Below are 56,455 nucleotides of genomic sequence, written 5' to 3'. Positions count from 1 at the left end.
CTTACCGTAACCAGGACTTCTTCGGTCTGGTTGACGGCCTGAACTTTGCCCTGCAGTACCAGGGTAAAAACGGCAGCGTAAGCGGTGAAAACACCAGCGGCCGCAGCCTGCTGAACCAGAACGGCGACGGCTACGGCGCGTCCCTGACTTACGATCTGGGTGAAGGCTTCAGCGTCGGTGGTGCAATGTCTTCCTCTCGCCGTACCGCTGACCAGAATGCGGCTGGCGTATACGGTGAAGGCGACCGCGCTGAAGTGTACAGCGGCGGCGTGAAGTACGACGCGAACAACGTTTACCTCGCGGCGCAGTACTCTCAGACCTATAACGCAACCCGTTTCGGCACCTCTAACGGTAACCGCAGCGACATCTACGGCTTTGCAAACAAGGCGCAAAACTTCGAAGTTGTGGCTCAGTATCAGTTCGACTTTGGCCTGCGTCCATCCATCGCTTACCTGCAGTCTAAAGGTAAAGACATCGAGAACTTCGGCGACCAGGATCTGGTTAAATACATCGATGTTGGCACGACCTACTACTTTAACAAAAACATGTCCACCTACGTGGATTACAAAATCAACCTGCTGGACGACAACCAGTTCACTCGCCAGGCAGGTATCGGTACCGACAACATCGTGGCGCTGGGTCTGACCTACCAGTTCTAAAATCTTGTTTGTCAAAAAGCCAGCGTAACACGCTGGCTTTTTTTATCTTCCGCTTTTACCCGACAGACAACTCCCCGCCTGCCGCCCGACGCAGCCAGGTTTGCAGCAGCTTGCCGTCTTCGGTCATCTCTGAATCTGAGCGCACGCAGAGGTAATAATCGCGCCCGTCATCAATCGGTAAGTCAAATATCTTGACCAGCTCGCCGCTCTCAAGATATGGCGCAATCAGCGGCTCCCGCATGAGCGCACATCCCAGCCCTGCCTGAACGCCCGCCAGCGTCAACAGCCCGTCTTCAAACAGCGGGCCGCTGCGCCGGAGTGGACGTTTTACCCCCTGCAACAAAAACCACTGCGTCCAGCTCGTACGCTCTTCATCGTGCAGCAGCGGCATTTGCAGCAGCTGTTCAGGCGTGTCGATATGGCCATGAACGCGCAAAAACGCGCGGCTGCATACCGGCACCATCTGGCCGGAAATCAGCTTTTCACTCTGATACCCCGCCCACTGCCCGTTACCAAAACGAATCGACATATCCGACGCGTCGCTCAGATAGTTACGGTGGTTGGCATACACCACGTTGATCTCGGTTTGGAGATTGGCGCGCATGAACGCAGGCAAGCGCGGGATAAACCACCCCATACCAAAAAGCGGAATCAAGCTGATGGTGACCTGACGCGTTTGCGCCTGCTCCGCCAGGTGCTCCGTCGCCTGGCGCAACACGTTAAAGGCCGCACGGATCGAGCGGTAATATTCCCGCCCGTGCTGGCTCAGCACGAGCCTGCGTCCCTGACGTTCCGTGAGCGGCATTTGCAGGTATCCTTCGAGCACCTTGAGCTGATGGCTGACGGCCGACGGAGAGATATCCAGCTCCTGCGCGGCCAGCGTGACGCTCCCCAGCCTGGCGATGGCCTCGAATGCACGTACGGCCCGAAGCGGCGGATCGTTTGCCAGGCGGCTCTCTGCAAACGCCGTCAGGCTCGCTAATTGTTCTGTTTTATTCATATGTTGATTTCTTTAGGCTTTTCACCCAAAAACAGGCATTAACTATTTTCATTTAAATCATACACATAAAACAATATTTATTTATCATAAGAAATAATAGATGCGTATTTTACAATTTAATTCATTTATTGGATGGTAGCCGCAGAACGAGCACTTTGCGGGTACAGACGTTGGATACACTCATACAACAACTGATCAACGGTGTGATGCTGGGAAGCATCTACGCGCTGATCGCGCTGGGCTATACCATGGTGTATGGCATTTTGCGCATTATTAACTTTGCCCACGGCGATATTCTGATGGTCGGCGCGCTCACCACGCTCTCCGCCATTAACGCCCTGAATAGCACCTTCCCGCATATGCCGCTGCTGTTGCAGCTCGGCGCTGCCCTGATGATTGCCATGGCCGTTTGCGCCCTGCTGGCCATGGCCGTGGAGCGCTTTGCCTACCGTCGACTGCGCAACGCCCCGCGCCTGGCGCCGCTGATTTCGGGTATCGGCGTCTCCGTCCTGCTGCAAACCGTGGCGATGATTATCTGGACGCGCAACCCGCTGATGTTTCCGCAGATCCTGCCCATGGATCCGATTACCGTGACGTCAGGAAGTGAAATGCACCCGCCCGCCATCGTGACCGTTACCGGTATTGTCACCGTGGCGCTGGCGCTGGCGGTGATGACCGGGCTGTGGCTGCTGGTGGAATACACCCGCCTGGGGCGCGGCATGCGCGCCGTGGCGGAAAACCCGCGCGTGGCTACGCTGATGGGGGTTAACCCAAACGCCATTATCACCCTGACGTTTGCGATTGGCGGGGCGTTTGCCGCGCTGGCAGGCGTAATGATGGCCAGCAACTACGGTAACGCCAGCTTCTCGATGGGCTTTTTACCCGGGATCAAGGCCTTTACCGCCGCCGTACTGGGGGGCATTGGTAACATTCGGGGTGCCATGATTGGCGGCATCCTGCTCGGCATTATCGAAGCCCTGGGCGCAGGCTACCTGGGTGAACTGACCCACGGTGTATTTGGCAGCAACTATCAGGATGTCTTTGCCTTTATGGTGCTGATCCTGGTGCTGATCTTCCGTCCGGCTGGCCTGCTGGGCGAGCGCGTGGCGCACAGGGCGTAAGGATTACCATGACAACACTTCAAATTCAGGCCCCGGCGGCGACGCGCAAATTCTGGTCAGGCATGAGCCTGTTCTGCCTCGCGCTGCTGATTGCGCCCGTGATGGCCACGCAGCTCGGCGGCAACTACTGGGTGCGCGTTATCGACTTCGCCCTGCTCTACATCATGCTGGCGCTCGGGCTTAACATTGTGGTCGGCTATACCGGCCTGCTGGACATGGGCTTTATCGCCTTTTACGCCGTCGGCGCCTACCTCGCGGCACTGATGGCTTCTCCACACCTGCTGGAGGTGTTTCCGATCCTCGGCGTCTGGTTCCCGGATGGGCTGCACACCTCGTATCTGCTCATTATTCCGCTGGCGGCTCTCGTGGCGGCAGTCTGCGGGATTTTACTCGGTGCGCCCACGCTGAAGCTGCGCGGGGACTACCTGGCGATAGTGACCCTCGGCTTTGGCGAAATTATCCGCATCCTGATGCGCAACCTCGACCGTCCGGTAAACATCACCAACGGCGCAAAGGGCATTACCGGGGTGGATACGCTGAACCTGTTCGGCCTGAAGTTTAGCGGCGTCTACCACTGGTTTGGTTTCAAAGTGCCCGCCCTGTGGCTGTGGTACTACCTGCTGATGCTGGTGATTGTAGCGATTATTTTTGTCTGCCTGCGCCTGCAGCATTCCCGTATTGGCCGCGCCTGGCACGCCATCCGCGAGGATGAAGACGTGGCCCGCGCGATGGGCATCAACGTGCGTAACTATAAGCTGCTCGCCTTTGCGATGGGCGCCTCCTTTGGCGGCATAGCAGGTGCGCTGTTCGGCGCGTTTCAGGGCTTTGTCTCCCCGGAATCCTTCACCTTACAGGAATCGATTGCCGTACTGGCGATGGTGGTGCTGGGCGGTATGGGGCACATACCGGGCGTGATCCTGGGCGCGGTACTGCTTACCGCCCTGCCGGAACTGCTGCGCAGCCAGGCAGCGCCGGTTCAGCAGGCGCTGTTCGGTACGGTACTGATTGACCCGGAAGTGCTGCGCCAGCTGTTTTACGGTCTGGCACTGGTGCTGGTCATGCTGGTGCGCCCGTCAGGCCTCTGGCCGGTACGCCACAAGGAGGTGAAGGCATGAGCCTGTTAACCGTACGCAACATGTCAAAACGCTTCGGCGGGCTGACTGCCGTAGATGACGTTTCGATTACCGTGAACAGGGGGGAAATCTACGGGCTGATTGGCCCCAACGGCGCGGGAAAAACCACCTGCTTTAACCTGATCACCGGGCTTTATCCGGCGGACAGCGGTGAGTTTTCGATTGCCGATAAGCCCTACTTCCCAAAGCACATAGAGAAAGTCACCGCCGCCGGGATTGCCCGCACCTTCCAGAACGTGCGCCTCTTCAACGAGATGTCGGTGCTGGAAAACGTGATGGTGGGCCGCCACGTGCGCACCCGTAACGGCCTGTGGGCCGCGCTGAGCCGCCATAAACGCGCCCGCGAGGAAGAGAAGCAGACCCGCGAGCTGGCCTGGCACTGGCTGGACTATACCGGCATTGCGCAGTTCGCCCACTATCGCGCCTGCGATCTGGCCTATGGTCATCAGCGTCGCCTTGAAATCGCCCGCGCGCTGGCGACGGATCCGCTGCTGCTGGCGCTGGACGAGCCCGCCGCCGGAATGAACGCGGCGGAAAAAGTGGCGCTCGGCGAGCTGCTCATCCGCATCCGCGATGACGGCAAAACTCTGCTGATGATTGAACATGACGTCAAGCTGGTGATGGGCATCTGCGATCGCCTGACGGTGCTTGATTACGGTAAAACGCTCGCCAGCGGTACGCCGGAAAGCGTGCGACGCGACCCGGCAGTGATCGCCGCCTGGCTTGGAGGTAACGCCCATGACTGAAATACTGAAGGTAGAACGTCTGGACGTGCATTACGGCGGCATTCAGGCCGTACGCGATGTCTCCTTTACCCTGCACGAGGGCGAACAGGCTACGCTGATCGGCGCTAACGGCGCGGGGAAAAGCTCCACCGTGCGCGCCATTACCGGGCTGGAAAGCTTTAGCGGCAGTATTGAATTCAGCGGTAAGCCGGTCCGTAAACAGAGCCCGGAGACCCTGCTTCGCGACGGGCTGGTGATGGTCCCGGAGGGCCGCGGGATCTTCTCCCGCATGACGGTACTGGAAAACCTGCAGATGGGCGCCTGGCTAAGACGTGACACTGTCACAATTAAGCGCGAGATGAACGAGATTTTCGAACGTTTCCCGCGTCTGGGCGAGCGCCAGCATCAGCTTGCCGGGCTGCTGTCCGGCGGCGAGCAACAGCTGCTGGCCCTTAACCGCGCCCTCCTCAGCCGCCCGCGCCTGCTGATCCTCGACGAGCCGTCGATGGGCCTTGCCCCGAAGATGGTCGAGAACATATTTGCCGTTATTGCCGGGCTGCGCGAGCGCGGCGTCGCCCTGCTGCTTATCGAACAAAACGCCCGGCTCGCGCTGGAAGTGACAGACAGCGCATGGGTGATGGACAGCGGCAGCATTGTTCATCATGGCGAATCGACAGCACTGCTTAACGACGACCAGATTGCACACATTTATTTGGGCGAAATGCCCGTTTAACCACATCAGCCAACATCAGGGAAATACAATGAAAACAGTAAAAATCAGTGCGCTCAGCGCCGCTATTCTGCTCGGCGGTCTTGCCTCAACGTCCTCGTGGGCCGCCGACGGCGAAACCGTGGTGATCGGCCTGGCGGGGCCGCTGACCGGCCCGTCAGCACGTATCGGGAAAGATCTGGAGAACGGCGCGCAACTGGCCATTGACGACATTAACAAGCAGCATCCGACCATCGGCGGCAAAGCGGTCACCTTCAAACTGCAGTCCGAAGACGATCAGTCTGACCCGCGCACTGCCGTAGCCGTCGCGCAGCGTCTGGTGGACAGCGATGTGGCGGGCGTGGTCGGCCACTGGAACACCGGCACCAGCATTCCAGCGGCCCGCGTTTATCACGATGCGGGCATCGCCCAGGTGGCACCGGTCGCGACCGGTCACGCCTATACGCAACAAGGTTTTGATACCAGCTTCCGCGTGATGGGACACGACGATGACGGCGGCCAGCTCGCCGGTCAGTACGCGGTTAACACCCTGAAAGCCAAACGCATTGCGGTAATCGACGACCGTACCGCCTTCGGTCAGGGGCTTGCGGACCAGTTTATTAAATCGCTGGAAGCCCAGGGCGTGAAAATTGTCGACCGTCAGTACGTGGATGACAAAACGGTCGATTTCAGCGCCGTGCTGACCGCCATCCGCAGTAAAAACGCCGATCTGATCTTCTTCGGCGGCGTCGACAGCCAGGCCGCACCGCTGGCTCGCCGCATTAAACAGCTGGGCATGAATGCCACGCTGATGGGCGCAGGCGGATTCGTCAGCCAGACGTTCCTGAAGCTGGCGCAGAAAGAAGGCGAAGGCGTTGTGGCGCTGGAGCCGGGCCTGCCCGTTGACCAGATGCCGGGTGGAAAGGCATTCGAACAGGCCTACCAGGCCCGCTACCACACCCATATCGAACTGCACGCCCCGTTCGCCTATGACGCCACCCGCGTGCTGGTTGCGGCGATGGAAAAAGCAGACTCCGTTGAGCCATCAGACTATCTGCCCGCCCTGCGCGCCATCAGCTATTCCGGCGTTACCGGACAGATCGCGTTTGATAAAGAGGGCAACCTGAAATCGCCGTCGTTCACGGTCTATAAGGTTGTCGACGGCAAATGGCAGCCGCAGACCGTGCTGGGCGGCGCAAAAGCGAAGTAACGCAGCGAGGCAATGTGATGAGTGATAATAATGAGCTGGGCATTCTCGCCCGCCGCAAAATTGAAGCTGAAATTATTAAGCCAATTTATGAAATCCTGGTGCGCGAGATAGGGAAAGCCCGCGCCCAGGCGGTGATTGGCGAGGCCATTGAGCAGGCCGCGATTGACGCTGGTAAAGGGTTTGCCAGCAAAGAACCCAACGGCGCGAACATCAAGAGCTTTATCGCCCTGCAGTATCTGTGGGAGAAAGATAACGCCCTGGACGTCAAGGTGATCGACGCTGACGACCAGCAGTACAACTACAACGTGACCCGCTGTCGCTACGCGGAGATGTACCACGAGATGGGGCTGGGCGAGATCGGTCATCTGCTCTCCTGCGCGCGCGATGAAAAATTCATCGTTGGCTATGCGCCGGACGTAGAGCTAACCCGCACCACGACCATTATGCAGGGCGGTGCGTGCTGTGATTTCCGCTACCGCAGCGGTAAGGACAAGCCATGATCCGCGTCAACGCCGAACGGCTGTGGTCAACGCTTGAGATGATGGCGCAGATCGGCGGCACGCCCGCCGGTGGCGTCACCCGTCTGGCACTGAGCGAGGAGGATCGTATTGCGCGTAACCTGCTGCGCGACTGGGCGCTGGACGCCGGTTTTACCTGTGACGTCGACAGCATGGGCAATATGTTTATCCGCCGCGCGGGGAAAAACCCGCAACTCGCGCCGGTCATGACCGGTTCGCACGTGGATACCCAGCCGCTGGGAGGGAACTACGACGGCGTTTACGGCGTGCTGGCCGGGCTGGAGCTGCTGCGCACCCTCAATGACCATCACCTTGAGACAGAGCGTGACATCGTGCTGGTCAACTGGACCAACGAAGAAGGCGCGCGCTTTGCGCCAGCCATGCTCGCTTCAGGGGTCTGGACGGGGCAATTTAGCGAAGCGTACGCCCATGCCCGCGCGGATTGCGACGGTATCAGCGTGGGTGAAGCGCTGGAAAGCATCGGCTACCGGGGTGAAGCCCCTGCCCGCGCGTTTCCGGTTCACGCCTGCTACGAGCTGCACATCGAACAGGGCCCGATTCTGGAAGATGAAGCCCTGGATATCGGGTTAGTCCGCGCGGCAATGGGCCAGCGCTGGTTTACCCTGACGCTGGACGGGTTTGCCGCCCACGCGGGCACTACGCCGATGCACAGCCGACGCGATGCGCTGACCGCGTTCTCGGAGCTGGCGCTGAAGGTGGAGGAGATTGGCTATCGGCACGCGCCGGACGGACGTGCGACCATCGGTATGGCGCAGGTTACGCCAAACTCGCGCAACGTCGTGCCGTCTCGGGTGGTCTGCAGCGTGGAGTTTCGTCATCCGGCGCTGACGGCACTGGAAGCCATGGAGGCGGCGCTGCATAAGGTGGCTGAAAGCCTGAGCCTGCGCGGGGTGGCGGCTGTCGTTGAACGCATTTTTGACTACGCCCCCATCGCTTTTGATGCCGAATGTCTGGCCCGCACGGAGAAGGCCGTGGCGGAACTGGGCTACTCGGCGAAACCGATGGTCTCCGGCGCGGGACATGACGCCTGCTATGTCAGTAAAATTGCCCCTGCCAGCATGATTTTTATCCCCTGCGTGAAGGGCATCAGCCATAACGAAGCGGAAAGGATCCTGCCAGAGTGGTCGGAGAAAGGGGCGAACGTGCTGTTGCACAGCGTCCTGTCCGCGGCCCAGGAAAAATAAACCGGGTGGCGCGGCTCGGACAACCGCGCCCGTAGGCCCGGTAAGCGCAGCGCCACCGGGCGTGTTTTAAGGCTTCGGCACCTTCGCCAGGCTAAACCAGATCCCCACTGCCAGCAACAGCAGCATTCCGCCCGCACTCCCCAGCGCCACGCTGTGGGAGGTAATAAACGCACTTTTCGCCGCCTCAATCACCGGCTCCGCGAGGGACGGCGTCAGCTCCTGCGCCACCTTCATCGCTTCACCAATGGATGACGAGGCTTTATCGACGAGCGAGGCATTCAGCCCCTGCGGCAGGTCAATGGACGCCGAGAAGCTGCGGGTCAACAGCAGACCGAAAATGGCGATCCCCAGCCCGGCGCCCAGTTCATAGGACATGGTTTCAATCGCTCCTGCGGCAGCGGCTTTCTCCTTCGGCGCGGCAGCCATAATGGCGGAGGTCGAGGCCAGCAGCGCGCTTGCGGCGCTAAAGCCAAGCAGCACCATCAGCCCCCACGCCTGCCACTGCTGCGTACTGAAGTCGAGCATCGACAGGCCGATGAAGCTGACGGCGCTGAGCCCCATCCCCCCGGCAGCGACAATGCGCAGCCCCAGGCGGCCCACCAGCACACCGGCAATCGGCCCGCTGAATCCGCTTGCCACCATCACCGGGAGCATAAACATGCCCGCCTCGAACGGCGTAAAGCCGTGGACAAACTGTAGCTCCTGCGCCATCAGCAGCTCAAACCCGACCAGGGCAATCATGGCGGTCATCGCCATTACCACGCCGCTCAGAATGATGCGATGGCAGAACAGGCGCATATCGATCATCGGCACGCGGGCGCGCAGCTGGATGCGCACAAAAATAAACAGCATTACGGCACCCGTGAGCAAGGTACACGCCACCAGCCACGGCGACATAACGCCTTTTAGCGCGGTTTTGGCACTGTAGACCAGCAGCAAAATCGCCACAATCAGCATGATGGCATGACTGATATTCAGCGGCTGCTCCGGTCGGCCCTGCTGACGGGGCACAAAACGCGCGGCCAGCGACACCACTACCAGCACAATCGGCACGTTGATTAAAAACACCGATCCCCAGTAAAAATGCTCGAGCAGCATACCGCCAATCAGCGGACCAAACGCCGCCCCGCCGGAACCCACTGCCGCCCAGACGCCGAGCGCGATGTTGCGATCTTTCGCGTCGGTAAACAGCGTGCGGATCCCCGCAAGCGTAGCCGGAATGATCATTGCCGCACCGATCGCCAGCGAGGCGCGCGCCGCTATCAGCCACCCTGCCGACGGTGCAAACGCGGCCCCCAGGGACGACAGGCCAAACAGCGTGCTGCCGATCATCAGCAAGCGTTTAAAGCCAATGCGGTCACCCAGGGCACCCATCGGCAGCACCATCCCCGCCATCACCAGCGAGTAAATATCAATGATCCACAACAATTCGTTACCGCTGGCACCCAGCGTCATGCTCAATGTCGGCGCCGCCACGTGCAGCACCGTCGCGTCAATCGCCACCGGGATGTATACCAGCACGATAATCACTAACGCTAACCACTGACGAAACATAAATTTCCTTTTCATTTTAAACATGGACACATGTCCAGAATGCGATCCTACGTAAAGTTGAACGACTGTCCAGCTTTTTGTTACACTCGTTTCGGTCTTATTGAGAGTAGAGAAAAAATGCGCTATTTGAGCAAGGAAGAGCGGCGGGAAGCGATCTTACAGGCCGCGATGCGCGTGGCGCTGGCCGAGGGGCTGGCAGCCATGACGGTACGGCGCATTGCCGCAGAAGCGGGCGTCGCGACCGGGCAGGTCCACCACCACTTTGCCTCCGGCGGCGAGTTAAAATCGCTGGCGTTTGTGCGCGTGATCCGCGAGCTGCTGGATGCCGACGTGGTGGGTGAAAACGCGGGCTGGCGGGAACGGTTGCACAGCATGCTCGGCAGTGACGACGGTGGGCTTGAACCTTACATTCGCCTTTGGCGGGAAGCCCAAATTCTCGCCAGCCGTGATCCCGAGATCAAAGCGGCTTATGTCCTCACCATGGAGATGTGGCATCAGGAAACCGTGGCGATTATCCGCGCCGGGGCTGATGCCAACGCGTTCACGCTTACCGATCGGGCGGAAAATATCGCCTGGCGTTTAATAGGGCTGGTTTGTGGCCTGGATGGGATCACCGTATTAAATATGCCTGAAATGGACGATGCGGCATTTAATAAACATCTCGACAAACTTATCACACTGGAATTGTTTTAATACTCATTCCGGAGTATAAATTACGCAAAACGTTACAATTAGTAACACATTAAGCGAGCCCTTATTTTCATTCTAATCTCGGGGGTTCGCTTTTTTATCTATCCTTTCAGATGTATCTCAAAGCATCCCAAAAAACCAATTACACTTCTTTAATCATCTTTTTGTTTTTACTTCATTTTTCTCTCAAACATGGTAAGCAAGAGGGCGATATGTCGCAACAAAGTGATAAAAGTAATCCCCATCTGTTGAGTAACTGGAAACCTGAAAACGCGCAATTTTGGGAGAATAAAGGAAAACATATCGCACGAAGAAACCTATGGATTTCTGTAGCTTGCCTGCTATTAGCGTTTTGCGTGTGGATGTTATTTAGCGCCGTTGCGGTCAATCTGAATAAAGTCGGATTTAATTTCACCACCGATCAGCTTTTTATGCTAACGGCATTACCTTCACTCTCTGGCGCGATATTGCGCGTCCCCTACTCGTTTATGGTGCCAATATTTGGCGGACGCTACTGGACGGTATTGAGCACCGTTATCCTGATTATCCCCTGCGTCTGGCTGGGGATAGCCATTCAGGACACCGCGACACCTTACTGGGTCTTTATCGTGATTGCCTTGCTCTGCGGTTTTGCCGGGGCCAACTTTGCCTCCAGCATGGGTAACATCAGCTTCTTCTTCCCGAAGGCCAGACAGGGCAGCGCGCTGGGCATCAATGGCGGGTTGGGAAATCTGGGCGTCAGCGTGATGCAGCTGTTTGCTCCGCTGGTGATTTTCCTGCCAATGTTTACCTTCCTCGGCGTGCACGGCGTACCGCAGGAGGATGGCTCAACGATGTGGCTGGCCAATGCGGCCTGGGTCTGGGCGCCGCTGCTGCTGCTGGCAACCCTTGCGGCGTTTTTTGGCATGAACGATATCGCCAGCTCTAAAGCCTCTATCGCCAGCCAGCTGCCGGTACTGAAGCGCTTTCACCTCTGGCTGCTGAGCCTGCTTTATCTTGCTACCTTCGGCTCGTTTATCGGCTTCTCGGCGGGCTTTGCCATGCTGTCGAAAACCCAGTTCCCGGACGTGAACATCCTGCACCTCGCTTTCTTTGGCCCCCTGATCGGCGCGCTGGCGCGTTCGGCGGGCGGGATGGTCTCTGACAGGCTGGGCGGCGTGCGCGTCACGCTGATTAACTTCGTCTTTATGGCTATCTTCAGCGCCCTGATCTTCCTGACGCTCCCCGGCTCTGGCTCCGGCAGCTTTATCGCCTTCTACCTGGTCTTTATGGGCCTGTTCCTCACCGCCGGGCTGGGCAGCGGTTCGACCTTCCAGATGATCGCGATTATCTTTCGCCAAATCACCCTCGACCGCGTCAAAAAGCAGGGCGGCACGGACGAGCAGGCGCAGCATGAAGCGGTGACGGAGACCGCCGCCGCGCTGGGCTTTATCTCCGCCATCGGTGCCGTTGGCGGGTTCTTTATCCCTAAGGCGTTCGGCACATCGCTGGCAATGACCGGTTCGCCGGTTGGGGCCATGAAGGTCTTCCTCGTGTTTTACATCGTCTGCGTGTTGGTCACCTGGCTGGTGTATGGCCGTAAATCCTCAAAAAAATAAAAACTACATCTTCGCCGGAGCGTGATGCATCGCACTCCGGCCATGCTATCGAAGCAGGAGAAATGTCATGAGCAAACTGCTGGACCGCTTCCGTTACTTCAAAACAAAAGGCGACAGTTTCGCCGATGGGCACGGGCAGGTGTATCACACCAACCGCGACTGGGAGGACAGCTACCGCCAGCGCTGGCAGTTCGACAAGATTGTGCGATCTACCCACGGGGTAAACTGTACCGGCTCCTGTAGCTGGAAGATTTATGTCAAAAACGGCCTGGTGACCTGGGAAACCCAGCAGACCGACTACCCCCGCACCCGCCCTGACCTGCCCAATCACGAGCCGCGCGGCTGCCCGCGAGGCGCAAGCTATTCCTGGTACCTCTACAGCGCCAACCGTCTTAAGTACCCGCTGGTGCGCCGCAGGCTGATCGAACTCTGGCGCGAGGCGCTGGCGCAGCATACCGATCCGGTGCTGGCCTGGGATGCCATCCAGAACGATCCGCAAAAGGCGCAAAGCTACAGGAAGGCGCGAGGTAAAGGCGGGTTTATCCGCTCAAACTGGAAAGAGCTGAACCAGCTGATCGCCGCCGCTAACGTCTGGACCATCAAAAACTACGGCCCGGACCGCGTGGCCGGTTTTTCGCCTATTCCGGCGATGTCGATGGTCTCCTACGCCGCCGGAACGCGCTATCTCTCCCTGCTGGGCGGCACCTGCCTGAGCTTCTACGACTGGTACTGCGACCTGCCGCCGGCGTCGCCGATGACCTGGGGCGAGCAGACCGACGTGCCGGAGTCCGCCGACTGGTACAACTCCAGCTATATCATTGCCTGGGGCTCGAACGTGCCGCAGACGCGTACTCCGGACGCCCACTTCTTTACCGAGGTGCGCTACAAAGGCACCAAGACCGTTGCGATTACGCCGGACTTCTCGGAGGTCGCCAAGCTCAGCGACCAGTGGCTGGCCCCCAAACAGGGCACCGACAGCGCCCTCGCCATGGCGATGGGCCACGTCATCCTCAAAGAGTTCCACCTCGATAACCCGAGCGATTACTTCCTTAACTACTGCCGCCGCTACACCGACATGCCGATGCTCGTGCTGCTGGACGAACAGGCTGACGGTCGCGTGGTGCCGGGCCGGATGCTGCGCGCCTCCGATCTCGTCGACGGGCTGGGGGAAGCCAATAACCCAGAGTGGAAGACCGTCGCCTTCGATATTGCCGGTAACCTGGTGGTGCCAAACGGCTCGATCGGCTTCCGCTGGGGGGAAAAAGGCAAATGGAACCTGGAGCCTCAGGCTGCGGGCCATGAAACAGAACTCACCCTCTCCCTGCTGATTACCCACGACAGCGTGGCGGACGTCGCGTTCCCCTACTTTGGCGGCAACGAAAACCCGCATTTTCGCAGCGTGAAGCAGGAGCCGGTGCTGACGCGCCGCGTGCCGAGCAAAACCCTGACGCTCGCCGACGGCAGCCAGAAACGAGTGGTCAGCGTTTACGATCTGGTGCTGGCGAACTACGGTCTCGATCGCGGCCTGGAAGACAGTAACGCCGCAGACAGCTATGACCAGATCAAAGCCTACACGCCCGCCTGGGGCGAGCAGATCACTGGCGTGCCCGCGTACCTGATCGAAAAAATTGCCCGCGAGTTCGCCGACACGGCGCACAAAACGCACGGTCGCTCGATGATCATTCTGGGTGCCGGGGTGAACCACTGGTACCACATGGACATGAACTACCGCGGGATGATCAATATGCTGGTCTTCTGCGGCTGCGTCGGGCAGAGCGGCGGCGGCTGGTCCCACTATGTCGGCCAGGAGAAGCTGCGCCCGCAAACCGGCTGGCTGCCGCTGGCCTTCGCGCTGGACTGGAACCGCCCGCCGCGCCAGATGAACAGCACCTCGTTCTTCTACAACCACGCCAGCCAGTGGCGCTACGAGAAGCTCACCGCGCAGGAGCTGCTCTCCCCGCTGGCGGACGCGTCGAAGTTCACCGGACATCTGATCGACTTTAACGTTCGCGCAGAGCGCATGGGCTGGCTGCCGTCGGCCCCGCAGCTCAACCTCAACCCGCTGCACGTCAAGGCGCGTGCGGACGCGGCGGGCATGACGCCGCAGGAGTACACCGTTCAGGCGTTGAAATCGGGCGATATCCGCTTCGCCTGCGAACAGCCGGACAACGGCAAGAACCACCCGCGTAACCTGTTCGTCTGGCGCTCTAACCTGCTCGGCTCGTCCGGGAAAGGCCACGAGTACATGCTGAAATACCTGCTCGGCACCGAGAGCGGCATTCAGGGTGAAGATTTAGGCTCAACGGACGACGTGAAGCCTGAAGAGGTGGAGTGGCAAACCGCCGCCATCGAGGGCAAACTCGACCTGCTGGTGACGCTCGATTTCCGCATGTCCAGCACCTGCCTGTTCTCCGATATCGTCCTGCCGACCGCCACCTGGTATGAAAAGGACGACATGAATACCTCGGATATGCACCCGTTTATTCATCCGCTTTCCGCCGCCGTTGACCCGGCGTGGGAATCGCGCAGCGACTGGGAGATCTACAAAGGCATCGCCAAAGTCTTCTCCGAGGTGTGCGTTGGCCATCTGGGCACAGAAACCGACGTGGTGCTCCAGCCGCTGCAGCATGACTCCCCGGCGGAGCTGTCGCAGCCGTTTGATATTCAGGACTGGCGCAAAGGGGAATGTGACCTGATCCCCGGCAAAACGGCGCCGAACATTGCCGTGGTCGAGCGTAACTACCCGGAAACTTACGAACGCTTCACCGCCCTCGGCCCGCTGATGGACAAGCTCGGCAACGGCGGGAAAGGCATTTCGTGGAACACGCAGAACGAGGTCGATTTCCTTGGCAAGCTGAACTACGTCAAGCTCGACGGCCCGGCGAAAGGCCGCCCGCGCATTGAAACCGCCATTGACGCCTCGGAGGTGATCCTCGCCCTCGCCCCGGAAACCAACGGACAGGTGGCGGTGAAGGCCTGGGAAGCGCTCGGGGAACTAACCGGGCGCGACCACACCCATTTGGCGCTGAACAAAGAAGACGAGAAAATCCGCTTCCGCGACATTCAGGCGCAGCCGCGCAAAATTATCTCCAGCCCGACGTGGTCCGGCCTTGAGAGCGAGCACGTCTCCTATAACGCGGGCTATACCAACGTCCACGAGCTGATCCCGTGGCGCACCCTTTCGGGCCGCCAGCAGCTGTATCAGGATCATCCGTGGATGCGCGCCTTCGGGGAGAGCCTGGTGGCCTATCGCCCACCGATTGATACCCGCAGCGTGACCCACATGCGCGAGATCCCGCCGAACGGCTTCCCGGAAAAAGCGCTGAACTTCCTGACGCCGCACCAGAAATGGGGCATCCACTCCACCTACAGCGAAAACCTGCTGATGCAGACCCTGTCGCGCGGGGGACCCATCGTCTGGATCAGCGAAACCGACGCCCGCGAGCTGGGCATAGAGGACAACGACTGGATCGAAGCCTTCAACGCCAACGGCGCCCTCACCGCCCGCGCGGTGGTCAGCCAGCGCGTGCCGCCAGGCATGACCATGATGTACCACGCCCAGGAGCGCATCCTGAACATTCCGGGGTCAGAAGTGACCGGACGGCGCGGCGGGATCCACAACTCGGTCACCCGCGTCTGCCCAAAACCGACGCACATGATCGGCGGCTATGCGCAACTGTCCTACAGCTTCAACTATTACGGCACCGTCGGCTCCAACCGCGACGAGTTCATCATGATCCGCAAAATGAAAAATATTAACTGGCTGGACGGCGAAGGTCGGGATCAGATACAGGAGGCGAAAAAATGAAAATACGCTCACAGGTTGGCATGGTTCTGAATCTCGATAAATGCATCGGCTGCCACACCTGCTCGGTCACCTGCAAGAACGTCTGGACCGGGCGCGAAGGGATGGAGTATGCGTGGTTTAACAATGTGGAGACCAAGCCGGGGATTGGCTACCCGAAAAACTGGGAGGATCAGGAGGAGTGGCAAGGCGGATGGATCCGCGGCATACACGGCAAGCTGACGCCGCGCCTCGGCGGCAAAATGGGCGTGCTGTCGAAGATTTTCGCCAACCCCGTCCTGCCGCAGATTGACGATTATTACGAACCCTTCACCTTTGACTATCAGGATCTGCACCGCGCGCCGGAGGGGGATCACCTCCCTACCGCGCGCCCCCGCTCGCTGATCGACGGTAAGCGGATGGACAAAATCGTCTGGGGGCCAAACTGGGAGGAACTGCTGGGCGGCGAGTTCGAAAAGCGCGCCCGCGACCGCAACTTCCAGAAGATCCAGAAGGAGATGTACGGCCAGTTTGAAAACACCTTCATGATGTATCTGCCGCGCCTGTGCGAGCACTGCCTGAACCCGAGCTGCGTGGCCACCTGCCCGAGCGGCGCGATCTACAAGCGCGAAGAGGACGGCATTGTGCTGATCGACCAGGATAAATGTCGCGGCTGGCGCCTGTGCATCAGCGGATGCCCGTACAAGAAAATTTACTTCAACTGGAAAAGCGGCAAGTCAGAAAAATGCATCTTCTGCTACCCGCGCATTGAGTCCGGCCAGCCGACCGTTTGTTCGGAGACCTGCGTCGGGCGCATCCGTTATCTCGGCGTGCTGCTGTACGACGCGGACCGTATTGAAGAGGCCGCCAGCACCGAGCATGAAACCGATCTGTACGAGCGCCAGTGCGACGTGTTCCTTAACCCGAACGATCCGGCGGTGATTGAGGAAGCGCTGAAACAGGGCATTCCACAGAACGTGATTGATGCCGCCCAGCGTTCGCCGGTCTACAAGATGGCGATGGACTGGAAGCTGGCGCTGCCGCTGCATCCTGAATACCGCACCCTGCCGATGGTCTGGTACGTGCCGCCGCTGTCGCCGATTCAGTCCTACGCGGATGCGGGCGGCCTGCCGCAGAGTGACGGCGTCCTGCCTGCCGTGGAAAGCCTGCGCATTCCAGTGCAGTACCTGGCAAACATGCTCAGCGCGGGCGATACCGGCCCGGTGCTGCGCGCCCTGAAGCGCATGATGGCGATGCGTCACTATAAACGCTCCCAGACTGTGGAAGGCGTGACCGATACCCGCGCCATTGAGGAAGTGGGCCTGACCGAAGCGCAGGTTGAGGAGATGTACCGCTATCTCGCCATCGCTAACTACGAAGACCGCTTCGTGATCCCGACCAGCCACCGCGAAATGGCGCGCGACGCCTTCCCGGAGAAAAACGGCTGCGGCTTCACCTTTGGCGACGGCTGCCACGGCTCCGACACCAAATTCAACCTCTTCAACAGCAGCCGCATCGACGCGATTAACATCACCGAGGTGCGCGAACACGGGGAGGGAGAATAATGCAGATCCTTAAAATCATCGCGCTGCTGATTGAGTATCCCGATGAGCTGCTGTGGGAAAACCGCGATGAGGCGCTTTCCCTGGTTGAGCAGGACGCGCCCATGCTGCTGCCGTTTGCCCGGCAGCACCTGAGCGCCCCGCTGTTGGATAAGCAGGCCGAATGGTGCGAAGTGTTTGAACGCGGGCGCGCAACGTCCCTGCTGCTGTTCGAGCACGTTCACGCCGAGTCCCGCGATCGTGGTCAGGCGATGGTTGACCTGATGAGCCAGTATGAGAAAGCCGGGCTGGAGCTGGACTGCCGCGAGCTGCCCGACTATCTGCCGCTCTACCTGGAATACCTCAGCCTCGTCACTGACGACGAGGCGCGTGAAGGATTGCAAAATGTCGCGCCGATCCTGGCGCTGATTGGTGGTCGCCTCAAGCAGCGCGGCGTGGCGCATTACCAGCTGTTTGACGCCCTGCTGACGATGGCCGGTACGCGGCTTTCCAGCGACAGCGTGGCGAAGCAGGTGTCCGGTGAAAAACGGGATGATACCCGTCAGGCACTGGACGCCGTGTGGGAAGAGGAACAGGTGAAGTTTATCGAAGACAACGCCACATCGTGCGACAGTTCGCCGATGCAGCAATATCAACGACGCTTTAGCCAGGACGTCGCGCCGCAGTACGTGGACGTCAGCGCCGGAGGCCCAAAATGACGCATTACCTGAACGTGTTTTTCTATGATATTTACCCGTATATCTGTGCTACCGTTTTTTTCCTCGGCAGCTGGCTGCGCTACGACTACGGGCAATACACCTGGCGGGTCTCATCGAGCCAGATGCTTAGCAAGCGCGGGATGAACTGGGCCTCTAACCTGTTTCATATCGGGATTCTGGGGATCTTCTTCGGGCACCTGTTCGGCATGTTAACCCCGCACTGGATGTACGCCTGGTTTTTACCCGTCGCGGTTAAACAGCAGCTGGCCATGATTGCGGGAGGCATTTGCGGCGTACTGACGCTGATTGGTGGGTCAATGTTGCTGATCCGCCGCCTCTTCAACCAGCGGGTACGCGCCACGTCCACCACGCCGGATATTATCATCATGAGTATCCTGCTGCTTCAGTGCATCCTGGGGCTGTCGACCATTCCTTTCTCCGCGCAATATCCTGACGGAAGCGAGATGATGAAACTGGTCGGCTGGGCGCAGGGGATCGTAACGTTTAAGGGGGGCTCGTCGGAGATGTTGAGCGGCGTCGCGCCGATCTTCCGCGTCCATCTGGTGCTGGGGATGACGATCTTCCTCATCTTCCCGTTCACCCGTCTGGTGCACGTGTGGAGCGCACCGTTTGAGTATTTTACCCGTCGGTATCAGGTGGTGAGATCGCGCCGTTGATTCTGTCGGGTGCGGCTACGCCTTACCCGACCTACGTTCACACTCCCGCAGGCCCGGTAAGGCGTAGCCGCCACCGGGCTATTTCCCTGCCTGCGGATGCGTATCAAACCCCGCCATCACTGCCGTCAGCTCGGCCAGTGTAAAGCCGTGCTTCGGATCATCAACGCCAAGGCCAAACCGCTCCTGCATCAGCTTATACAGCGCCTGTGCATCCGGCAAATGGATCTGCTCCTCCACGTGACCGTTCTGCCAGTGGGTAAAGTTGAAGTTAGTCAGCGTCAGCTTGCCGCCGTCCGGCAGGTGGCGACACATCAGCAGATGATGACGAAAATGGGACTGCGGCCAGTGCGCCGACCAGAAGTTCCCCATCACGTAATCGCTGAAATACTGCGTCGTCAGGTCAAAGTGGTACATCGACTGCCAGTGCTCGTGGTGACGGAACTGTAATACCCAGTCGTTACCCTCGCTCAGAAGACGGTAAATGCCGTGCGGGGTTTCCTGTTCCTCGTTGGCGAGCAGGCGAATCGGCGCCGTCAGCGTCTGTCCACCAAACCCCACGTCGGCAATCCAGCGCTCGCCGTTCAGCTCAACCAGCAGCAGGCGGTGCGTGCGCGGCGGCATCTGCGATGGATTTGCCAGTACGACCCGCCCCAGCACGCTGCGCACGTTAAACCCGACTTCACGCAACACGCGCTCGAAAAGGCCGTTTTGCTCAAAGCAATATCCTCCGCGTCGCGCCGTCACCAGCTTGTCGACCAGACATTGATCGTCAAGATGGATTTCGCGCGGCAGGACGACATCAATATTTTCGAACGGGATCGCACAGTTGTGGTGTAAATGCAGCGCGCGCAGGGTGTCTATATCAACCCGTGTCGGTTGCGCCCACCCAATGCGGGCAAAATAGTCAGTCAGAAAGGGGGACATACATCATTTTCCTTTGATTGTGATGTTCTGTTTATAAACTAATTTTACGCACTCACTTTGATTTACGTGCTTTTTCGTCATACTCATCGTTACAGATGAGGAGATCCTATGAGCCACTTTCGCCCTGTTGAATTACGTCTTGCCAGCCGCCTGTTGAACCACGGCCCTACCGTGCTTATTACCAGTCGGGATGAAAACCTCGACAGACGCAACGTGATGGCCGCCGCGTGGTCCATGCCCGTTGAGTTTGAACCGCCGCGCATCGCGATTGTGGTGGATAAAAGTACCTGGTCACGCGAGCTTATCGAGCGCAGCGGAAAGTTTGGCATCGTCATCCCCGGCGTGGCGGCAGCTAACTGGACATACGCTGTCGGCAGCGTCAGCGGGCGCGACGAGGACAAATTCAACTGCTACGGGATCCCGGTCGTGAACGGCCCTGAGCTCGGGCTGCCGGTGATTGAAGAAAAATGTCTGGCGTGGATGGAGTGCCGATTACTTCCCGTCACCTCTGCGGCAGAGAAATACGACACGCTGTTTGGAGAAGTGGTTTCAGCGGCAGCCGATGAGCGCGCGTTTATTGCCGGACGCTGGCAGTTTGACGGGGATAAACTGAATACACTGCATCATCTCGGCGCGGGGACATTTGTGGCGAGCGGGAAGATGGTGAAGGCTCTGGATTGATTTCCTAAATTATATCCTACTGAATTATAGTGAATTTCTATGGCATTTTATGTTTACTATTGCGTTCTAAAACGGAGGATATTTCCTGAGTTGCAGCATTAGCACTCTCGCGTTAAGGAAATATCAATGACATGGAATAAAGATGGCGCAGTCTCATATGCTAAATCACACGCCCAACCGAAGAGCACGGGGTATTGTGCTCACTATGTCACCGAAGCGATCAGAACGGGTGGAAGATTAAAAATCCCCAATACGCGTCTGGCAAAAGACATGGGGCGGACATTGGTTAACGCTGGATTCCGCCTTGTATACGATCAACCCCATGCAGGCGACGTCGCAGTTATTCAAAATATTGTTGGTTATGATAGCGGGCACGTTTGCATATACGATGGTCAGCAGTGGATCAGCGATTTTGTTCAACGCACCATGTACCCAGGGCAGGCTTACCGCAACATACAACCACATTACGAACTGTTCAGGCATGACTAATGAAAACACTTTGGTTTTTTCTTTTCGCCCTTTCTCCGCTCGCGGCCGCAGAAAACGTTTATGCACCGGGTCATGCGGCGCTTAAATTCAATCAATGGTATATCGCGCAGTTAGATCAGCACAAACCGCCCGTACTTAACCCAGATATTATGAATGATTACGTTGCCTCGGGGACAATTGCAGCAATAAAAGAGTTGTATTCAGGTGACAGTAACGAAAAAGATATGCCCGATGCGGATATGTTCATCAAATCACAGGATTGGGATGAGGACTGGAATCAGATAACCATCCTGCACTCTGATTTTGACGCCGTTTGCACAAACGTTTATATCGCATTTGGTAAGAAGCAAGATCACGTTGTTGCAGATTGTCTTATTGAAGAACAAGGGAAATGGAAAGTCCGCTCGGCAACGCTAATTAAGTAACATGGATAATCTCCGTGTCGTAAAAAAAGCACATGGTAGCCCACCGACTACCATGTGCAATTAATTAACTACTTCGCACGCCGCGCAATAATCTCATCCGCCACATTTCGCGGTGCCTCTGCAAAATGATGGAACTCCATCGTGTACGTCGCGCGTCCCTGGGACATCGAGCGCAGCGTGGTGGCGTAGCCAAACATCTCGGCCAGCGGCACATCGGCGCGGATAATCTGGCTTCCGTACTGCTCCGCCATTCCCTGCACCATGCCGCGGCGGGAAGAGAGATCGCCCATGATGTTCCCGGCGTACTCTTCCGGCGTTTCCACTTCCACGTGCATGATCGGCTCAAGGATCACCGGATCCGCCCTGCGAGCGCCCTCCTTGAAGCCGAGGATCGCCGCCATGCGGAACGCCATCTCCGAGGAGTCGACGTCGTGATACGAGCCAAACGTCAGCGTCGCCTTAACATCGACGACCGGATAGCCCGCCAGCACGCCGCTGTTCATCGCTTCCCGCAGCCCTTTCTCCACGGACGGGATATACTCGCGCGGCACCACACCGCCCTTGGTGGCATCTTCAAATACAAAGCCACTTCCGGGCTCCAGCGGCTCCAGGCTCAGGACCACATGACCGTACTGCCCTTTCCCGCCGGACTGTCGGACAAATTTCCCTTCAATATCCTTCACCGCCTTGCGCAGGGTTTCCCGGTAGGTTACCTGCGGACGACCAATGTTCGCCTCGACGCCAAACTCACGCTTCATGCGGTCGACGATAATCTCGAGGTGTAGCTCACCCATCCCGGAGATAATGGTCTGACCGGACTCCTCGTCAGTGTGCAGGCGGAAAGACGGGTCTTCCGCCGCCAGACGCTGCAGCGCAATGCCCATTTTCTCCTGATCGCCTTTGGTTTTCGGCTCAATCGCCAGCGAGATCACCGGATCCGGGAACTCCATGCGCTCAAGCGTAATGACGGCGTTCGGATCGGTGAGCGTGTCACCGGTGGTCACGTCCTTCAGCCCCACGCAGGCCGCGATATCGCCCGCGCGCAGTTCGTCCACCTCATGGCGATCGTTGGCATGCATCAGCACGATGCGCCCGATGCGCTCTTTCTTCTCTTTCACCGGGTTATAGACCGCGTCGCCTTTGCGCAGCACGCCAGAGTAGACCCGGATAAAGGTCAGCTGCCCGACGTACGGGTCGCTCATCAGCTTGAACGCCAGCGCCGAGAACGGCTCATCATCACTCGGATGACGCTCCGCGTGCTGCCCTTTTTCATCCACGCCGTCAATGGCTGGCACGTCAAGCGGCGACGGCATCAGCTCAATCACCGCATCCAGCATGCGCTGCACGCCTTTGTTTTTAAAGGCGCTGCCGCACAGCATCGGCTGGATTTCGCCCGAGATAGTGCGAATGCGCAGCCCCTGGATAATTTCCGCCTCCGTCAGGTCGCCCGTTTCCAGGTATTTGTCCATCAGTTCATCGCTGGCTTCCGCCGCCGCGGAGACCATTTTTTCCCGCCACTCCTGGGCGGTACTGACTAAATCGTCCGGCACGGGGGCATAGGTAAACACCATACCCTGCGTCGCATCGTCCCACAGAATGGTGCGCATCTTGATGAGATCGACCACGCCGGTGAAATGATCTTCGGCCCCCACCGGGATGACAATCGGCACCGGATTGGCCTTCAGGCGCTCCTGCATCATCCGCACGACGCGGAAGAAATCGGCACCCGGACGGTCCATTTTGTTGACGAAGGCCAGACGCGGTACGTGATATTTATTGGCCTGACGCCAGACCGTTTCCGACTGCGGCTGCACGCCACCCACGGAGTCATACACCATCACCGCGCCGTCGAGCACGCGCATGGAACGCTCCACCTCAATGGTGAAGTCCACGTGCCCCGGGGTATCGATGATGTTGATCCGGTGCGGCTCAAAGCCTCTGTCCATGCCTGGCCAGAAGCAGCTGACCGCCGCGGACGTAATGGTTATCCCGCGCTCTTGCTCCTGCGCCATCCAGTCGGTGGTTGCCGCGCCATCGTGTACTTCACCCAACTTGTGGCTCATCCCGGTATAAAACAGGATGCGCTCAGTGGTGGTGGTTTTACCGGCATCGATATGCGCGGAGATACCGATGTTGCGATAACGTTCGAGAGGAATGGGTCGGGGCATGATATTTCCTTAGTCACTATGACGTGTTTGTGACGACCGGGATGGTCGTGCATTGGTTCGTTTGCTATAATAGTCCTATTGTACGAGTATTATCGAACTATTTTTTAAGGGTTGACCTATTGTTGATATAGCTCAATCTGACATCACGCGCAGGAAAACGATGATCCCTAACCACCCTGAAACTGAACAAATACTGCTGGAAAATGTGCTGTTTGCCCTCGGCAACCCGCTCCGGCTATCGATTATTCGCCGGCTCGCCGACGGCAGCGAACTCAGCTGTAACGCGCTGCGCCCGGAAGATGTGGTGAAGTCCACGATGACCCACCACTGGCGCGTGTTGCGCGACAGTGGGGTCATCTGGCAGCGTCCGCAGGGACGAGAAAATATGATTTCACTGCGTCGGGAGGATCTGGATGCCCGTTTTCCCGGGCTGATGGAGATACTGCTAAAGGCCAAAAGCGCTGCCGGAAACTAGCTCCAGCAGCCTTTTGCGTGGCGTTTTAGTGCTGCATGCCCGACTGCTGCGAGAATTCATCGTCGGTTAAGCCAGCCCGAGGGGGCGCGGAAATTTTTTTACGGGCATATCTGTCCGGCACGCCCTCAGGACGCGTCTTGAAGCGACGGTGCAGCCACATATACTGCTCCGGCGCCATCAGCACCGCGCGCTCGATCGCCCGGTTCATCTGGGTTGCGACAGACTCTTTATCCGCACCCTGCAATGACGCGCTGATATCTTCAAGAATAATCAGCTCGTACCCTGTACCGTCCTCTCTGCGGCGCGGCACAAACGGAATAACGGCAGGTTTCGCGCTTTTGACCAGCATATAGCTACCCGCCGTCGTGGCGGCATCCGGGACGGCGAAGAATGGCGCAAACACGCTTTTGGCTTTGCCATAGTCATGATCCGGCGCGTACCAGAGAATTTCATTCTGCTTCAGGGCACGGATCATGCCTTTTAAATCATGACGATCCAGCATGGTTTTATTCGAACGCAGACGACCGCGCGTTTGTAGCCAATCCAGGAGCGCATTATTGTTGGGACGATAAACCCCAATACCGGGGTTAAGCATGCCAAATATCCGCGCGCCCAGCTCAAGCGTCAGAAAATGCATGCCAACCAGCACCACGCCCTTTCCCTGCGCCCTGGCCTGCTCCATATGTTCGTAACCGCGCACGGTAAAGCATTTACGCACCCGCCATTCAGGCCAGAACCACGCCATGCCGGTTTCGATTACCCCCATTCCCACGGATTCAAAATTTCGCTGCAGCAAAGATTCACGCGCTTCTGCTTCCATCTGCGGAAAGCAAAGCTCCAGGTTGCGGCGGGCAATCTCGACACGGCGCGGTAGAAGGCGCATGGCTAACCGGCCCAGAACGTGGCCGAGTCTGAACAACAGCGAGTAAGGCAGCAGCATGATAAGCCACAGGGCGGCGATGCCTGTCCAGCTTAGCCAGTATCGCGGGTGGAAAAAAGCAGGTGAAAACCGGGGTAATTTTGTCATGAGAAAATTATCCTTTAATGTGACTGTCCTTAATTGATTCTGTTGTCGATCTTTCCTAAGGATTGATGAAATGTCGGTCGTGAACGTTAAGTGTAACGGATCAGATAAAACTTATTTTTATCGTTTTTTGCGAAAAGAAGGCGTAAGCGGCAGGAGAAACCGGGTAAGACGATTACCTCACCCGGCGAAAGATTACATTGAATACCCGGGCTTTTTAATCAACTCGTCCAGCTTCGGTCCGATTTCGGTATCCCAGACCTGTGCCTTCCAGTCTTCCGGGTTTACCTGGTTCAACGCCACCGATACTGAACCGTCTTTGCTGTTGAAATGGCGAATTATCACCTCGGCGATATCTGCCGCCAGCGCGTTTTTTTGCTCGTCGTTAAGATCGCGGGGAAAACATTTGATATCTACGTGTGGCATATGCAGGCTTCCTGTTATGTGTGAGCATTCCACGTTATCAGATAATGTTGTTTGCCTTTAACACCTTGTGCAGTTCCGGCAGCTGACACACGGTATCCGCAATCGCCGTAAGCTTCGGCGTATTTGTCGCAAACCACTCATGGCGAGGCCCCCAGGTGCGCGCCACCGCAATATACACATCCAGCAGCGTCAGCCGTTCACCCAGCGCAAACGGCGCGGCCTTAAGCTGATTTTCAAACCACAGATAGAGAGATTTCCGGTACTCAATGCAGTTTTTCTGCAGCTGTTCCGGCGCATCGGGCACCCAGCGTTCGGGATAGTCGGCGTAAGTAAAGGTGGGATAGACGTTCGCCACGAACCAGATAAGCAGACGCTGAAACTGCTGACGCTCGGCCTGCCCCACGGGTGGAGCGAGATCGGGACATCTGTCAAGAACCATGAGGGCAATCGCCGCCGTTTCGGTCATGATGGCGCCATTTTCCAGCTCCAGCGTGGGCACCTGGCACAGCGGGTTGAGTTTTTGCAGCAGTTCACGCTGCGGGCCGGGCTGGTCAAACCCGTCAACGTTCACAAATTGATAAGGGATATCGGCCAGGGTCAGCATCACTTCACTGATTGCCGAGCCCCAGCCGGGTACGCCATAGAGTTTCATCATGTTGCCCCCTCAGGAGTGAAAATCCTAAGTGTAGAGCACCATTAGTAGGTTATCCCAGGCGGGTTGACCTCCGATTGCGCCACCGCTTCGCCCTGTTCGCCCCAGCGCGCCAGCACCTTCTGATAATCACCGCGCTTAATCGCCCCGTCCAGCGCCGCCTGCAACGCGTACACCAGCTCATTGCCTTTTTTGGTCGTGGTCGCGACATAAGCTTTTTTCGGACCTAAACCGACCACGCGGGTTTTGCCGGTGAGCGCCGCTTTGTAAGCTGAAACCGACTGAGGGCCAAAGAACACGTCCGCCCTGCCGGACTGGATATAGAGATTGCCCGAGGCATCGTCGTGGAGATAGACCGGCAGCGCAGGCGCTCGCCCCGCCTTTTTATTCTCTTCGTTCCAGCCCAGCAGGATGCGCTCCTGATTGGTGCCCGAGCCGACAATCACCTTTTTCCCGGCCAGATCTTCCGCGCTTTTGATTGATTGAATCTTGCTGGTGGACTTCACCGAAAACGCCAGCGAATCGACGCGGTAGGTCGCAAAATCAAACTTCTCTTTACGCTGTTCGGTCACCGCAATGTTCACCAGCGCCACGTCGTAGCGCCCGGAAGCGATGCCCAGCGGCCAGTCTTCCCACGCCGTTGGCACCAGCTTTAGCTTCAGCCCCAGGCTGCCCGCCAGCAGGCGGGCGATATCCGGGTCGCTGCCAATCCGCGTGCGGTTATCGCTGGCCAGCAGCGCCAGCGGCGGGGAGTTCAGCATCGAGACGGCGACCGTCAGCGTACCCGGCTCAACGAATTTATAACCGGCGGGGATCTTCGCCACGGCCTGCCGATCCACCGTCACCGGCAGCGGCTGCTCGTTGGCTTTCAGATCGATGCTGGCGTGGCTTGCCGTTGTGAAGACCAGCACCGCCAGAAGTCCGTATTTCATCTGCGCTCCTTACAGCACTTTTGACAGGAACTGGCGTGTTCGCGCGTGCGACGGACGGTTCAATACCGCGTCGCTGCTGCCCTGCTCCACGATTTTCCCGTCGACCATAAACACCACCTGATCCGCCACCTCGCGGGCAAAACCGATCTCGTGGGTGACCACCACCAGCGTAGTGCCGGACCGGGCCAGTTTTTTGATCACGTCCAGCACCTCTCCCACCAGCTCCGGATCCAGCGCCGAGGTAGGTTCATCAAACAGCATCACGCGGGGACGTAAGGCCAGCGCGCGGGCAATCGCAATGCGCTGCTGCTGCCCGCCGGAGAGATGGCGAGACCAGGCATCGGCCTTATCCCGCAGCCCGACCACATCCAGCAGGCTGTATGCCCTTTCCACCGCCTCTTTTTTGCTGAGCTTCTTATGCGCGATGGGCGCCTCAATCAGGTTTTCCAGCACCGTGAGGTGAGGAAAGAGATTGAAGTTCTGAAACACATAGCCCACGTTGACGCGCTGCCTGAGGATCTCTTTCTCCTTCAGCTCATAGAGCTTGTCGCCCTGACGACGGTAGCCAATGTAGTCCCCGTCGATCTGAATAAAGCCTTCGTCGACGCGCTCCAGGTGGTTAATGGTGCGCAGCAGCGTCGATTTGCCCGAGCCTGAGGGCCCGAGAATGACCGTCACGGAACCGGGCGGGATCTCAAGCGAAACGTTGTCGAGCGCCTTATGGCGACCAAAATACTTGCTGACGCCGGTAATCGAGATATGTCCTTCAGGAGAGGCTTGCATGGATAGGCTCCTGTGCTGGCGTGGTGGTGACGGAACGGGTGCGACGGGCGGCGCGGTTCTGATTAACCGCAGAGCGGCGTTCGCTGCGGGCGAGTGCGCGTTCAACACCGTACTGGATAGCGGACAAGACGGTGGTAATCACCAGGTACCAGGCGGCACCGACCATCAGCAGCGGGATCACCTCCTGCGTGCGGTTGTAGATCATCTGGATGGTATAGAACAGCTCCGGCATTGCCAGGACATAGACCATCGCCGTCCCCTTGGCGAGGCTGATAATTTCATTGAACCCGGACGGCAGAATGGTACGCAGCGCCTGAGGCAAAATGATGCGCACCGTACGTCGCCAGGCCGGCAGGCCAAGCGCGGCGGCCGCTTCATACTGGCCGTGATCCACCCCGAGGAAACCCCCGCGAATAATCTCTGCGGTGTAGGCGCTCTGCACCAGCGTTAGCCCCACCACGGCGGTAGAGAACTGCCCGAGCACGTTAATGGTCTCAAAGCTGCCCCAGCTAATGCTGGTGAACGGCACGCCGAGGGAGAGCGTGTCGTAGAGATAGGAAAAGTTGTAGAGAATGATCAGCACCACGATCAGCGGCAGCGAGCGAAACAGCCAGATATAGCCCCACGCCAGGCTGCTCAGCAGCCATGACGAGGAGAGTCTCGCCAGCGCCAGCATGCCGCCCAACACCACGCTCAGCGCGGTACCGATCAGGGTAAGCAGCAGAGTCTGCCCTACGCCTTCGAGAATAACCGGGTCGAAGAACCAGCGGGCAAACACCGCCCACTCCCAGCGCGGGTTGAAAGCGACGGACTGGATCACGATCGCCAGGACAAACAGCGCCACCGCGGCGCCGACGGTCCGCAGCGGATAACGCGCCGGGACCACCTTAATGGTTTCAACGTTGCTCATCGTCGTTCCTCATGCGGTTTTACTGAACGCTTCGCGTACCAGCGTTTTAGTGAAGCGCAGCCGACCATCAAACGGCGGCTGGCTGTACTCTTCCGGATCCCGGTTCAGATCAAACTGTGGCTGGTAGCCCTGGCTGAGATAGAGCCTGACCGCTTCCGGCTGGCGAAAACCGGTTGTCAGGTAGATCTGGCTGTAACCTGCCAGCACCGCCCTGCGCTCCAGCTCCTGCACTACGCGTCCGGCAAGCCCCTGCTGACGCAGGGTTTTGTCCGTCCAGATGCGCTTGATTTCCGCGGTGCGTTCGTCGAAGGGTTTGTACGCACCGGTGGCGATGATTTTTCCGTCACGCTCCAGGACGATAAACAGCCCCTGCGGCGCTAAATACCACTCGGTGAGTTCCACTTCCGCGTCTTTAGAGAAGTAGTCACCGTAGCGGGCTGCATATTCACCGAACAGCCCCTCGATAATGGGCTGAAGTTCGGCATCTTCCGGTGAAACGTCACGAAATTGTTCACGCATAGCGCCTCCTTAATCACCCAGGCCATCAGGATTCACTTCTGACTGCGGAATACGCTCAACGCCTTCCCCCCAGCGGTTCAGCACTTTGTCGTAATCGCCGTTTTTGATGACGCCGTTCAGCGCGGTTTGCACCGGCTCAACCAGCCCGCTGCCTTTCTTCAGCGTCACCGCAATGTGCGCCGCCTTCGGCCAGCCGCCGTCGACGCTACCCACCAGTTTGGTTTTCCCGTTCAGCGCCGCCTTCCATGCGCCAATCACGTTCGGGCCAAAGTAGGCATCCGCGCGCCCGGACTGGAGCGCCAGCGTTTGCGCCGCATCGTCTTTGGTATAGATCGGGGTAAACGGTTTCAGCCCCTTCTTCAGGTTTTCAGCATTCCATGCCAGCAGGATGGCCTCCTGATTGGTCCCGGAACCAACGATAATCCGCAGCCCGGCGATGTCCTCAGCCTTCTGAAGCGATTCGATCGGGCTGGTCGATTTCACGTAGAAACCGAGGGAGTCCTTACGGTAGGTAGCGAAATCGAACTTCTCTTTTCGCGCTTTGGTAACGGTAATGTTGCTGATGGCGGCATCGTATTTCCCGGACGCCACGCCCAGCGGCCAGTCTTCCCACGACGTTGGCACCACGTTCAACTCAAGTCCGAGGCTGTCGGCCACCAGACGGGCGACGTCAACTTCACTCCCGAGCAGCGTTTTGTTGTCGTCGGAAAATACCGTCAGCGGCGGTTGATTGAGGCCCGCCACCGCCACGGTAAATTTCCCCGGCACGGCGAAGCGATAATCTTTCGGCAGCTGCGCCACTGCATCGCTGTTTTTGGCGGTATTGATCGGCGTTTTATTGGCCTCGATGCTCACGCCGGTGCCGTTAATGTTCACATTCTCTGCCCAGACGGCAGGGGTAAAGGCCAGCGCGAGCGCCAGAATAAGCGATGTTTTTTGCATAGCGGAGTTCTCTTTTATTGTTGTGTGAACTGGTTTTTCGGTTGGTCTAAGCCAAGGCTTTCGCGCAGCGTGGTTCCCGGGTAGTCGGTGCGGAACAGGCCGCGGGCCTGTAAAACGGGCACCACCTGGTCAACAAAGCGCGGAAAGGTATCCGGCGTACCGCCCTGGATGATGAAGCCGTCTGCGGCATAGCCTTCAAACCAGGCCTGCAGACCGTCGGCGACCTCCTCCGGCGTGCCGGAAAAGCGCGGGCGCGGCGATGCGGCCTCAAGCGCTACCTGGCGCAGGGTTAAGTTGCGCTCGCGGGCATTTCGCTTAATTTCATCGGTGGTGCTGCGGAAGCTGTTTTTGCCTAAGTCACCGATATCCGGGAACGGCTCGTCGAGCGGATACTGGCTGAAATCGTGATGTTCAAAATAACGCCCGAGGTAATTGAGGGCATCGGTAACCGACACCAGCGCCGCCGTGGTTTGATACTGGTTTTCCACGTCATCGGCGTCTTTACCCACAATCACGCTGACGCCCTGGAAGATATGTAAATCTGACGCGCGGCGGCCGTTTGTTTCCAGCTGCTGCTTCACGTCGCGGTAAAACGCTTTTGCCTCGTCGAGCGTTTCGTGATGAGTGAAAATGGCGTCGGCATGTTTTGCCGCCAGCTTTTTCCCGTCGTCCGACGCGCCCGCCTGAAAAACAATCGGACGCCCTTGCGGGGTGCGACCAATATTCAGCGGACCGGCGACCTGGAAGAAGTCACCGTGGTGATCGAGGGTATGCAGCCTGGCCGGGTCAAAAAACTGACCGCTCTCTTTGTTGCGAATAAACGCGTCGCCTTCCCAGGAGTCCCACAGCCCTTTCACCACGTCGAGATACTCATCCGCAATGCGATAGCGCAGCGCATGCTCGGGGTGTTTTTCGCGAGAGAAGTTCTTTGCCGACCCTTCCAGCGGCGAAGTCACCACGTTCCAGCCCGCACGTCCGTTGCTCAGATGATCGAGGCTGGCGAACTGGCGCGCCGTGGTAAAAGGTTCGCTGTATGAGGTGGATAACGTTCCCACCAGCCCCAGACGCGTGGTGATGCTTGCCAGCGCGGATAATACCGTTAACGGCTCAAAGCGGTTTAAAAAATGCGGAATGGATTTCTCATTTATATAAAGACCGTCGGCAACGAATAAAAAATCGAGTTTGCCCTCCTCCGCTTTTAACGCCGTCTCTTTTACAAATTCAAAATTAATGCTGGCATCCGCGACCGCCGCCGGATGACGCCAGGCGGACATATTGCCCGATGCACCATGCAAAATGGTCCCAAGCCGCAGTTGACGATGTGCAGACATATTTACCTCTCCAGAATTAAACGTGTTGCAGGGCTTTTTCCGCCAGCTGTGCAAAATAGCGGGCTGCGGGCTCGATCAGGGCTTCGTCAGGATTAAACGCCGGGTGGTGTAAACCATACGGGCTGTTGCTGCCGATGCTGACAAACGCGCCGGGAACAGACTGCAGGTAGACAGCAAAATCTTCCCCGCCCATATGCAGTTCAGCGTGCCGGGTTTCATAACCGGCCTCACGCGCGACCGAGGTGGCGAAGTCGGCCCAGCGTTCGTCATTCACCAGCGCGGTAGGCCCGGCATACCAGGTGATGTCAATCTGCGCGCTGAAGGCGCTGGCAAACCCGGCGGCAATTTCACCCACGCGGGCTTTCACATTCTGCTGCACTTCCGTGCGATGGGTACGCAGCGTGCCTTCCAGCTCGACGCTTTCCGGCAGCACGTTCCAGGTGTTGCCGCCTGCGATGCGGGTGACGCTCAGCACCACCGAATCCAGCGTGTTGACGTTGCGGCTGGCGACGCTTTGCAGCGCCGTCACCAGCTGGCTCGCCAGCACAATGGCGTCGTTGCCTTCGTGCGGGCGGGCCGCATGTGCGCCCTTGCCGGTGATGCGGATCACGAAGCGATCGACGTTGGCATAAAACGGTCCGCCGCGGGTGGCGAACTCACCGACCGGCAGGCCCGGCTCGTTGTGCATGCCGAAGATGGCGCTGACGTCACGCAGGGCACCGGCACGCACCATGCTCTTCGCACCGCCAAAGTTCTCTTCGGCAGGTTGAAACAGGATACGCACCCGGCCGTTAAGTGAGGCTTCCCGCTCTTTGAGCTTTAACGCGGCGCCGAGGATCACGCTGGTGTGGATATCGTGTCCGCAGGCGTGCATCACGCCTGCATGCTGCGAGCTAAACGGCACGCCGCTGCGCTCTTCAATTGGCAGGGCATCAATGTCTGCCCGCAGCGCAATCAGCTTGCTACCGGTTCCGATTTCCGCCACCAGCCCGGTCGGCAGATCGTAAGGCTGTGGGGGAATACCGGCATTCGTCAGCCACTGGCGCAGGCGCGCGGTGGTCTCCACTTCCTGGCCGGACAGCTCCGGGTTCCGGTGCAGCTCACGACGCCAGGCAATCAGTTGTTCGCCGAAGCTCATACGGTGACCTCCCTGTTAAGACGCGCCTCGGCCAGCAGACGCAGCGACGCGACGCGCGTTGCCCCCTCCGCAACCGGCGTGTCGATGATAAATTCGTCAATGCCCCACTGTTCGTGCAGCGCGTTAAGCTGTTCCAGCACCGACTCAGCTGTTCCCGCCAGCAGCGACTGGGCCCGACGGGCAATGCGCACCGGCTCGCTCCCCGCCTGACGGGCAAAGGCGTAGGCCTGCTCCTCACTGGCGACGGTTACGCGCTGGCCGTTTGCCAGCTCAACGCCCCACACTTCAACCTTCTGCGCCAGCGCGTCCGCTTCGGCCTGGGTCGGCGCGACAATCGCCTGCACCGCTACAATCACCTCCCGCGCGCTGTTCTTCCGCCAGATCGATACCACCTCGCGCAGCAGCTCCGGATCGCCGTTCAGGTGCGCGGCAAAGACGAAGTGCCAGTCGAGCGATGCGGCGAGCAGCGCGCTTTCGGTGCTGGCCCCCAGCAGGAAACCTTGTGCAGGGACCGGCGGCAACGGCGTGGCGCGAACGGCCTCTTCCGCCGACTGGTTTTCAGGACGGATCCAGCGGTCGAGCTGGGCCAGCTGTTCGGCAAAGCTGCCCTTTTCCTGCTGATTCAGGCCCTGCTGAAGCGCGCGGGTTGAGAGCGGCAAACCGCCGGGGGCTTTCCCGACGCCCAGATCCACGCGACCGGGCGCCAGCGCGGCCAGCACGTTGAAGTTCTCGGCGACTTTATAAGGGCTGTAGTGCTGGAGCATTACGCCGCCGGATCCGACGCGAATGCGCTTGGTTTGCCCGAGGATCCAGGCAATCAGCAGTTCCGGCGAGGGGCTGGCGAGTTGCGGGGTATTGTGGTGTTCGGCAATCCAGAAACGGTGATAGCCCAGATTTTCCGCCTGTTGCGCCAGCGCTAACGTCCGCGCCAGCGCATCGGCTGCCGTTTCATTTTCAGCGATGGGGCTTTTATCCAGAATGCTGATTCGCCATGACATGTTGCGTTCTCGTTTGACTTAACATGTCGACATTATTAAAGGCGTATTTCACCACTGAGAAACAATTAATTTACATTTGGTTTGCCGGAAATCAGATATATAAAACCCTACTAAGAATAAGATTTTAAGGCGGCAATCAGCGTTTCCGCCTGCCCGCGGCGGGTAATATGGACGAAGCGGATATGCCCATATTGCGGGTTTTGCAGATCGGCTTCATAACGCGTGCGGTTATTACGCCACGTTTTCATCGTCCAGATGAGAATCGACTCTTTACTGAAGAACGCGCGCCGGAAACTCTCTTTGTTCCCGGTTCCGGGCCAAAGCTCGTGTTTATGCCAGGCCCGTTTGATTGCCCTGTTGACGGCCTGCCAGAGGGTGCGGACAAACCCATAATCCACCCACACGACAACGTCTACATTACGCCATTTAACGGGCCGCGTGCGGTTATAGTTGCCGTCGAGCACCCAGTCTGGCGACGCCTGTAGCGCCTGCTCAAGCTTTTCCTGAAACTCATTGTCCGGCGTTCCCTGCCATTCGGGTCGCCAGTAGAGTCTGTCCATCTCGATATAGGGAATAGCCAGTTCGGTCGCAATCTGCTTCGCCAGCGTGCTTTTTCCACTTCCGCTGGTTCCGATCACGTTAATTTTCACCTCAGCCTCCCTGTATTTACAAAATGAGACCGAATCATAACGTTTTCATTCTGTTAACGAAATGCTTCCTGGTATTACCGCGGCGGTGTTACTCTCCTGTCTGGCAGTCTATTTATTCCCTGAGAAACGTCTGCAGCTGGCCAGTCTGGTGCTGCTGTTTGATCAACCGCGCCTGCAGCAGGCGATTGCCGTTTTTGGCGGTTAGCCGTTCGGGTACTGTTCGTCGGTCACTTTTTCCAGCCACGTTACCGGGCTGCCGTTTACCGCTTCGGCGATGGCGATATGCGTCATCGCCGTTTGCGCACTTGCGCCGTGCCAGTGCTTCACGCCGGGTGGGATCCAGGCGATATCGCCCTGATTCAGGATTTCCGCCTCTTCGCCCCACGCCTGTAACCAGCCGCGCCCCTGCGTCACAATCAGCGTTTGTCCCAGGGGATGCGTATGCCAGGCCGTGCGCGCCCCCGGCTCAAAGGTCACGGTTGCCCCGCCGACGCTGGCAGGTTCGCTCGCCTGAAAGGGCGCGTCAATGCGAACAGCGCCGGTAAACCAGGCCTCCGGGCCTGTTGCTGAAGGTAATGAACCGCTGCGGATAATTTTCATCTTTTGCTCCTTGTTGACTGTTGCGTTAACAGTAGCGCAAAGCATTCTGGAGCATTAGGGTACATAATGAGATAGAACACATGACTGAAATTCATAAATAGAACCGCAATGCTAAAAGATAATTTCAACGACCTGCTCTCCTTTATGGTAGTGGCCCGCGAGCGCAGCTTTACGCGCGCAGCGGCGCAGCTGGGCGTCTCGCAATCGGCACTGAGTCATGCGATGCGCAAGCTTGAAGCGCGATTAGACGTTCGCCTGTTAACCCGCACAACCCGCAGCGTGGTTCCGACACCCGCGGGTGAGCAGCTCTTTTCGCGCCTCAGCCCGCATCTGCAGGAGATCGAACAGGAACTCACGGCGCTTTGCAGCACCCGCGACAAACCCGCAGGCGCTATCCGCATCGTCGCCGGCGAGCACGCGATGGACGCCGTGCTCTGGCCGGCACTGAAGGCTTTTATGCTGCAGTATCCTGAAATCAACGTCGAAGTGACGGTCGACAACGGCCTGACAGATATCGTCGATGGCCGCTTCGACGCGGGGGTACGCCTGGGTGAACAGGTGGCAAAAGATATGATTGCGGTGCGGATAGCGCCGGACATGCGCATGGCGGTCGTCGGCTCCCCGGATTACCTGGCTCGTTTTGGCGTGCCGCTCGTGCCGGAGCAGCTGGGTGAACACCGCTGTATCAATCTCCGCCTGCCCACCCGAGGGGCAGTGTATGACTGGGAGTTTGAGCGCGACGGGCGCGAGCTTCGGGTGCGGGTTGAAGGACAACTTACACTGAGTAATCTGTCGCAGCGCATCGACGCGGCGGAGAGTGGCCTCGGATTAGCCTACGTGCCCGAGTCCTCGGTCCTGGACGCCCTTCAGTACGGACGGCTCGTCAGGGTCCTTGAGTCCTGGTGCCCCACGTTTGAAGGATATCACCTGTATTATCCAAGCCGTCGACAGCACACAACCGCGTTCAGGTTGCTTCTCGATGCCCTGCGGCAGTAAAAATTTATACCATCTGGTAATAATTAAGGGAATCTGATGATTAAATAAACAACGTCGCGATTGTTTTGACTAAAAACTCATCACGATTCAGCGCGTTGTAAACCTTGTCTGCTCTGACCACACGATTTCCTTCGACGTGCATCACTTTCGGCACGGTTATATTTTGCGTCGCTTATCAATTGCAGGTAGGATGCCTCGCCATGTTTCGCCTTATCCATACGCAGAATGACTGGGAAGGCGGCATGTGTTTGCGCAGAAGCAATCGTTTGTATTGCGCTCTGCCAGGCAGGACTATCACGATAATGGTTCAGACAGGCAAACAGGTAACTCAATGAAAACAAGCAATAAAAGCGCAGCCGATCATCACGCTGCGAAACGTCGCTGGTTGAACTCCCACGAAGAGGGCTACCACAAAGCGATGGGCAACCGTCAGGTTCAAATGATCGCCATCGGCGGCGCTATCGGAACGGGTCTGTTTTTAGGTGCTGGCGCGCGTCTGCAGATGGCGGGCCCGGCTCTCGCCCTGGTCTATCTGGTGTGCGGGATCTTCTCTTTCTTCATTCTTCGCGCGCTGGGTGAACTGGTACTGCATCGCCCTTCCAGCGGAAGCTTCGTCTCTTACGCCCGAGAATTCCTCGGTGAAAAAGCCGCCTACGTGGCAGGCTGGATGTACTTCGTCAACTGGGCGATGACCGGTATCGTCGATATCACCGCCGTTGCGCTGTATATGCACTACTGGGGCGCGTTCGGTGATGTGCCGCAGTGGGTCTTTGCCCTTGGCGCGCTGGCGATCGTCGGCACCATGAACATGATCGGCGTGAAGTGGTTCGCCGAGATGGAGTTCTGGTTTGCGCTGGTCAAAGTGCTCGCCATTGTGATTTTCCTGGTGGTCGGTACCGTATTCCTCGGCAGCGGCAAGCCGCTGGATGGCAATGCTACCGGCTTCCACCTGATAACCGATAACGGTGGTTTCTTCCCGCACGGTCTGCTGCCTGCGCTGGTTCTGGTGCAGGGCGTGGTGTTTGCCTTTGCCTCTATTGAGCTGGTCGGTACCGCTGCGGGCGAATGTAAAGACCCACAAACGATGGTGCCAAAAGCCATCAACAGCGTGATCTGGCGTATCGGTCTGTTCTACGTCGGCTCCGTGGTGCTGCTGGTTCTGCTGCTGCCGTGGAACGCCTATCAGGCCGGCCAGAGCCCGTTCGTCACCTTCTTCTCGAAGCTCGGCGTGCCTTACGTGGGCAGCATCATGAACATCGTGGTGCTGACGGCGGCGCTCTCCAGCCTGAACTCCGGTCTTTACTCTACCGGGCGTATCCTGCGCTCCATGTCGATGGGCGGTTCAGCGCCAAAGTTCATGTCGAAGATGAGCAAGCAGCACGTGCCTTACGCGGGCATTCTTGCCACGCTGGTGGTGTATGTCTTCGGCGTATTCCTGAACTATCTGGTGCCGTCTCAGGTCTTTGAGATCGTTCTGAACGTGGCCGCACTTGGCATTATCGCTTCCTGGGCCTTTATCGTGGTCTGCCAGATGCGTCTGCGTAAAGCCATTAAAGAAGGCAAAGCCGCAGATATCAGCTTTAAGCTGCCGGGCGCGCCGGTGACCTCCTGGCTCACCCTGCTCTTCCTGTTCAGCGTGCTGGTGCTGATGGCGTTCGACTACCCGAACGGCACCTATACCATCGCCACCATCCCGCTGCTGGCCGTGCTGCTGATCGCTGGCTGGTTCGGTGTGCGTAAGCGCGTTCACGAAATTCACAGCACCGCGCCGGTTCATCCAGACGATGAAAAACACGACGCGCCGCTGGTGGAAGAGACCTCGCGTTAAGCATCACACAGGCATTAAAAAGGGAAGGCATATGCCTTCCTTTTTTTTATATTACAGCGCGATACGAATCACATCGTCAGGCTGGGTCGCTTCCTGCTGGCGGGTAGATTTCTGCTTCACCGTCACGTAAAGCGTTTTGCCATCCGCAGAGAGCGCCAGGCTGTTCGGGTAGACCGGCGTATCGAACGTTTTCGTCACTTTGTAGGTCTTCGCGTCAATCACGCTCACCTTGCCGGCCTCACGGTGCGTCACGTAAGCTTCATTGCGAGCCGGGTTAAACAGAACGGCCAGGGATTCAGGCGCGGCGATTTTCTCGATCACGCTGCCGTCTTTCAGGCTAACCGCCAGCACTTCCGGCTGTTTTGAATCGGTCAGGAACGCGCGCTGACCGGCGGTGTCCAGGCTCAGGTTCAGATAGAAGTGCTCTTTTCCGTCGTCCTGCACTTTTTTGCGGCTCAGGATTTTGTTGGTGGCGGTATCAATGGTGACCAGCTCACCGTCTGCATTGGTGGTGTACAGGCGTTTCGCCTTTGCATCCAGCGCCAGACCGGTACTGTATGTGCCGGTGTTGGCAATGGTCTCTTTCAGCTTCAGCGTTGCGCCATCCACGACCCAAATCACGCTCTCTTTGCCGACACCGGTGATGTAAATCGTGTTGCTCGCGTCATCCGCCACCAGCTGGCGCGGCTGCAGCGGCTTGACGGTTTCACTGCGCTGGCGGCTATCAAGCACCAGTCGCCCTTTCACGTCGCCCGTTTTCGCATCAATGGCCGTCACCGCGCCGTTGATCGTATTACCCAGCCACAGGGTTTGCGTCGCGCCGTCGAGGGTGGCACCAAACGGTTTGAGATCGCTATGAATGGCCTGCGTCACCTCCAGCGTAGCAGGATCGAGGCGATAGATAACGCCACCCTTGTCGAGTTTACGGCTTTGCGACGTCGCAACCCACAGGGCGTTCTCCTGCTGGCTGACCGCCATTTCATAGGCACCTTTACCCACCGCTTTACGCAGCATCTCTTCGGCGGCATGCGCCTGGAAGGTTCCGGCAAACAGTAAAGCGGCAGACAGCAGAGACGTACTCAGGCGTGGCGAGCACAGATGGCGTAAAGACATAACAATTCCTTTTTTGAAAATTGGGGGTACTGCTGACATCGCTTCCGGCTGGCAACGTCATGGCATTGCCGTTTTGATAATGAGAATAGTAATCATTAATAAGTTAAAAGTGGAGTTTTTCTTTTCCCTATTGCCTTTCATTAACGCAATGTGCGGTTATAGTTTTCAAAACATTTACAAAACCTTTAACATGTATGGACATGTTCCATTTGGTTCGTTTATACATCACAACCGGTTTTACTCATGAAAATCATATCTGCCCGTAAGGCATCTCTCCCGCTGCTGCTGGTTCCCGTTGTTTTTGCGCCTCTAAGCGCGATGAGCGCAGAGGAACAGACCATGATCGTCAGCGCCACGCCGCAAACCGTATCAGAGCTTGATACTCCGGCGGCGGTCAGCGTCGTGAATGGCGAGGATATGCGCCACGCTGCGCCGCGCATTAATCTCTCCGAATCGCTTGGCAGCGTTCCGGGACTACAGATTCAGAACCGTCAGAACTATGCTCAGGATCTCCAGCTTTCGATGCGCGGGTTTGGTGCCCGCTCAACGTTTGGCGTGCGCGGCATTCGCATGTACGTCGACGGTATTCCAGCCACCATGCCGGACGGACAGGGCCAGACCTCCAACATCGATCTCTCCAGCATTGACAGCGTTGAGGTGCTGCGCGGTCCCTTCTCCGCCCTGTATGGCAACGCCTCTGGCGGCGTGATTAACATCAATACGCAAACCGGGCAGCAGCCGCCGACCATCGAGGCAAGCAGCTATTACGGCAGTTACGGGACTTGGCGCTACGGCATGAAAGCCACCGGCGCAATGGGCGATGGTACCCATGCCGGCGACGTGGATTACACCGTATCCACCACTCGCTTCACCACTAAAGGCTACCGCGACCACAGCGGCGCGCGGAAGAATCTCGCTAATGCCAAACTGGGCGTACGCATTGACGATGCCAGCAAGCTAACGCTGATTTTTAACAGCGTGGACATGAAAGCCAACGATCCGGGCGGGCTGAGCTATCAGGAGTGGCAGGATAACCCGCGTCAGTCCCCGCGCGGCGATCAGTACAACACGCGCAAGACCATCAAGCAGACTCAGGCGGGGCTGCGTTACGACCGCCAGCTTAGCGCTCAGGACGATCTCAGCGTGATGATGTACGCCGGCGAGCGTGAAATGACCCAGTACCAGTCGATTCCCTACCAGCCGCAGCTGAGGCCTTCTCACTCCGGCGGCGTGATCGATATGCAGCGTCATTATCAGGGGGTTGATACCCGCTGGACGCACCGCGGCGAGCTGCTGGTGCCGGTCACCTTCACCACCGGTCTGAACTATGAAAACATGAGTGAAGATCGTCGCGGGTACGAGAACTTCGTGATGAACAACGGCGTGCCGGACTACGGCGTGAAGGGTGATAAACACCGGAACGAACGTAACCTGATGTGGAACGTCGACCCTTACCTGCAGACCAGCTGGCAGCTGACGCAGAAACTGTCCGTGGATGCGGGCGTGCGTTATAGCTCGGTCTGGTTTGATTCTAACGACCATTACGTTACGCCGGGCAACGGCGACGACAGCGGTGACGCGAGCTATCACAAGTGGCTCCCGGCGGGCTCCGTGAAGTATGCGGTGACGGACGCGTGGAACCTCTACGCTGCCGCAGGGCGTGGGTTCGAAACGCCAACCATCAACGAGCTTTCGTATCGCGCCGATAACCAGGGCGGCCTGAATATCGGCCTGCAGCCTTCCACGAACAACACGTATGAGGTGGGCAGCAAAACCCGCATTGGCAATGGCCTGCTGACGGCAGCGCTGTTCCGCACCGATACGGATGACGAGATCGTGGTGGATGCCAGCTCTGGTGGCCGCACAAGCTATAAAAATGCCGGAAAGACCCGCCGTCAGGGAGTCGAAGTGTCTCTCGATCAGCAGTTTGCTGAGAACTGGAAGCTGAAAATGGCGTGGACCTACCTTGATGCCACCTACCGGACCAACGTCTGCGGCGACGCGGACTGTAACGGCAACCGTATGCCGGGCATTGCCCGCAATATGGGCTATGCGTCGTTTGGCTGGCAGCCTGAAGAAGGCTGGTACGCGGGCTCGGACGTGCGCTACATGAGCGATATCATGGCCGACGACGAGAACACGGCGAAAGCGCCATCGTACACGGTGGTCGGGCTGAATACCGGGTATAAATTCAACTACGGCAACTGGGGGATGGACGTCTTTGGCCGCGTAGATAACCTGTTCGACAAAGAGTACGTTGGCTCGGTTATTGTCAACGAATCCAACGGGCGTTATTACGAGCCAGCGCCTGGCCGTAACTACGGTGTGGGTCTGTCGGTGTCTTATCGATTCGAGTAACAAATAAGTAAAGTTTATTTTATACCGAAAATAACGATCCTGATGGCAAAATGCCATCAGGAGTTATTCACCAGATAAATAAATAGACGCGGTATATAGTCGCTCTGTTAAATTATCTCTCAGTTAAAATATTGTCGCTGTAAAAGCGTATTCGCTTCATCAATCGATTTTTCAATCGCCTTCTGGCTGGCGTCGACATCCCGGCGTTCCAGGGCTGAAAGCAGTTCGTCATAGTGATACGTCGCTTCCTTAATGTCATTAAGCTCCTGGTGCAGATAGTTAATGCAAGGCCCGATGCGCACCCAAAGCTGTTCAATTAAAGCATTTAGCGTGGGCATTTCCGCGTACTGATAAAGCGTAAAGCGGAAGATGCGATTTGCCTGCAATGCCTGCTGAACGTTTCCGTTGCGCATGGCCTCATGAAACGCTTCCGACAATTTGCGCAACGTCTCGATCTTTTGGTCAGACATATTCTGACAGGCTGCGGCAACCGCCATGGGTTCAAGCTGCTTGCGAATAGCGTTGATTTCGTTATAACGGTCCAGCGTCACCTCCGGCACCAGAAATGCTTGTGCTGGCGTGGCATGTAATGCACCCGCTGACACCAGACGCAGCAGCGCCTCGCGCACTGGGGTAATGCTGGTTCCTAATTTATCGGCGATCTCTTTCGTAATCAGTCGTGCACCCGGTTTAAGGGAGCCTGTAATTAACGCTCCTTTCAAACTGAGTTCAACTTGCATGGTAAGACTGATCCTTTGGGCTTTTTCTAAGTGATCCAAATCAAGCATGTTCAATTCCTGTAGCTAAAACTTAATGCTATTTTTAAACGCCAGTTTTAATAAAACGACGCTGGTCCGATATATCCTGTATCGTCATGCCTGGTGGTGGGAAGTACGTAAAACAGCAAAAAATGCAAAATGTGTTTTTTTTATCGGTTTCGGGCTCATCCGGGATGATGGCGCGAAAAGCCATGTCCGTTAATTAAAGACAATATATCGTATCTTCACAAATAAATATGGCGGGAAACCCCGCCATAGTGCCTTTTATTTATTGTCACCCGCGACGCGAATCACGACTTTACCGAAGTTTTTTCCTTCCAGCAGGCCAATCAGCGCTTCAGGCGCGTTTTCCAGCCCGTCCGTCACCTGTTCACGATAGTGAATTTTGCCCTCCTGCACCCAGCGCCCCATCTCTTCCTGAAACTCATGAATGCGGTGGCCGTAGTCCTGGGCAATGATAAAGCCCTGCATCCGGATGCGTTTCTTCAGAATGGTCCCCATCAGAAGCGGCAAACGGTCTGGCCCCTCAGGCAAGCCCGTAGCATTGTAGCCGCTCACCAGGCCACACACCGGCACGCGCGCGGAGGTATTCAGCAGCGGCAGCACGGCATCAAACACTTTCCCGCCGACGTTTTCAAAGTAGACATCAATGCCTTTCGGGCAGGCGCGTTTCAGCTGCTCAGCGAAATCCGCCGCGTGGTGATCGAGACACATGTCAAACCCAAGAACCTCAACGGCGTGGCGGCATTTTTCTGCCCCACCGGCTATCCCGACCACGCGGCAGCCTTTGATTTTACCGATCTGCCCGACGGTCGCCCCAACCGGGCCCGTCGCGGCGGCGACCACCAGCGTTTCACCCGCTTTCGGTTGTCCGATATCCAGCAACCCCATATAGGCGGTAAAGCCCGGCATCCCAAGAATGCCCAGCGCCCAGGAGGGATGGGTGGGATTATCGCCCAGCTTGACCAGGCCGCTGCCGTCCGAAAGCGCGTACTCCTGCCAGCCGCTGTAGCTCAGCACCCATTCACCCGCTTTAAAGTCGGGGTGGTTTGACTGCTCAACGCGGCTAACTGTTCCCCCTACCATCACCGCACCAATCTCAACCGGCGGAGAATAGGATGGCGCATCGCTCATGCGGCCCCGCATGTAAGGGTCCAGCGACAGCCAGACGGTGCGAAGCAGCAGCTGCCCCGCCTGAGGGGCAGGAACGGGCTGCTCTTCCAGACGAAAATTCTCCGCAACCGGCGCGCCCTGTGGACGAGAGGCCAGCACCCAGCGGCGGTTTTGCGAAACAGATTGATTCATCGGATTCTCCTTCTGGTACAAATGTCATTACAGCCTGGCTCACGATCGGCATTATCGCCTTAACATTACGAGGCAGACTGGTTAAGCCGGACCACAAGATAGATGCAGGTTTCGTTCGTTTCGTTGATAAAACGGCAGTCGTTTGGCGGCCCCAGTTCCAGACAGTCTCCGGCCTTCATCTCGTGGCGAGTATCGCCCTCCTGAAATACCAGCTCGCCGGACTGCAGCCAGATCAGCTGCCGCGCGAGCGCGTAGGAGGACGCCGGCATCGGGACGTCGCTCCCCGCGGGCAGCTCAATCTGAACGAGGTCGATAGGCAGATCGGTACGGGGAGAAACGTGGCGACGAAGGTAGTGGGTTTGCGGATCGCGCCAGACGGGCTGGTTCGCCAGGCGCAGGAGTTTTCCCTCCTGCATCTCGGCTCTGGCAATCAGGGTCGACATGCTGATCCCAAACGCGCCTGACAGGCGGGCAAGCAAGGTTGCCGTCGGGCTGCTGTCGCCGCGCTCTATCTTGTGGATCATGGCGCGAGATACGCCTGCCCGCTCGGCCAGCTCGCTAAGAGACCAGCCGCGTGATTCACGTTCGAGGCGAATTCTGGCGCTAATACGCTGATTCATTGTGTCTGTTATTGTGTTCATAACGTAATACTAAAGCGTATGAACGCCGTTTCAATGGGGCTCATAATCATTCTCACGTAGCGCTCTGACGATACAGTTGTGTAATATCATATCTATAGCGTAATACTATAGTAAACAACATACAGAGGTTTAATCATGATCGTTCGTCACGCCTGTAAAGAAGACTGCGCTGCGATAGGAGAGATCTATAACCATGCGGTACTGCATACTGCCGCGATCTGGAACGATAAAACCGTTGATACCGATAACCGAATCGCCTGGTTCGAGGCCCGCACGCTCGCGGGTTACCCGGTTCTGGTGGCTGAGGAAAATGGTGTGGTTACCGGGTACGCCTCTTTCGGCGACTGGCGCGCCTTCGACGGCTTTCGTCACACGGTTGAGCATTCGGTATATGTCCATCCGGAGCATCAGGGTAAAGGCATTGGCCGCACGTTAATGAAAGCGCTGATCAACGAGGCCCGCGCCATCGGCAAACACGTGATGGTGGCCGGCATTGAAGCGCAAAATAAGGCCTCGATTCACCTCCACGAAACGCTCGGTTTTGTGACCACGGGGCAGATGCCTCAGGTGGGAACCAAGTTTGGCCGCTGGCTGGACTTAACCTTTATGCAGCTGCAGCTGGACGAGCGCAGCGACCCGGACGCAATCCCATGAATCAGTCGCTGACGCTGGCGTTCCTGGTGGCGGCGGGGATCGGTCTGGTGGTGCAAAACACCTTAATGGTGCGTATCACCCAGTCCTCCTCCACCATTCTTATCGCAATGCTGCTGAACTCCCTGGTCGGCATTGTGCTGTTTGTCAGCATTCTGCTGCTGAAGCAGGGCTTCGCCGGGTTCAGTGAGCTGGCCGCAACGGTGCGCTGGTGGACGCTGATCCCGGGGCTGCTGGGGTCGTTTTTTGTGTTTGCCAGCATCAGCGGCTACCAGAACGTTGGCGCGGCAACGACCATCGCGGTGCTGGTCGCAAGCCAGCTGATTGGCGGGCTGGTCCTTGACGTGCTGAGAAGCCATGGCATTCCCCTGCGCGCGCTGATCGGCCCGGTATGCGGCGCGGTGATGCTGGTCGTCGGGGCCTGGCTGGTAGCGCGACGCCAGTTTTGATTACAGTATGGTGCCGCCCTTGGTCAGCTGTTCCTGGCGCGCGTCCATCTCCTCTTTGTGCAGCTTACCGTGGTGCGAAATCGCGGTACGCAGACGCTGCTGTTGGGCGTAACGGTCATCACGGCTGAGATCGGCATCATCGCTCAATGCAATCAGCAGTTCGTTCATGTGGGCGATGACGCTCTCTTCGATGGCGGCATCCACGCGGGCGGTAACTTCGTTTAAATGTGACATTGTCACTCCTTGTTTTTGCCGGGTGGTGGCTTACGCCTCACCCGGCAATAAATGCTTAGTTCAGCTTCGCTTTAGAGAAATCGCTGCCCATCAGGCTCACGCTGTATCCGGTCACGTTGCTGCGGGTTGCAAAGAACGTTTTGCCGTTTGCCAGCGCGATCCACGGTGCCTGCTGGTAGAAAATCTCCTGCGCCTGGCCGTACAGTTTCGCACGCTCGGCCGGATCGCTGGTCAGCTTCGCTTTTTGCACCAGGGCATCATAACCCTTATCGCACCAGCGTGCGGCGTTTGACCCGGTTTTAATGCTGTTGCAGCCCAGCAGCACATCGGCGAAGTTGTCCGGGTCGCCGTTATCGGACATCCAGCCGAACAGCGCGGAGTCGTGCTCGCCTTTGCGCATCCCGGAGAGGTATTCGCCCCACTCATAGGAGACGATTTTGGCCTTCACGCCGACTTTCGCCCAGTCGCTCTGGATCATCTCCGCGATACGACGCGAGTTAGGGTTATACGGACGCTGCACCGGCATTGACCACAGCGTGACCTCTGCGCCCTTCTCCAGCCCGGCCTGCTTCAGCAGCGCTTTTGCTTTATCAGGATCGTAGCTGTAGTCCTGCAGATCTTTATTAAAGCCCAGCATATTTGGCGGGATCGGCGATTTAGCCACCGTACCGGAGCCCATAAAGACCGCATTAACGATAGCCTTCTTGTCGGTCGCGTAGTTCAGCGCCTGACGCACCAGCACGTTATCGAACGGCTTTTTCTCGGTGTTAAACGCCAGATAGCCGACGTTCAGCGCATCGACAGAGTGCAGCGTCAGGTCTTTGTTCTTTTTAATCACGTCAAACTGAACCGGAGACGGCGCAGGAATAATCTGACACTCGTTGGTCTGTAATTTCGCCAGGCGGGTTTCCACGTTTGGCGTGATGGAGAAGATAAGATGTTTGGTCGGCACCTCGCCATCCCAGTAGTTCGGATTAGCGACGTAGCGGATCAGCGAGTCCACCTTGTACTGCTGGAGCACATAGGGCCCGGTACCGATCGGCCAGGTATCTACGTTCTCAGGCGTGCCTTTTTTCAGCATCTCATCGGCGTATTCGGCGGAGAGGATCGATGCGAAATCCATTCCCCAGTCGGCCAGGAACGCGGCGTTGGGTTCACTCAGGGTGAACTGGACGTGATAATCGTCGACCTTTTTAACGTCCTGAATCAGCTTATCGAGCCCGACATCGTTGAAGTATTCGTAGTTGCCCTGGGACACATTATGGTACGGGTGTTTAGGGTCTTTCTGACGCATCACCGAGAAAATAACGTCATCGGCGTTAAAGTCGCGCGTCGGCTTGAAGTATTTGTTGCTGTTGAACTTCACCCCTTTGCGCAGGGTAAAGGTATAGGTCTTGCCGTCCGGTGAAATCGTCCAGGATTCCGCCAGTGACGGTACCGGGGTATTTTTCACCGGGTCGAAATTGATCAGGCGGTTGTACAGAACCTGAGAGCTGGCCACGAACGACGGGCCGGAGCTGGCGATTTGCGGGTTGAACGACTCTGGCGATGCCTCGGAGCAGTAAATAAGGGTGTCGTTGTTTGCCGCCCATGCGGCACCGGCTGGTAAAAGAGCGCTCAGCGCAAGGGCGAGCAGCGTTTTCCCTGTAGACATAGTTATAACCCTGACAGTTTTATTATATAGGTCAGTAATAACAGCACAGCCCTTATCACCTGGCAAATAACGAAACACTATCAGGTTATTCTAAAGCCGCGTTTTTTGCCGGTTTTACCGCCAGTGCAAAAATAGGTGATTTGCCTTAAGTGACGTTATTCGTCAAGCACAACCGTCACGATCTATGCCGCAAGAAATCGGCGCTTTTAGCGTCTCTTCCTCCGTTTGTTTGCTTACTCGTTTCGTTAAAGTAACGGTGTGAAGAAGTATATGGGATCAAATCGTGGCAAAAACTCTTTTACGCAGCGGTAATCTGGATGATTTTCAGGCCGTTGGCGGCGGCGGACAGGCCGTTTTTGAATCAGCGTTACAAATCCGGGAAGCGCTTCGATTGCGCAAACAGCAGGCCATAGTGGACTGTCTGGCTATTCCTCAGGTCAACGACAGCGGCGACCGCGTGGACTGGTATTCCCCCATTGAGGGAAGCGTCACCAGCTGGAAGGCGGCCAGTGAAGACGACCGCTATCGCGCCCTGCGCTATCTGGAAAACACGCTTGCCAGCGTTGAGTCGTTAAGCAAGAAATGCCTCCAGTCGCCCAAAACCGCGCAGCAGCTTTTCGGCTCGCTGCTGTCGAAAGCGTTTCAGTTTCCCGGCGAGAATTTTGTTTTCCTGGTCGCAGGAAAGCCGATTATTTGCTTCTGGGGTTTTGTAAACCTGAACGAAAATGCGCGCGACGATGTCCTCGACTGCCTGCGTGAAGCGTTGATCCCCGAGCCTGCCCCCGTTGTGATTGAAGAGCCCGAGCCAGAACCCGCGCCCGAACCAGCCATCACCTTTGAAAAAGCAGACGAGCCGCTGATTGCGCCCGTCGCCGCCGTGCGTATTACGCCGGAAGAACTGTATGAGCCGGAGCCCGCGCCGGTTGTTGCGCAACCCGCTCAGGAACCTGCTCCTGTTGCCGTCACGAAAAAACGTCGCGTTCCCCTGTGGACCCTGCCGGTTGCCGCCGTGATTGTGGCAGCCATTGCCGCGCCGCTGCTGTGGCCAAAACAGGCCCCTTCGGCAGAGCCCGCTCCGGCACCGGCTCCTGAGCCCGTGGCTATTGCACCGCAGCCGATCAAAGCGGTAGAGCCGCTGGCTATGAATCTCCCCCTGCATCAGGCTGAGGTCGTCGCCAGTAAAGAAAAAGAACCCGCTCCTGCACCTGAAGCCGCACCGGTGGTAATTGTTCCGATCCCGAAAGATGCCATGGTGATGGAAGCCGGTCAGGTGAAAGCCGGGTCGACGCGCTTCCTGAACGGTACCTGGCGCGCGGTTCTCGACGTGAAAGATCCGGTCACCGGCAAGCCGCCATCAATGCGCTATCAAATCCAGAACAATAAAGGTTTCGCCCGCGTCGTGCACGGCGACAACATTGTCTGCCGCGCGGAGATTTTCTCCGGGCTGCACAGCAATGGCGAGCTGATGATTAAAAGTCGCGGCAATGCTCGCTGCACCGACGGTTCCCGCTATCCGATGCCGGAAGTCGCCTGTAAAGCCGGGGCCAGCGATATCGCAGAATGTCGCGCTCGCTATGACGCCAACACCGTCGTCCCACTGACGTTCAAGAAAGCAGGTGCCTGATCCTATGCTGGTAAATCTTTGCGACTATAAACAAAGCGTCACGCTTATTGCCAACAGCGGCGTGCAGTTCCTGGATTTCGGCCTGACGCCGCAGGACACCGCCAGCAACGGGCGCTTCGTACGTAAAACCGCGAACGGCCCCCTTTTGCGACTCGATTTCGACCTGGTGAACGGGCGCTATACCCTGCCGGGGACGAACGGCGGTCAGCCTGAAGTGGTTAAACCGGAAACCACCATTCCGCTGCATCAGTCCCTTGCCGTGCTGGACGGCGTCTGGCTTCCCGTGCCGTTCCTGCGCTTCAATCCGCCGCGGACCTTTGTGGAAGGACCGGATAACTGGGCGCGCGTTCAGGTGCGCAAGCTCGAGAAACCCGACACGGCAGGCAACTCGCACCGCGTCACTCTCGCGCTCGACAGCCAGATCGCGGAGCATGCCACCTCCGCCCTGTCGCCGGTTGAAAACGATATTCTGAACGGAACCCGCTTTGCGCTGGCGTGGCGCGATAGTGAGGTAGAAAGTTTCCTCGACCAGACCTGGATTGACGGCTGGCTGCGCGAGGCATTTACCCAGTATGCCGACGGCGTTGAAAACCGCTCTGAACGCGACCTGCATCAGGCGATGCGCAGCTTCGAATACCAGGCCCACTGGCTCAACCTGCTGACCATGCTCGGTGAACAGATCACCATTCCGGAAGTGAAATTTGTCACCCATACGCTCAGCACGCCTGCCATTCCGGTCGACCTGATCCTCGACGTGGGCAATACCCACACCTGCGGCGTCATTATCGAAGACCACGGTGATGCAAACGACGGGCTTCGGCAGACCGCCGAGCTGCAGGTTCGTTCGTTAAGCGAGCCGCAGTTCCTGAACGAGCCTCTCTTTACCAGCCGTCTTGAATTCTCCGAAGCGCGTTTTGGCAAACAGCACTTCTCGGTGGAAAGCGGTCGCGAAGATGCGTTTGTCTGGCCGTCGATTGTTCGCGTAGGCGATGAAGCCCGCAAGCTGGCGATGCAGCGCCTGGGAACCGAAGGTAACAGCGGCATCTCCAGCCCGCGCCGCTACCTGTGGGATGAAACGCCTGTCGTGCAGGACTGGCGCTTTAGCCAGATGAACGGCAAAACCCAGCGTGAACCGCTCGCCACGGCGTTTCCGCTGATGAACCTGATGAACGATGACGGTGAGCCGCTGTTTACGCTGCCGCAGGACGAGCGGCTGCCGGTCTTTTCGCCGCAGTACAGCCGCAGCACGCTGATGACGCACATGCTGTGCGAGCTGCTGGCGCAGGCGCTGGGCCAGATCAACAGCGTCGCCACCCGCCTGCGCCTGGGCTTCCCGGCCTCGCCGCGCCAGCTGCGCACCCTGATCCTGACCCTGCCCTCGGCCATGCCGAAGCAGGAGCGCGAGATTTTCCGTCGCCGCATGTTTGAAGCCATTGCCATCGTCTGGAAAGCGATGGGCTGGCACCCGCAGGATGAAGATTTTGCCACCCGCAAGCAGCAGGAAAAAAGCGTGGTGCCGGTCCCTGAGATTCAGATGGAGTGGGATGAAGCCAGCTGCGGTCAGTTGGTCTGGCTGTATAACGAAGCGATTTCCCGTTTTGGCGGCCAGACGGAAGCCTTTTTCGCCTCCCTCGCCCGCACGGATCGTGAACCTGAGCCGGGCGTGCAGCCGGGCCGCGCATTACGCGTCGCGTCTATCGACATCGGCGGTGGCACCACGGATATGGCAATAACCCACTACCAGCTTGATGACGGCTCCGGTAATAACGTCAAAATCACCCCGCAGCTGCTGTTCCGCGAAGGGTTCAAGGTGGCGGGCGACGATACCCTGCTGGACGTGATTCAGCGCTATGTCCTGCCCGCCCTGCAAACGCAGCTGCAGAAATCCGGCATTGCGGACGCCTCACTGCTGATGGCGTCGCTGTTCGGCGACTCCGGGCGTATTGATACCCAGGCGGTACTGCGCCAGCAAACGGCGCTTCAGCTCTTTATGCCGATTGGCCACGCCATTCTTTCCGCGTGGGAAGGCAGCGATATTGACGATCCGCTGGCGGGCCTGCATGCCACCTTTGGCGAGCTCCTTGCGCAGAAACCAACCCGCAACGTGATGAACTATCTTCAGCAGGCAATCGATCATGCCCTGCCGGCGGGCTCAGAGGCGTTCGACCTGTTCGCCGTGCCGTTGCACGTGAACTTCCGCGAAATGCAGGATGCAATGCTGGCCGGTCAATTTACGCTGACCTCGCCGCTCCACGCGGTGTGTGAAGCGATTTCCCATTACAGCTGCGATATTCTGCTCATCACCGGGCGCCCGGGCTGCCTGCCGGGCGTTCAGGCGCTGATTCGGCATCTGCAGCCGGTGCCGGTCAACCGCATCGTCTGGCTGGATAAATATCAGGTTCACGAGTGGTATCCCTTCAGCCAGCAGGGGCGCATAGGCAACCCGAAATCGACCGCCGCGGTGGGGGCCATGCTCTGCAGCCTGGCGCTCGATCTGCGTCTGCCGCGCTTTAACTTTAAGGCCGCGGACATTGGCGCCTATTCCACCGTGCGCTATCTGGGCGTGCTGGATAACACCGTCAATACCCTGCGCGAGGAAAACGTCTGGTATCAGGATATCGATCTCGATAAACCCGGCGCGAAGCTTGACGCGCGGCTGCACTTCCCGCTGCGCGGTAACGTTACCCTCGGCTTCCGCCAGCTGGCGAACGCGCGCTGGCCCGCCACGCCGCTTTATACGCTCAGCATCAACTCGGCTGAACTGGCAAAAGCGATTGCCGGCGACGGCGTGCTTAACGTGCGGCTTAAGCTCTGCGGCGGCAGCAAATTAGAGGGCCCTGAATCCTTCGAGCTCAGCGATGCCTGGCTGCAGGACGGCACGCCGGTTGCGCCTGACGCGTTAACCTTCAAACTGAATACCCTGGCCGATCGCCGACACAGCGGTAGCCACTACTGGATCGACAGCGGGAGCGTATACCTGAAATGACAGCGACCACCACCACCACCCAGGCCTTGATCGGGTGGATTAATGAGACGCGCCTGACCGCCCCTGTGCTGGATAACGATGCTGATGCCCTGCTTGCTCGCATCAACGCGGCGCAGGCGCGGGAGCATGCCATTGAACGCGCCCTGACCCGCCGGAGCAGCATTGGGCTTTACGGCCATTCTCAAAGCGCCAAAGCGCACCTGCTGCTGTCGCTGTGTGGCAGCGGTAACGGGCGCCTGAACGTGATGCCGGGCCAGCGCACCTTTGACTATTTTTCGCATATCAACCCAGGACATGCCCTGACCAACATGGCCGTGCGCTTCACCCGAGACACCCCGGAGGTAGCGGATGAGGCGTTTCCGCTGCGTCTGAGCCTGGTCACCGAGGCCGAACTGGTACAGCTGTTTATTGCCCGCACGACGCTGCACCCGCAGATGCGCGCGGTGGATAAGGCGGTCATTGAGACGCGTCTGGAGAAATGGCGCGGCCTTCGCCAGCCGCAGAGCGTGCCTGGCATCACGGCGCAGGATGTGGGTGCGATTTCGCGTTTCTGGCAAAGCACGGTACCCGCCGCGAGACAGCAAATTGATGACGCCCTGTGGCATGAGTTTGCCCAGCTGGTGCCATCGCTCGATCTCAGCACCCGCGCCAGCGTCTGGTCGCTGCTGTGGGGCGAGCAACAGGAGTTAACCCAGCAGTGGCTGAAGCTTGCCCACGTGCTGCATCAGACCAGCCATGCGAGCGAGCTGGCTGCGCCGCTGAGCCTGCTGGTGGACAGCTTTGGTCTGCCTGGTGAAGGGTTCCTGACGCACGGCACCTTAACCCAGCAGGAAACTCAGGAGACGCTGCTTCATCCGCTGAACAACGGTGAAATGCTCAACGCCATCAGCATCCCGGTCGACGTGCTTGCTTTCCTTACCCGCGAGCTGGTCTTGCCGGTTGAGAATGGCGCGCTGGATAACGTTGATATCATTGATATTCCGGTCTATGAAGACGGCAGTGCCGATCCTTTAGTACAGGCTAAATGCCAGTGGCTGCTTGAACATTACCGCCAGCAGCTCCAGCCGGATGTGCTGGTTATCTGCAACGCGACAGCGCGGCACGAGCAGACGGCCCAAAAAGCAAAAGTGTTAATTAACTGGATTAAAGAGACCCAGCCTGCCGAGGAGTCTGCCCTGCCGGGGCTGGTGTGGGCGATCACCCCGCATGATGCTCGTTTCACTACCCGACAGAATCTCGATGAAGCCGTACAGCATCTGCTGGGCAAGCCAGGCCTGCGCTGGGGAACTCTGCAGGCGCTGGACAGCCACAGCATGCAGCGCGTCATTGAGTGGTTGTCTCAGGCGACGCTCCCGGCACAGCGGCAGAAGCGCCTTGGCACGCTGAAAAACCTGCTGCGGCAGGAGATCGCGTCGCTGATGCAAAGCTATCTGGCGCCGCTGGTTGAGGAACCGGGTACACGACGTGCTCAGGCCGAAAACATGGTGCGCACGCTGCAAAGCAGCGCCGCCCGTCACGGCGAGCTGCTTGAGGGTCTGCTGCCGCCGCTGAAAGCCTTTGAAACGCTGCTCGCCGTTCAGCAGCCGCGCGAGGAGCAGGTGAACGGGCTGTTCACGGACACCATCGATCTGTTCGCCGATAACGCCCAGGAAAGCGCAGGACGATTCCAGACAAAAGACAAAGCGCGCCTGGCGCACAGAGTATGGATAAATCATCTGCGCCAGTGGAGCCGCAATGAAGCTACCGCCGCCCGTCTTGGTCTGGAACCCGCGGTGCTACAGCAAATCGCGGATGTGCTGGTGGTAACCAGCTACCGGCTTAATCTGCCGCAACAGCTTCAGCGAATTGTCGATGCGGATAAAAGCAGCGCGGCGCAGCTGCATGCGGTGATGGGCAATTTCGTTGGCTGGCTGGGTTACGACCAGACCCCGTCAGCAGAACGCCCCGCAAGCCGCATTCGCAAAGGTCAGGCAATCTTTGTTACGCCCGTCGTCAGCAGTGCCGCACCGCGCCTGACGCGTCTTGGGGAGCAGCCTGTTCATGCGGCCACCGCGTACGTTTACGACTGGCTGGTTGCCCTCTATAGCCGGGCAATCGAAAACATTGATTATCAGCACCCGCATGATGTTCAGCCTGACGCACGTCGGGCACTGCGGGCTTTAATCCTGTAGAGTCCTATCTTGCCGGGTAGCGCTGCGTTTACCCGGCCTGTATTCCGCAACGATAATCACGCCTCAATACACTCCGCTAACGCCTGCGCCAGTGCCGATGGGTTTTCCCACGACATGGAGTGCCCCGCCGCAGGGATGATTTTGACCTCAACGCCCTTCAGCTTCAGATTATCCACATCGTCATCCGGCAGTGAGAGCTCACCAAAAATCAACGTCACCGGGCAAGGCAGCGACAGAAATTGCGCTTCCCAGTCCGGCTCAACACCGGCGACCAGGCTTGATGCGCCGCGCCAGACGGCATAGGGTGCATTGCTTTGCAGGCACCCGGCCCAGGCGGTGGTCTCTTTGCGGAGCATGGCATTATAGCCCTGCGCCACAAACTGGTGTTCGGTTTGCGCCGCAATAGAGCGGCTAAACATCCCCCCACCGGCGTGAAAATTGGGCTCCGACACCATCAGCCCCTTCACGCGCGGTGCCAGCAGCCCCGCCGTTTCTATAGCAATGCTGCCGCCCATGCTGTGACCGTATAACCAGAAGGCATCCAGCTGAAGATGGTCAATCAACTCCGCCACGATGCGCGCCTGTTCAGTCGTTTTATAGCTGTAATGTTCAGGCTTATCGCTGTAACCGCTGCCGGGTAAATCGATGAGAATAGCTCTGCGCCCGCCAAACTGAGGGTCTCGGACGACGCGAGGATATTCATAGGAAGAGGCGCAGCCCAATCCGTGGATAAAGACTACGGGATCGCCAGAGCCGGGCAAATCATGCCAGCGCACGGCGCAACCCGCATGCTGCGAGTAAAAACTGTTCATAAGCACTCCTTTTACGATGCACTGTGTATTTATACAGCCATCGTAACTGGAATGCTATGTTCATCTTTCGAAATTGGAAGGATGCTTCAGAAAAGAGAAATCAGCAGCGCAACGGGGAAACTCATCGGCCAGGTCGACCCGACCAGAAACGCGCTAAGCAGGCGGATGCGCTTGCGGTCTTTAGAAAGGAACCAGGTAATTAATGCACAGATGGAAGCCATCACTGCGTAAAAAACCAACATCTTTTGATACAACGTCATTCTGTATACCAGAGCCGAAAAAATAACCGCACGCAATATGCGTCATATGTTGATACAGATCAAGTTTTTTCATTACATAATAACCACTTAAATATTATGGCTAATAACAACTGAGTATTTTGTATTACAAACAGGGGGAGCCACCCATAATCTTTATTGATAACATGTAAGTTAAATGCACTTTTTGATAAATCCTCTCTTCCGCATAGGCGTCTAATAAAGGCGGACATACATGGGAGGCAATATGCTACGCATTCCGCAAAGCTGTATTCATACCCGCTCTACCCCTTTCTGGAATAAAGAAACCGCCCCCGCCGGGATCTTTCAGCGTCATCTCGACACGGGTACCCGTCCGGGCGTTTATCCCCGCCTGTCCGTTATGCAGGGTGCCGTCCGCTACCTGGGTTATGCTGATGAACATGCCCCTGAGCCTGACAGCACACTGATTATCAGGGCCGGCCACTTCGGTGTTTTTCCCCCTGAGAAATGGCATCACATCGAGGTGATGAGCGACGACACGCTGTTCAATATTGAATTTTTCGTCGAACCAGAGGTGTTGAAGTCGCTTTAAGCGGCTTTTATTTACGAGGTAACCTTTATGCTACGTATCCCTGAGAATTTTGTTCATACCCGCTCCACGCCATTCTGGAACAAAGACACCGCGCCAAAAGCCCTTTTCACCCACCATAATACGAAAGCCAGCGTATATGGCCGTTTGTCGGTGATGCAGGGTGCGGTGCGCTATTTTGGTTTCCCGAACGCTGACGCGACCGAACCGGATCTGGAGCTGGTGATTGAAGCCGGATCGTTTGGCATCTCGCCGCCGGAGAAATGGCACCGCATCGAGCTATTGACCGACGATACCTATTTCAATATCGACTTTTTTGCCGATCCTGACGTTACGCTTCAAGGCGCGGGCATCGGCAAAGTGGTCAATACACATAAGGAGTAACCGCGTGGGTAAAGCAACGTACACAGTGACTGTGACCAACAACAGCAACGGCGTCTCGGTGGATTATGAAACAGAGGCCCCCATGGAGTTGCTCATCCCCGACGTCGCCGCAGACGTGGTAAAAGATCTGGTGAATACCGTCCGCGCTTACGACACGGAAAATGAGCACGAGGTGTGTGGCTGGTAAAGCAAACGCCCGGCGATGCAGACCGCCGGGCATGATTTTCTAGTGTTTAATCATAACGTGCCGGACAACCGTATAATCCTCAAGCCCGTACACCGACATATCCTTTCCATAGCCAGACAATTTCATGCCGCCGTGCGGCATTTCGCTCACCAGCATAAAGTGGGTATTCACCCAGGTGCAGCCGTACTGCAGGCGCGCGCTCAGGCGATGGGCGCGTCCCACGTCTTTCGTCCAGACCGACGACGCCAGGCCGTACTGCGAATCGTTCGCCCAGGCCAGGACCTGCGCTTCATCGTCGAATTCGGTGACGCTCACCACCGGTCCAAACACTTCTCGCTGAACGATGGCATCGTCCTGTTTCGCCCCGGCCAGCAACGTTGGCTGGAAGTAGTAGCCCGCCCCCTCTTTTTTGCTCCCGCCCGTCACCACGCGGATATGGCCAAGGGCTTTCGCCTCGTCAACCGCCTGACAGACGCGTGAAAGATGGGCAGCCGAGCTGAGCGGACCGAGTTCAGTAGACTCATCCTCCGGGGCACCCATTTTGA

Annotated in this window: 54 protein-coding genes and 1 pseudogene (2 of these 55 running past the window's edge); 30 read left to right on the top strand and 25 right to left on the bottom strand. The window is 57.8% G+C overall.

Annotation, left to right across the window (positions count from 1 at the left end):
• Positions 1 to 659, top strand: partial view of a porin OmpC gene (locus tag INF77_RS14245; RefSeq protein ID WP_059357602.1) — the 3' portion only. It extends 451 nt beyond the left edge of the window; 659 of the gene's 1,110 nt are visible here — the last part of the coding sequence; its start codon lies beyond the left edge, outside the window; the stop codon is at positions 657 to 659.
• A gap of 55 nt (positions 660 to 714) precedes the next feature.
• Here the strand turns inward: INF77_RS14245 and INF77_RS14240 are convergent, their stop codons facing one another.
• On the bottom strand, positions 715 to 1,659 hold the full coding sequence (locus INF77_RS14240) for a LysR substrate-binding domain-containing protein (protein ID WP_193532935.1): 945 nt from the start codon (positions 1,657 to 1,659) through the stop codon (positions 715 to 717).
• A 170-nt stretch (positions 1,660 to 1,829) separates the two neighbouring features.
• Here INF77_RS14240 and INF77_RS14235 point away from each other — a divergent pair, with 170 nt between their 5' ends.
• Genes INF77_RS14235 through INF77_RS14205 form a run of 7 tightly spaced genes read left to right on the top strand, consistent with a single transcriptional unit; the run spans position 1,830 to position 8,280 of the window.
• Positions 1,830 to 2,780: a branched-chain amino acid ABC transporter permease gene (locus INF77_RS14235; RefSeq protein WP_193532934.1), complete on the top strand. Its 951-nt coding sequence runs from the start codon at positions 1,830 to 1,832 to the stop codon at positions 2,778 to 2,780.
• Between the two features lie 8 nt (positions 2,781 to 2,788).
• Positions 2,789 to 3,895 carry a branched-chain amino acid ABC transporter permease gene (locus tag INF77_RS14230; protein WP_193532933.1) on the top strand — a complete coding sequence of 369 codons (1,107 nt, stop codon included), beginning with the start codon at positions 2,789 to 2,791 and terminating at the stop codon, positions 3,893 to 3,895.
• The gene (locus INF77_RS14225) at positions 3,892 to 4,659 is read left to right on the top strand and encodes an ABC transporter ATP-binding protein (RefSeq protein WP_048958777.1); all 768 of its coding nucleotides are present in this window, start codon (positions 3,892 to 3,894) and stop codon (positions 4,657 to 4,659) included. Before INF77_RS14230 ends, INF77_RS14225 begins: the two co-directional genes overlap by 4 nt.
• The gene (locus INF77_RS14220) at positions 4,652 to 5,371 is read left to right on the top strand and encodes an ABC transporter ATP-binding protein (RefSeq protein ID WP_193532932.1); all 720 of its coding nucleotides are present in this window, start codon (positions 4,652 to 4,654) and stop codon (positions 5,369 to 5,371) included. Before INF77_RS14225 ends, INF77_RS14220 begins: the two co-directional genes overlap by 8 nt.
• Before the next feature lie 28 nt (positions 5,372 to 5,399).
• Positions 5,400 to 6,557 (top strand): branched-chain amino acid ABC transporter substrate-binding protein, encoded by a 1,158-nt coding sequence (locus tag INF77_RS14215; protein WP_041909827.1) that lies wholly within the window; start codon positions 5,400 to 5,402, stop codon positions 6,555 to 6,557.
• Between the two features lie 17 nt (positions 6,558 to 6,574).
• Positions 6,575 to 7,057, top strand: coding sequence for an L-2-amino-thiazoline-4-carboxylic acid hydrolase (locus INF77_RS14210; RefSeq protein WP_028013263.1), 483 nt, complete (start codon positions 6,575 to 6,577; stop codon positions 7,055 to 7,057).
• Positions 7,054 to 8,280 (top strand): Zn-dependent hydrolase, encoded by a 1,227-nt coding sequence (locus INF77_RS14205; RefSeq protein WP_193532931.1) that lies wholly within the window; start codon positions 7,054 to 7,056, stop codon positions 8,278 to 8,280. Before INF77_RS14210 ends, INF77_RS14205 begins: the two co-directional genes overlap by 4 nt.
• Positions 8,281 to 8,346: 66 nt before the next feature.
• Here INF77_RS14205 and INF77_RS14200 read toward each other — a convergent pair whose 3' ends face one another.
• Positions 8,347 to 9,834 (bottom strand): MFS transporter, encoded by a 1,488-nt coding sequence (locus tag INF77_RS14200; protein WP_193532930.1) that lies wholly within the window; start codon positions 9,832 to 9,834, stop codon positions 8,347 to 8,349.
• A gap of 117 nt (positions 9,835 to 9,951) precedes the next feature.
• Between INF77_RS14200 and INF77_RS14195 the strand changes: the two genes are divergently transcribed.
• The 6 genes from INF77_RS14195 to narI all read left to right on the top strand — a co-directional run bounded on the left by INF77_RS14195 (position 9,952) and on the right by narI (position 18,843).
• Complete coding sequence (locus INF77_RS14195; RefSeq protein WP_028013266.1) at positions 9,952 to 10,527, top strand: TetR family transcriptional regulator; 576 nt, start codon at positions 9,952 to 9,954, stop codon at positions 10,525 to 10,527.
• 209 nt (positions 10,528 to 10,736) lie between these two features.
• Positions 10,737 to 12,122 (top strand): NarK family nitrate/nitrite MFS transporter, encoded by a 1,386-nt coding sequence (locus INF77_RS14190; RefSeq protein WP_048958773.1) that lies wholly within the window; start codon positions 10,737 to 10,739, stop codon positions 12,120 to 12,122.
• Positions 12,123 to 12,189: 67 nt separating this feature from the next.
• On the top strand, positions 12,190 to 15,930 hold the full coding sequence (locus tag INF77_RS14185; RefSeq protein WP_193543081.1) for a nitrate reductase subunit alpha: 3,741 nt from the start codon (positions 12,190 to 12,192) through the stop codon (positions 15,928 to 15,930).
• Complete coding sequence (gene narH, locus INF77_RS14180) at positions 15,927 to 17,471, top strand: nitrate reductase subunit beta (RefSeq protein ID WP_008501747.1); 1,545 nt, start codon at positions 15,927 to 15,929, stop codon at positions 17,469 to 17,471. Before INF77_RS14185 ends, narH begins: the two co-directional genes overlap by 4 nt.
• The gene (narW, locus tag INF77_RS14175) at positions 17,471 to 18,166 is read left to right on the top strand and encodes a nitrate reductase molybdenum cofactor assembly chaperone (protein WP_048958314.1); all 696 of its coding nucleotides are present in this window, start codon (positions 17,471 to 17,473) and stop codon (positions 18,164 to 18,166) included. The genes narH and narW overlap by 1 nt, the downstream gene beginning before the upstream one ends.
• Positions 18,163 to 18,843, top strand: coding sequence for a respiratory nitrate reductase subunit gamma (gene narI, locus INF77_RS14170; protein ID WP_193532464.1), 681 nt, complete (start codon positions 18,163 to 18,165; stop codon positions 18,841 to 18,843). Before narW ends, narI begins: the two co-directional genes overlap by 4 nt.
• Positions 18,844 to 18,921: 78 nt before the next feature.
• Here narI and nhoA read toward each other — a convergent pair whose 3' ends face one another.
• Positions 18,922 to 19,767 carry an N-hydroxyarylamine O-acetyltransferase gene (gene nhoA, locus INF77_RS14165; RefSeq protein ID WP_193532463.1) on the bottom strand — a complete coding sequence of 282 codons (846 nt, stop codon included), beginning with the start codon at positions 19,765 to 19,767 and terminating at the stop codon, positions 18,922 to 18,924.
• Between the two features lie 108 nt (positions 19,768 to 19,875).
• Here nhoA and INF77_RS14160 point away from each other — a divergent pair, with 108 nt between their 5' ends.
• The 3 genes from INF77_RS14160 (at position 19,876) to INF77_RS14150 (ending at position 21,362) form a co-directional block, all read left to right on the top strand.
• Entirely contained in the window at positions 19,876 to 20,448 is a 573-nt protein-coding gene (locus INF77_RS14160) for a flavin reductase family protein (protein ID WP_193532462.1), read from the top strand.
• Between the two features lie 126 nt (positions 20,449 to 20,574).
• Entirely contained in the window at positions 20,575 to 20,937 is a 363-nt protein-coding gene (locus INF77_RS14155) for a CHAP domain-containing protein (RefSeq protein ID WP_193532461.1), read from the top strand.
• Positions 20,937 to 21,362, top strand: a complete 426-nt coding sequence (locus INF77_RS14150; RefSeq protein ID WP_193532460.1) for a DUF3828 domain-containing protein — start codon at positions 20,937 to 20,939, stop codon at positions 21,360 to 21,362. The genes INF77_RS14155 and INF77_RS14150 overlap by 1 nt, the downstream gene beginning before the upstream one ends.
• Positions 21,363 to 21,430: 68 nt before the next feature.
• Here the strand turns inward: INF77_RS14150 and fusA are convergent, their stop codons facing one another.
• The gene (gene fusA, locus INF77_RS14145; RefSeq protein ID WP_088205496.1) at positions 21,431 to 23,530 is read right to left on the bottom strand and encodes an elongation factor G; all 2,100 of its coding nucleotides are present in this window, start codon (positions 23,528 to 23,530) and stop codon (positions 21,431 to 21,433) included.
• Positions 23,531 to 23,690: 160 nt separating this feature from the next.
• On the opposite strand from fusA, the gene INF77_RS14140 reads away from it, so the two are divergent.
• Positions 23,691 to 24,005, top strand: a complete 315-nt coding sequence (locus tag INF77_RS14140; protein ID WP_041909805.1) for a helix-turn-helix transcriptional regulator — start codon at positions 23,691 to 23,693, stop codon at positions 24,003 to 24,005.
• 25 nt (positions 24,006 to 24,030) lie between these two features.
• Here the strand turns inward: INF77_RS14140 and INF77_RS14135 are convergent, their stop codons facing one another.
• The 11 genes and pseudogenes from INF77_RS14135 to INF77_RS14080 all read right to left on the bottom strand — a co-directional run bounded on the left by INF77_RS14135 (position 24,031) and on the right by INF77_RS14080 (position 34,310).
• Positions 24,031 to 25,032, bottom strand: coding sequence for a Kdo(2)-lipid IV(A) acyltransferase (locus INF77_RS14135; protein ID WP_193532459.1), 1,002 nt, complete (start codon positions 25,030 to 25,032; stop codon positions 24,031 to 24,033).
• 192 nt (positions 25,033 to 25,224) lie between these two features.
• The gene (gene pptA, locus INF77_RS14130; RefSeq protein ID WP_045630478.1) at positions 25,225 to 25,455 is read right to left on the bottom strand and encodes a tautomerase PptA; all 231 of its coding nucleotides are present in this window, start codon (positions 25,453 to 25,455) and stop codon (positions 25,225 to 25,227) included.
• A 37-nt stretch (positions 25,456 to 25,492) separates the two neighbouring features.
• Complete coding sequence (locus INF77_RS14125; RefSeq protein WP_041909801.1) at positions 25,493 to 26,110, bottom strand: glutathione S-transferase family protein; 618 nt, start codon at positions 26,108 to 26,110, stop codon at positions 25,493 to 25,495.
• Positions 26,111 to 26,151: 41 nt separating this feature from the next.
• Entirely contained in the window at positions 26,152 to 27,039 is an 888-nt protein-coding gene (locus tag INF77_RS14120; RefSeq protein ID WP_193532458.1) for an ABC transporter substrate-binding protein, read from the bottom strand.
• A 9-nt stretch (positions 27,040 to 27,048) separates the two neighbouring features.
• Positions 27,049 to 27,822 (bottom strand): amino acid ABC transporter ATP-binding protein, encoded by a 774-nt coding sequence (locus tag INF77_RS14115; RefSeq protein WP_045260613.1) that lies wholly within the window; start codon positions 27,820 to 27,822, stop codon positions 27,049 to 27,051.
• Entirely contained in the window at positions 27,806 to 28,732 is a 927-nt protein-coding gene (locus tag INF77_RS14110; protein WP_047368635.1) for an amino acid ABC transporter permease, read from the bottom strand. Before INF77_RS14110 ends, INF77_RS14115 begins: the two co-directional genes overlap by 17 nt.
• 9 nt (positions 28,733 to 28,741) lie before the next feature.
• Positions 28,742 to 29,251, bottom strand: coding sequence for a GNAT family N-acetyltransferase (locus tag INF77_RS14105; RefSeq protein WP_028013279.1), 510 nt, complete (start codon positions 29,249 to 29,251; stop codon positions 28,742 to 28,744).
• A gap of 9 nt (positions 29,252 to 29,260) precedes the next feature.
• Positions 29,261 to 31,524: pseudogene (locus INF77_RS23285) on the bottom strand (NtaA/DmoA family FMN-dependent monooxygenase).
• 16 nt (positions 31,525 to 31,540) lie between these two features.
• Positions 31,541 to 32,662 (bottom strand): amidohydrolase, encoded by a 1,122-nt coding sequence (locus INF77_RS14090; protein WP_028013282.1) that lies wholly within the window; start codon positions 32,660 to 32,662, stop codon positions 31,541 to 31,543.
• Positions 32,659 to 33,660 carry an LLM class flavin-dependent oxidoreductase gene (locus tag INF77_RS14085; protein WP_193543080.1) on the bottom strand — a complete coding sequence of 334 codons (1,002 nt, stop codon included), beginning with the start codon at positions 33,658 to 33,660 and terminating at the stop codon, positions 32,659 to 32,661. Before INF77_RS14085 ends, INF77_RS14090 begins: the two co-directional genes overlap by 4 nt.
• Positions 33,661 to 33,770: 110 nt before the next feature.
• Positions 33,771 to 34,310 (bottom strand): AAA family ATPase, encoded by a 540-nt coding sequence (locus INF77_RS14080; RefSeq protein ID WP_193532457.1) that lies wholly within the window; start codon positions 34,308 to 34,310, stop codon positions 33,771 to 33,773.
• Between the two features lie 61 nt (positions 34,311 to 34,371).
• On the opposite strand from INF77_RS14080, the gene INF77_RS14075 reads away from it, so the two are divergent.
• A complete protein-coding gene (locus INF77_RS14075) occupies positions 34,372 to 34,515 on the top strand; it encodes a hypothetical protein (RefSeq protein WP_154818592.1) in 144 nt (47 codons plus the stop codon).
• On the opposite strand, the gene INF77_RS14070 is transcribed toward INF77_RS14075, so the two are convergent.
• Complete coding sequence (locus tag INF77_RS14070; protein ID WP_045260619.1) at positions 34,512 to 34,910, bottom strand: cupin domain-containing protein; 399 nt, start codon at positions 34,908 to 34,910, stop codon at positions 34,512 to 34,514. The genes INF77_RS14075 and INF77_RS14070 overlap by 4 nt on opposite strands.
• 108 nt (positions 34,911 to 35,018) lie before the next feature.
• Here INF77_RS14070 and INF77_RS14065 point away from each other — a divergent pair, with 108 nt between their 5' ends.
• Entirely contained in the window at positions 35,019 to 35,906 is an 888-nt protein-coding gene (locus INF77_RS14065; RefSeq protein ID WP_045260620.1) for a LysR family transcriptional regulator, read from the top strand.
• A 331-nt stretch (positions 35,907 to 36,237) separates the two neighbouring features.
• Positions 36,238 to 37,734, top strand: a complete 1,497-nt coding sequence (gene ansP / locus INF77_RS14060) for an L-asparagine permease (protein WP_028013287.1) — start codon at positions 36,238 to 36,240, stop codon at positions 37,732 to 37,734.
• Between the two features lie 51 nt (positions 37,735 to 37,785).
• Here the strand turns inward: ansP and INF77_RS14055 are convergent, their stop codons facing one another.
• A complete protein-coding gene (locus INF77_RS14055) occupies positions 37,786 to 38,847 on the bottom strand; it encodes a YncE family protein (protein WP_047368641.1) in 1,062 nt (353 codons plus the stop codon).
• Positions 38,848 to 39,090: 243 nt separating this feature from the next.
• Here INF77_RS14055 and pqqU point away from each other — a divergent pair, with 243 nt between their 5' ends.
• Positions 39,091 to 41,205, top strand: coding sequence for a TonB-dependent receptor PqqU (gene pqqU, locus INF77_RS14050; RefSeq protein ID WP_193543079.1), 2,115 nt, complete (start codon positions 39,091 to 39,093; stop codon positions 41,203 to 41,205).
• 119 nt (positions 41,206 to 41,324) lie between these two features.
• On the opposite strand, the gene INF77_RS14045 is transcribed toward pqqU, so the two are convergent.
• The 3 genes from INF77_RS14045 to INF77_RS14035 form a co-directional block, all read right to left on the bottom strand.
• A complete protein-coding gene (locus INF77_RS14045; protein WP_028013290.1) occupies positions 41,325 to 41,993 on the bottom strand; it encodes a GntR family transcriptional regulator in 669 nt (222 codons plus the stop codon).
• A gap of 255 nt (positions 41,994 to 42,248) precedes the next feature.
• Positions 42,249 to 43,289, bottom strand: a complete 1,041-nt coding sequence (locus INF77_RS14040; RefSeq protein ID WP_193532453.1) for an NADP-dependent oxidoreductase — start codon at positions 43,287 to 43,289, stop codon at positions 42,249 to 42,251.
• Positions 43,290 to 43,354: 65 nt separating this feature from the next.
• Positions 43,355 to 43,930 carry an XRE family transcriptional regulator gene (locus INF77_RS14035; RefSeq protein WP_028013292.1) on the bottom strand — a complete coding sequence of 192 codons (576 nt, stop codon included), beginning with the start codon at positions 43,928 to 43,930 and terminating at the stop codon, positions 43,355 to 43,357.
• A gap of 135 nt (positions 43,931 to 44,065) precedes the next feature.
• Here INF77_RS14035 and INF77_RS14030 point away from each other — a divergent pair, with 135 nt between their 5' ends.
• Entirely contained in the window at positions 44,066 to 44,584 is a 519-nt protein-coding gene (locus INF77_RS14030; protein ID WP_045260624.1) for a GNAT family N-acetyltransferase, read from the top strand.
• Positions 44,581 to 45,030 carry a DMT family transporter gene (locus tag INF77_RS14025; protein ID WP_028013294.1) on the top strand — a complete coding sequence of 150 codons (450 nt, stop codon included), beginning with the start codon at positions 44,581 to 44,583 and terminating at the stop codon, positions 45,028 to 45,030. The genes INF77_RS14030 and INF77_RS14025 overlap by 4 nt, the downstream gene beginning before the upstream one ends.
• On the opposite strand, the gene INF77_RS14020 is transcribed toward INF77_RS14025, so the two are convergent.
• A complete protein-coding gene (locus INF77_RS14020; RefSeq protein ID WP_193532452.1) occupies positions 45,031 to 45,264 on the bottom strand; it encodes a YdcY family protein in 234 nt (77 codons plus the stop codon).
• 55 nt (positions 45,265 to 45,319) lie between these two features.
• Entirely contained in the window at positions 45,320 to 46,918 is a 1,599-nt protein-coding gene (locus INF77_RS14015; protein ID WP_193532451.1) for an ABC transporter substrate-binding protein, read from the bottom strand.
• Between the two features lie 283 nt (positions 46,919 to 47,201).
• Here INF77_RS14015 and INF77_RS14010 point away from each other — a divergent pair, with 283 nt between their 5' ends.
• Genes INF77_RS14010 through INF77_RS14000 form a run of 3 tightly spaced genes read left to right on the top strand, consistent with a single transcriptional unit; the run spans position 47,202 to position 53,699 of the window.
• Positions 47,202 to 48,542: an SrfA family protein gene (locus INF77_RS14010; protein ID WP_193543078.1), complete on the top strand. Its 1,341-nt coding sequence runs from the start codon at positions 47,202 to 47,204 to the stop codon at positions 48,540 to 48,542.
• A gap of 4 nt (positions 48,543 to 48,546) precedes the next feature.
• Positions 48,547 to 51,528: a virulence factor SrfB gene (locus INF77_RS14005; protein ID WP_193543077.1), complete on the top strand. Its 2,982-nt coding sequence runs from the start codon at positions 48,547 to 48,549 to the stop codon at positions 51,526 to 51,528.
• Positions 51,525 to 53,699: a virulence factor SrfC family protein gene (locus INF77_RS14000; RefSeq protein ID WP_193543076.1), complete on the top strand. Its 2,175-nt coding sequence runs from the start codon at positions 51,525 to 51,527 to the stop codon at positions 53,697 to 53,699. The genes INF77_RS14005 and INF77_RS14000 overlap by 4 nt, the downstream gene beginning before the upstream one ends.
• Before the next feature lie 56 nt (positions 53,700 to 53,755).
• Here INF77_RS14000 and INF77_RS13995 read toward each other — a convergent pair whose 3' ends face one another.
• A complete protein-coding gene (locus tag INF77_RS13995; RefSeq protein ID WP_193532450.1) occupies positions 53,756 to 54,511 on the bottom strand; it encodes an alpha/beta fold hydrolase in 756 nt (251 codons plus the stop codon).
• A gap of 86 nt (positions 54,512 to 54,597) precedes the next feature.
• Entirely contained in the window at positions 54,598 to 54,771 is a 174-nt protein-coding gene (locus INF77_RS13990; RefSeq protein WP_014883956.1) for a GhoT/OrtT family toxin, read from the bottom strand.
• A 244-nt stretch (positions 54,772 to 55,015) separates the two neighbouring features.
• Between INF77_RS13990 and INF77_RS13985 the strand changes: the two genes are divergently transcribed.
• Genes INF77_RS13985 through INF77_RS13975 form a run of 3 tightly spaced genes read left to right on the top strand, consistent with a single transcriptional unit; the run spans position 55,016 to position 55,910 of the window.
• Positions 55,016 to 55,342 carry a DUF1971 domain-containing protein gene (locus INF77_RS13985; protein ID WP_041912006.1) on the top strand — a complete coding sequence of 109 codons (327 nt, stop codon included), beginning with the start codon at positions 55,016 to 55,018 and terminating at the stop codon, positions 55,340 to 55,342.
• A gap of 27 nt (positions 55,343 to 55,369) precedes the next feature.
• Complete coding sequence (locus INF77_RS13980) at positions 55,370 to 55,723, top strand: DUF1971 domain-containing protein (RefSeq protein WP_028013302.1); 354 nt, start codon at positions 55,370 to 55,372, stop codon at positions 55,721 to 55,723.
• A 4-nt stretch (positions 55,724 to 55,727) separates the two neighbouring features.
• Entirely contained in the window at positions 55,728 to 55,910 is a 183-nt protein-coding gene (locus INF77_RS13975) for a DUF1869 domain-containing protein (RefSeq protein ID WP_003856955.1), read from the top strand.
• A gap of 39 nt (positions 55,911 to 55,949) precedes the next feature.
• Here INF77_RS13975 and patD read toward each other — a convergent pair whose 3' ends face one another.
• Positions 55,950 to 56,455: the end of an aminobutyraldehyde dehydrogenase gene (gene patD / locus INF77_RS13970; protein WP_193532449.1), read on the bottom strand. 919 nt of this gene lie beyond the right edge of the window; 506 of the gene's 1,425 nt are visible here — the last part of the coding sequence; the start codon falls outside the window, past its right edge; its stop codon occupies positions 55,950 to 55,952.

Origin of the sequence: Enterobacter cloacae complex sp. P1B (assembly GCF_014982345.1) — a bacterium.
Classification (GTDB): Bacteria; Pseudomonadota; Gammaproteobacteria; order Enterobacterales; family Enterobacteriaceae; genus Enterobacter; species Enterobacter bugandensis.
Note: the sequence above shows the minus strand (reverse complement) of the source record. Positions and strands in the feature narration are given on the sequence as shown.

What these genes read in the sequence shown, in the direction of transcription:
- INF77_RS14240 (WP_193532935.1), bottom strand. Translation starts at nt 1,659, where the DNA reads ATGAATAAAACAGAACAATTAGCGAGCCTGACGGCGTTTGCAGAGAGC.
- INF77_RS14230 (WP_193532933.1), top strand. Translation starts at nt 2,789, where the DNA reads ATGACAACACTTCAAATTCAGGCCCCGGCGGCGACGCGCAAATTCTGG.
- INF77_RS14225 (WP_048958777.1), top strand. Translation starts at nt 3,892, where the DNA reads ATGAGCCTGTTAACCGTACGCAACATGTCAAAACGCTTCGGCGGGCTG.
- INF77_RS14220 (WP_193532932.1), top strand. Translation starts at nt 4,652, where the DNA reads ATGACTGAAATACTGAAGGTAGAACGTCTGGACGTGCATTACGGCGGC.
- INF77_RS14215 (WP_041909827.1), top strand. Translation starts at nt 5,400, where the DNA reads ATGAAAACAGTAAAAATCAGTGCGCTCAGCGCCGCTATTCTGCTCGGC.
- INF77_RS14210 (WP_028013263.1), top strand. Translation starts at nt 6,575, where the DNA reads ATGAGTGATAATAATGAGCTGGGCATTCTCGCCCGCCGCAAAATTGAA.
- INF77_RS14205 (WP_193532931.1), top strand. Translation starts at nt 7,054, where the DNA reads ATGATCCGCGTCAACGCCGAACGGCTGTGGTCAACGCTTGAGATGATG.
- INF77_RS14200 (WP_193532930.1), bottom strand. Translation starts at nt 9,834, where the DNA reads ATGTTTCGTCAGTGGTTAGCGTTAGTGATTATCGTGCTGGTATACATC.
- INF77_RS14195 (WP_028013266.1), top strand. Translation starts at nt 9,952, where the DNA reads ATGCGCTATTTGAGCAAGGAAGAGCGGCGGGAAGCGATCTTACAGGCC.
- INF77_RS14190 (WP_048958773.1), top strand. Translation starts at nt 10,737, where the DNA reads ATGTCGCAACAAAGTGATAAAAGTAATCCCCATCTGTTGAGTAACTGG.
- INF77_RS14185 (WP_193543081.1), top strand. Translation starts at nt 12,190, where the DNA reads ATGAGCAAACTGCTGGACCGCTTCCGTTACTTCAAAACAAAAGGCGAC.
- narH (WP_008501747.1), top strand. Translation starts at nt 15,927, where the DNA reads ATGAAAATACGCTCACAGGTTGGCATGGTTCTGAATCTCGATAAATGC.
- narW (WP_048958314.1), top strand. Translation starts at nt 17,471, where the DNA reads ATGCAGATCCTTAAAATCATCGCGCTGCTGATTGAGTATCCCGATGAG.
- narI (WP_193532464.1), top strand. Translation starts at nt 18,163, where the DNA reads ATGACGCATTACCTGAACGTGTTTTTCTATGATATTTACCCGTATATC.
- nhoA (WP_193532463.1), bottom strand. Translation starts at nt 19,767, where the DNA reads ATGTCCCCCTTTCTGACTGACTATTTTGCCCGCATTGGGTGGGCGCAA.
- INF77_RS14160 (WP_193532462.1), top strand. Translation starts at nt 19,876, where the DNA reads ATGAGCCACTTTCGCCCTGTTGAATTACGTCTTGCCAGCCGCCTGTTG.
- INF77_RS14155 (WP_193532461.1), top strand. Translation starts at nt 20,575, where the DNA reads ATGACATGGAATAAAGATGGCGCAGTCTCATATGCTAAATCACACGCC.
- INF77_RS14150 (WP_193532460.1), top strand. Translation starts at nt 20,937, where the DNA reads ATGAAAACACTTTGGTTTTTTCTTTTCGCCCTTTCTCCGCTCGCGGCC.
- fusA (WP_088205496.1), bottom strand. Translation starts at nt 23,530, where the DNA reads ATGCCCCGACCCATTCCTCTCGAACGTTATCGCAACATCGGTATCTCC.
- INF77_RS14140 (WP_041909805.1), top strand. Translation starts at nt 23,691, where the DNA reads ATGATCCCTAACCACCCTGAAACTGAACAAATACTGCTGGAAAATGTG.
- INF77_RS14135 (WP_193532459.1), bottom strand. Translation starts at nt 25,032, where the DNA reads ATGACAAAATTACCCCGGTTTTCACCTGCTTTTTTCCACCCGCGATAC.
- pptA (WP_045630478.1), bottom strand. Translation starts at nt 25,455, where the DNA reads ATGCCACACGTAGATATCAAATGTTTTCCCCGCGATCTTAACGACGAG.
- INF77_RS14125 (WP_041909801.1), bottom strand. Translation starts at nt 26,110, where the DNA reads ATGATGAAACTCTATGGCGTACCCGGCTGGGGCTCGGCAATCAGTGAA.
- INF77_RS14120 (WP_193532458.1), bottom strand. Translation starts at nt 27,039, where the DNA reads ATGAAATACGGACTTCTGGCGGTGCTGGTCTTCACAACGGCAAGCCAC.
- INF77_RS14115 (WP_045260613.1), bottom strand. Translation starts at nt 27,822, where the DNA reads ATGCAAGCCTCTCCTGAAGGACATATCTCGATTACCGGCGTCAGCAAG.
- INF77_RS14110 (WP_047368635.1), bottom strand. Translation starts at nt 28,732, where the DNA reads ATGAGCAACGTTGAAACCATTAAGGTGGTCCCGGCGCGTTATCCGCTG.
- INF77_RS14105 (WP_028013279.1), bottom strand. Translation starts at nt 29,251, where the DNA reads ATGCGTGAACAATTTCGTGACGTTTCACCGGAAGATGCCGAACTTCAG.
- INF77_RS14090 (WP_028013282.1), bottom strand. Translation starts at nt 32,662, where the DNA reads ATGAGCTTCGGCGAACAACTGATTGCCTGGCGTCGTGAGCTGCACCGG.
- INF77_RS14085 (WP_193543080.1), bottom strand. Translation starts at nt 33,660, where the DNA reads ATGTCATGGCGAATCAGCATTCTGGATAAAAGCCCCATCGCTGAAAAT.
- INF77_RS14075 (WP_154818592.1), top strand. Translation starts at nt 34,372, where the DNA reads ATGCTTCCTGGTATTACCGCGGCGGTGTTACTCTCCTGTCTGGCAGTC.
- INF77_RS14070 (WP_045260619.1), bottom strand. Translation starts at nt 34,910, where the DNA reads ATGAAAATTATCCGCAGCGGTTCATTACCTTCAGCAACAGGCCCGGAG.
- INF77_RS14065 (WP_045260620.1), top strand. Translation starts at nt 35,019, where the DNA reads ATGCTAAAAGATAATTTCAACGACCTGCTCTCCTTTATGGTAGTGGCC.
- ansP (WP_028013287.1), top strand. Translation starts at nt 36,238, where the DNA reads ATGAAAACAAGCAATAAAAGCGCAGCCGATCATCACGCTGCGAAACGT.
- INF77_RS14055 (WP_047368641.1), bottom strand. Translation starts at nt 38,847, where the DNA reads ATGTCTTTACGCCATCTGTGCTCGCCACGCCTGAGTACGTCTCTGCTG.
- pqqU (WP_193543079.1), top strand. Translation starts at nt 39,091, where the DNA reads ATGAAAATCATATCTGCCCGTAAGGCATCTCTCCCGCTGCTGCTGGTT.
- INF77_RS14045 (WP_028013290.1), bottom strand. Translation starts at nt 41,993, where the DNA reads ATGCTTGATTTGGATCACTTAGAAAAAGCCCAAAGGATCAGTCTTACC.
- INF77_RS14040 (WP_193532453.1), bottom strand. Translation starts at nt 43,289, where the DNA reads ATGAATCAATCTGTTTCGCAAAACCGCCGCTGGGTGCTGGCCTCTCGT.
- INF77_RS14035 (WP_028013292.1), bottom strand. Translation starts at nt 43,930, where the DNA reads ATGAACACAATAACAGACACAATGAATCAGCGTATTAGCGCCAGAATT.
- INF77_RS14030 (WP_045260624.1), top strand. Translation starts at nt 44,066, where the DNA reads ATGATCGTTCGTCACGCCTGTAAAGAAGACTGCGCTGCGATAGGAGAG.
- INF77_RS14025 (WP_028013294.1), top strand. Translation starts at nt 44,581, where the DNA reads ATGAATCAGTCGCTGACGCTGGCGTTCCTGGTGGCGGCGGGGATCGGT.
- INF77_RS14020 (WP_193532452.1), bottom strand. Translation starts at nt 45,264, where the DNA reads ATGTCACATTTAAACGAAGTTACCGCCCGCGTGGATGCCGCCATCGAA.
- INF77_RS14015 (WP_193532451.1), bottom strand. Translation starts at nt 46,918, where the DNA reads ATGTCTACAGGGAAAACGCTGCTCGCCCTTGCGCTGAGCGCTCTTTTA.
- INF77_RS14005 (WP_193543077.1), top strand. Translation starts at nt 48,547, where the DNA reads ATGCTGGTAAATCTTTGCGACTATAAACAAAGCGTCACGCTTATTGCC.
- INF77_RS14000 (WP_193543076.1), top strand. Translation starts at nt 51,525, where the DNA reads ATGACAGCGACCACCACCACCACCCAGGCCTTGATCGGGTGGATTAAT.
- INF77_RS13995 (WP_193532450.1), bottom strand. Translation starts at nt 54,511, where the DNA reads ATGAACAGTTTTTACTCGCAGCATGCGGGTTGCGCCGTGCGCTGGCAT.
- INF77_RS13990 (WP_014883956.1), bottom strand. Translation starts at nt 54,771, where the DNA reads ATGACGTTGTATCAAAAGATGTTGGTTTTTTACGCAGTGATGGCTTCC.
- INF77_RS13985 (WP_041912006.1), top strand. Translation starts at nt 55,016, where the DNA reads ATGCTACGCATTCCGCAAAGCTGTATTCATACCCGCTCTACCCCTTTC.
- INF77_RS13980 (WP_028013302.1), top strand. Translation starts at nt 55,370, where the DNA reads ATGCTACGTATCCCTGAGAATTTTGTTCATACCCGCTCCACGCCATTC.